We start from the raw sequence: 57,671 nt of genomic DNA, 5'->3' as shown, positions 1-57,671 counted from the left end.
CCCCAAACGCCTCGCCGCCCGGATTCGCCTTTCCGCTCCGGAGGATCCCGCCGTACGGGAATGACGGCGATCCCGACGTTGTGGGGATGACGGCGATCCCGCCGTACGGGGTGACGGCTTCCCCGTGGTGCCGCGCACAGGACGCGGCAATGGGCGCAGCCGGGGCACAGTGCGCCCGGTGGGCCTCGCCTCCTGCGGTCTTCTCGTCGCAAAGCCGAACATGTCGCCCGCAAAGTGCATCTCTCATATATGAGTGCCGGATTCCGCGCCGGCGGGCGTCGCCTCATCGGGCGGTGCGCGCCGCCGAAGCCGGCCGGATGGTCATGAGCGCAGGATGTCTCGTTGCCTCCGCCTCGGCGGCGGGACTGCGGCGAAGCGAGGATGACGTGTTATTACCGACCGGTAATCAGGTGGCGGGGCGCCAAGGGGCTGGCCGAATGGTTTACCAAACGTGATGACAAGTCATGTCTTAATCAATGACAGAGTGATAGGGAGAGGGAGCCGGTGTCCGTGCCTTTCGCCTCCCGTCCCCTCGGACCGCCCATGAACGATGCATTCGGTCGGGACGCTGACCTGGGCGGGCCGCCCGCCGGCCACGGCGCCCTGCCGGACGCCGTACCCGTGCTGACCGGCGGTGATGCGTGTTCCCCGGATTATTACCGGGACTTACATAATCCTGACAGATCGTCGGTTTTCAGAGCAGAGTGTGTGATTGAAGGTTCTACATGCCTCCTTTCGTCAATTTGGTGGATAATCTCAACCAGGTCATTGCAGGAGCCTGGCTTCGCGTCGACTGGGGGACGGAGTAAATCAGGCCATGAACGTACAGCGGGGGACGGCGTTCGGTGACGCGGGACGTTGCGAGTTCTGTGGTGTTGAGCTGCGCAAACGGCCCGGTACGGCGGGCCGTCCGGCGAGGTTCTGCTCCGGAACGTGCCGTCAGCGTGCCCGGCGCCGTCGATTGGCCGCGGAGAAGGTCGGCGTGGGCCGCGCGATCACGGATCACGGGCGGACGGCCGACGAGGACGTGCTTCGGCACGACCCGGCACGCCTGGACGCCGACCACCGTGAGGCCGACTACCGAGACGCCGTCCGCGGGAACTCATGCGGCGATGCCTCTCGCGCAAACGCGCCCGTCGTGAGCCTGGCGTGCGGCGGCACCCCGTGGGCCGACGCGGCATGGGCGGACGCGACGCCGAGGACGGCAGGCGCCCCCGCCGAGGACGGCCCGACCCGCCTGGCCCTGGCGCAGCCCGCCCCCCGCCGGTACGCCGACGAGGCCCCGGCTCGGCGCGTCACCGCGCCGTCCTCGAACGGCCACGCCGCCACGCGATCGCCCGCGCGCCAAGGAGGCCCCGGGGAGCGTCCGGCGGGCGAACACCCCGCCCAGGCGGCTCGTGCGCAAGCGCCGTCCGACGCGATGCCCGCCACCAGCTCACCGCCCACCGACCTTTCCTCCCCCCTGCCCGCCGCGATCGCCGATGGAGCTATGGCCTCGGCCCGTGGTGCGTCGCGGCTTCCCTCCGACGTGTCGCGGGATCCCGGCGCGTCCGGCTCTCTCGCCGGGAGGGCCTCGGCCTGCGGTGCGTCCGAGCCTCCCGGCGGCGTGGCACGGGACCCCGGAGCATATGAGTCCCTCGCCGGCAGGGTTCGGGGCCCGAACACGCCCCAGCCCTCCACCCAGCCCTCCACGCGAATCGGTCATGCGATACCCCAAGCCCCCTCACTGGCAGCTTCCGGCCGTACCCCGTCAGCGGCCCACGACGGCCCGTCACCGGCGGACGGCTTCGCGCAGGCGCCGCCGACGGCGATCGGACTGCCCGCCCCCTTGGACGCCTTCGTCGGGCGCGAGGACGAGGTCGCCGAGCTGAAGGCGCTGCTCGCGAGCGCCCGCCTGGTGACCTTGATCGGCCCGGGCGGAGTGGGCAAGACCCGGCTCGCCCTTGAGCTCGCCGCCCGGGTCGGCGTCAACCATCCCGACGGCGTCTGGCTTGTCGAACTCGCCGGGGTGAGCGACGGACGACTGCTCGCGCACCGGGTGGCCGAAAGCCTGGGGATCCACCTGGGCCGCCCGGCCGAGGCGCGCCGCGAAACCCACGGCCTCCAGCTCGGCGAGGGGCGAGGGGAGCCGGTGGAGCCGCTGCTGGTGGACCTGCTGCGCGGCGGCCGCGTGCTGCTCGTCCTGGACAACTGCGAACATCTGGTCGACGACAGCGCCCGCCTGGCGGTGACGCTGCTGCGCGCCTGCCCCGGTCTCACCGTGCTGACCACGAGCCGGCAGCCGCTGGACGCGCCCGGCGAGCACCTCTACCCCGTGCACGGCCTGTCCCTGGCACCCGCGCAGGTCCCGCGCACCCGCGGCGAACTGCTGCGCTCGGACGCCGTACGGCTGTTCGTCGAACGGGCCAGGGCCGTCAGCCCCGCCTTCGAGCTGACCAAGGAGAACGGCGACGAGATCGCCGAGCTGTGCGCCCGCCTGGACGGCAACCCGCTGGCCATCGAACTCGCGGCCCGGCAGGCCAGGCAGCGCCCGATCGGTCACATCCTCGACCGGCTCGACGACCGGCTGCGCCTGCTCAGCCAGGGCGTCCGCACCGCGGAGGAACGTCACCGGGACCTGCGCGCGGCGATCGGGTGGAGCTACGAACTGCTCGACCCGGACGAGCAGCGGCTCTTCCGCCGCCTGGGGGTGCTGACCGGCTGGTTCACCGTGAACGACGTGCTTGAGGCGTGCGGCGACGACGGGCACACCGCCGACGAGCTGCTGGATCAGCTGGGCCGCCTGGAGGCCGGCTCGCTGGTGGAGATGGAGTCGGACCGCTCGGGCGTCCGATTCCGGCTCACGGAGTCGATCCGCCTGTACGCCCAGGAACGGCTGGCCGGCGCGGGCGAGGACGACGACGCCTACGAGCGGCTGGTCGCCTGGCTGCTGGAGCTCGCCGCCCCGGTCGCCGGCGACGAGCGGCTGCCCCGCTCCGCCGACGACCTCGCCCCGCTCGCCGCCGAGTTCGACACCCTGCGCAACGCCGTGGACTGGGCGACCCGGCGGGGCGACGACCGGCGGGCGCTGCTCGCCACGGCGTTCGCCCACTGCCTGGTACGACGTAACCGGCCCGACGACGCGCGCAGGCTGCTCGACGCGGCGCTGGCCGGCGTCGATCCCGCCTACCCCGGCCGGGTCCCGGCCCTCGCGTACGCCGCCCTGCTGGCCGCCCGCGACGGCCACGGCGAGCGGGCGACGGAACTCGCCGAGGAAGGGCTCGCCCTCGCGCGGGCCACCGGCGGCCCGGTCGCGCTCGCCCGCGCGCTGCTCGCCCTGCAGGCCGTACGGTCGTGCACCGGCGACCCGGACGCGGCCGAGACCGCGATGCGCGAATGCCTGGCGCTGTTCGACGGGCCGGACGCGGGCGCCTCCGCGAACCTGGCGACGTGCCTCCACGAGCACGCCCGCCTGGCCCTGCGCACGGGAGACCTGGACCACGCGGGCACGTTGCTGGACCGATGCCGCTCGATCCACCGCGACCTCCACTCCGACGAGGCCGGGCCGGTGCCGGTCGAGTGGGTGCACACCGCCGCGACGTACGCCCTTCTCCGCGGGGACACCGCCGCCGCCGGCCTGCGCTGGAAGGAGGCGCTCGCCGCCCACCGCACCCACGGCGACGCCCCCCTTCCGCCGCTCGCGCTGGAGATGATCGCCGGCCTGGCCGTGGTGGCCGCCCGAGGCGGCGACCAGCTCCGCGCGGTACGGCTCGCCGCCGCGGCGGGCGTTCTCCACGACGGGCCCCTGGTGCGGTGCGGCACGATCCCCGCCGACGTCCTCACCGAGGCGGTGGGGTCCGCCCGCGCCGCCCTCTCGCCGGCCGCCGCCGCGACGGCCGGTCGAAACGGCGAACGCCTCGACGTCCCCGCATTGATCGCCTACGCGCTGGACGGCACCTGGACCGAGCCGGCGGGGCTCGCCGCCGAGCCGGTCCTCACCGACCGGGAACGCCAGGTGGCCCTCCTGATCGCCGAGGGCCTGCCCAACCGGCAGATCGCCCGGCGCCTCCACGTGTCCGAACGCACCGTCCACACCCACCTGGAGCGGATACGTTCCAAGCTGGGCCTTCCCTCCCGCACCCACATCGTCCGCTGGGTCATGGAAGAGGCCGAATCGACCATCGAATCCTGACGGGGCAGCGGGCCCTGACCGGGCAGGGGGCCACCCCCGACTCGTGGGGACGGGTGGGGCGGGAGGTACGTGACCCACGACTATGGGCGACAGCCCCGGCCGGTCGGCGAGCTGGATCTCGTGCGACGGGAGGTACGTGACCTGGGACTACGCGCGATAGCACCAGCCGATCGGCGAGCTGGATCTCGTGCGACGGGAGGCACGTGACTCGCGACTACGCGGACCTATCGCTCGAACAGGGGCGCTTCGCTCGTGTGGATCTGACGAAGACCTTGCGCGGCTGTGACACGCTGCGGGGGAGGCGAGGAGGAGGGCCGAGGGCCGCCACGACACGGGTGACGGCGATGCTGTGCGGGATGGCACCCACCCCGAAGGGCGCCTCCGAGGAAGGCGCCGCAGGGCCCTCTCAGGGCCCTGAGAGGGCGCTGAGAGGATGCTGAGAGGATGCTGAAAGGGTGCTGAGGGGTGGCAAAGGGTTTTCGGTGGGCGCGTGTTCGAGGGGACGCCGTGCGCCCTGCCCACGTGGGGCACGGCCGGGGTCGTGAAGCGCGCCCGGCGTCCCGGCGACCGCCGCGCAGGGTGAGGACGCCGCGCAGGGTGAGGACAGGGACGGGCGCCGAGGGCGCGATGTCCGTCCCCGCGGGTCAGCCGTGGCCTGACAGGGTCAGGCCCATTCGGTGGTCCCCCCGGGACACCGGTCGACCGGGGGGACCACCGGCTGCCATGCGCCGCTCGCCCGTCAGGATTCTTCCGACGACGACTTGGCGCCGGTGATGCGGCTCGGGTCGTCGGCGTCGTACGCCTCGGCGAGATGGGTGGAGATGCGGCCCCGCTCGCTCACCGGCAGGCCGTGCTGCTTCGCCCAGGCGCGGATGCGCGCCGACCGCTGACGGTCGCCGCCACCCGACCGGGCGCCGCGAGAGCCCCGGCCACGGCCGGAACCGGCGGCGGGCGCCTTGCGCGCGGCCTCCTTGAACGGCTTCAGCGCGTTGCGCAGCTTCTCGGCATTCGTCTTGCGGAGATCGATCTCGTAGGTGATGCCGTCCAGAGCGAACTTGACCGTCTCGTCGGCCGGCGAACCGTCGAGATCATCGGTGAGTGTGACCACCGTCTTGAGCGCCATAGTGTCTCAGTCCTCCGTGCTCGGCATTTGTTGTGCTGTGCCCCGGCCGGGGATTCCTCGTTTGATGCCGCCCGCGATCGTCCCTCGCCACGCAACCGGTCAAGGCAAATCATCAAATCCCATTATTGCCGATACCCATTAGTTCCATCAAACCAGCTCCATAGCCGCTTGGGTAAACCTTGCGGACGGGCACGGTCCGGCCCACATGGTGGACAGGCGCGAATAGCCGTCCGGACAGCCTGAAATGGCGGCGTGGGAGCGCATCCACGGCCGTGGGCGGTGCTTCGGCGCGGCCCCGGCCGCGGGGTCGGGGTGCGTCCGGCGGGCCGTACCCCTGCTGACCAGGAGTGGAGGGGTGAGGCGGCTGCGGGCGGGCCGACTGCCCGCAAACAGGGACAAGACGGACGATCGAATCGGCACCGGTCTCGGCAAACCAGTAGGGAGCCGCTCACAATGCGACATGTCATGTCGCCAACCGCCGTTCCGTGACATCGTCGCTGCGTCTCCGCCTCGCCCACGCTGAGTAAAAACTGACACCAACCGTCACGCCCGACGCGGGGGCCCTATGGGCAGGGCGCTTCGTCTTTTCCGGCTAACCCGCCGGGCTTTTCCGCCCTCGGCCCAGTGAGCGCACTTGCCCCACCTGCGGCGCGATAAGCCCATGCTTCTCGCGGATACGTGATTGTCCCCATGCGCCACGATCGCGTACCAAGACCGCGGCCATGTCCCGTGCCCCCGCACGGCTTTCCTCCGGCGGGCCCCGCAACGCTCCCCATGGCGTCATGCCCCCGGCCGCGCCGCCCGCGCACGGCTTTTCACCGTCCGTTTCCTTCGGTACGGGCGGGGTGACCGTACGATACCGCCGCCGCCGCGGGCCGCACCCGATCTCAGGCCGCTGAGCAGGCGCGACGCGGTGATCGCGGCGTCGTTCCCCCGCCACCGCCTATTTCGCCCGGCAAATCGCATGAGCCGGTTTCCGGGGCCGATTTCCGGATCGTCGGAGACGATCGCTACCCTCCCGCGCATGGCCATACGACCTACCGAACTCTGGCGTAAGGACGCCGATGTCCTGTGGAGGCGTCCAGAGCCGTTGCTTGACCTGATCGACGAGGCGTTAGGCGCCTTCGAGGGCGACGTCGCCGCGCTCGGCGACGACGCGGAGGACGAGAAGATCTTCGACGTTATCCGGCGGGTGGTTCTCGAACTCAACACCCTCGACCACGAGCACGGCGCCGCGTTCGACACCGTGGACCGGGAGGAGTTGTGCGAGTTCATCCACCGCACGCTCACCGAGCACGGCGTGGACGTACCGGAGCTCGCCAAACGGCGCGGCATCGAACCCTCCGCGATCACCGACGAGTGGCGCGAGTGGTGACGCCGGCCGTCGGCGTGCTCCGCCCCCTGCGCTGACCCGGGGGATGACAGGGGGATGGGGCAGGAAATGACCGGGGAGATGACGCGGGCGGGCTGAATGCCCGGCGGATCGCGGGGTAGGCCCAGGGATTCGAGCGATGGGAGGAGACCGATGGGAGGAGACATGGCAGGCAAGCCCAACCCGATCCAACTGCAGAAGCACCTGTCCGGCGTCGACTACCCGGCGAGCCGCGACGACCTGGTGAAGACGGCCCGCTCGCAGGGAGCCGACGAGCAGATGGTCAAGGCGCTCCAGTCCATTCCGGACAAGAAGTACGACGGCCCCAACGCGGTCAGCAAGGCGGTCTCCGACCAAGGCTGACCCGAGCCGTCCCGCCCCGCCGCCGGACGGCCGTGGGCGCGTTCCCGGCGCGTACGCTCCAGCACGCCTGTTAACGTCATCATCTGGGGTGGTACGCGTATGACGGTGAAGCAGGACGACGAGAGGCCGCGCTCCAAGCCGGCGGTTCTGGGGGACGTGGCGGCGCTGGCCGGGGTCTCGGCGATGACGGTCTCCCGGGTGCTGAACGCGCCCGACCGGGTGCGGGCCGAGACCCGCGCCCGGGTGCTGGCCGCCGTGCGCGAGCTGGACTACCGGCCCAACCTGGCGGCCCGTCAACTCGTCACCGGCCGTTCCGGCGTGCTCGGGGTCGTGAGCATCGACACCACCCTGTACGGCCCGGCCTCCACTCTGTACGGCATCGAGCAGGCGGCCAGGCTCAACGGGTACACGGTGAGCATCGCCAGCCTGAGCGCGCTCACCCGCAAGTCCATGGAGGAGGGCGTGCGCAGGCTGCGCTCGCAGGCCGTGGACGGCGTCATCATCGTCGCCCCGCACGAGTCGGCCGCCGACGGCCTGCGTCACCTGCCGCCCGGCCCGCCCGTCGTCGCGGTCGACGCCCCGGGCGAGCCGCCCGTCCCCGTGGTCATGGTGGACCAGCGGGCGGGAGCCGTACGGGCGACCCGGCACCTGCTCAACCTCGGCCACCGCACCGTACGGCACGTGGCGGGGCCGATCGACTGGACGGACGCCAGCGGCCGGATCGAGGGCTGGCGCGCGGCGCTGGAGGCCGAGTCGCGCCCGGTCCCCGAGGTGCTGCGGGGCGACTGGAGCCCCCGCTCCGGCTACCAGATCGGCCGGAGGCTGGCGGACGACCCCGAGGCCACCGCCGTCTTCGTGGCCAACGACCAGATGGCCCTCGGCGTGCTGCGCGCCCTGCGCGAGGCGGGCAGACGGATCCCCGAGGACGTCAGCGTCGTCGGCTTCGACGACGTGCCCGAGGCAGCCTACTTCTGGCCCCCGCTCACCACCGTCCGCCAGGACTTCGGCGAGGTCGGCCGCACCGCCTTCCACTTGCTGATCGAGCGCATGGCGGGCGCCGAGTCCGCGGACCGCCGCCTGGTGGAGCCGGAGCTCATCGTCCGGGACAGCACCGGCCCGGCCCCCACCGGCCGCTGAGGACGCACGCGGAGCCCAGGGCCGGGCACAGGGGTGAGCACAGGCCAGAGCACAGGTACGCGCGTTCGGACACGCACCACGCCGTGAACAGGCGGCGGGCGAGGAGGGGGACGGAAGGGGATGCTGTACTGCGGCAGGGCCCGGAGGATCCCGCCGTGACCGTCGTGCCCGGCCAAGCGGGCCGGGCACGACGCGCGCGGTCAGCTCGTGGCGGACGCGGTGCGGCGTTTGGTCCACACGTCGAAGGCCACGGCGGCGAGCAGGACCGCGCCCTTGACGAGCATGACCCGCTCGCTGGGCGATCCGATCAGGGACATGCCGTTGTTGATCACGCCCATGATGAGCCCGCCCGTGACCGCCCCGACGACCTTCCCGACTCCGCCCTGTACGGCCGCGCCCCCGATGAAGGCCGCCGCGATCGCGTCGAGCTCGAAGGCGTTGCCCGCCGTCGGCCCGGCCTGGTTGAGCCGTCCCGCGAAGATCACCCCGGCCAGGGCCGACAGAACGCCCATGTTCACAAATATCCAGAACACGACGGACTTGACCTTGACCCCGGACAGCACCGCCGCCTGCAGGTTGCCGCCGATGGCGTAGATCCGCCGCCCGAACACCGCCCGCTGAGTCAGCAGCGAGTACCCGAGCACCAGCGCCGCCAGCAGGATGAGCACCCACGGCAGGTTGCGGAACCGCGCGAGCTGCACCACCACGAACCCGATCACGGCCGCCGCCGCGACGATGCGCAGCAGGAACACCGGCAGCGGATCGACGACCTGCCCGTACCGCAGCCGCCCGGCCCGCGCCCGCCACTGCGAGACCGCCAGCCCGACGATCACCGCCACGCCCACGAGCAGGCTGACCAGGTCGGCCCCGCCCAGCGGCCCGAGCCCGACGTTGCCCAGGTAGCCGCCGGTGAAGCCGTTGGCGAGCGTGCGCACCTCGTCCGGGAACGGTCCGATGCCCTGGTTGCCGAGCACGGTGAGCGTGAGCGCCCGGAACAGCAGCATCCCGGCGAGCGTCACGATGAACGCCGGAATCCCGAAATAGGCGATCCAGTAGCCCTGCCAGGCCCCGATCGCCGCCCCGGCGACCAGCGTGATGAGCAGCGCCAGCGGCCACGGCATCGCGTACTCGACCATCAGCACCGCCGCGATCGCCCCCGTGACCGCGACCACCGAGCCCACCGACAGATCGATGTGCCCGGCGATGATGATCAGGATCATCCCGATTGCGAGGATCAGGATGTAGGAATTTTGCACCACGATATTGGAGATATTCTGCGGCTGCAGCAGCGCCCCGTCGGTGAGCACCGCGAACAGCGCGACGATCAGCGCGAACGCCACGTAGATGCCGCTCTGCCGCAGATTGAACGACAGCCGCCGCGACCGTCGCGCGGGCGGCTTGGGGGAGTCCGGGGGCCCCTCGGACGCGACGGCCGCGTCCGGGGAGGAGATGCTGCTCATCGGGTCTGCCCGAGTCCTTTCGTCATGTACTGCATGAGCAGTTCCTGGGTGGCCTCCCGCCGGGAGACCTCGCCGGTGATCCGCCCGGCCGACAACGCGTAGATCCGGTCGCACAGGCCCAGCAGTTCGGGCAGCTCCGAGGAGATGACGAGGATCGCCCTGCCCTCGGCGGCGAGCCGGTTGACGATCGAGTAGATCTCGTATTTGGCCCCGACGTCGATGCCGCGCGTCGGCTCGTCGAGGATGAGCACGTCGGCGTCCGTGAACATCCACTTGGACAGCACGACCTTCTGCTGGTTGCCGCCGCTGAGCTTGCCGGTGACGCTCAGCACGCTCGGCGCCTTGATGTTCAAGCCGCGCCGGAACTCCTCGGCGACCCGGTACTCCTCGTTGTCGTCCACCCAGCCGCGCCGGGCCAGCTTGGGCAGCGCGGCGGCCGAGACGTTCCGCTTGACGTCCTCGATCAGGTTGAGGCCGTAGCGCTTGCGGTCCTCGGTGGCGTAGGCGATGCCGTGCCGGATCGCGTCGCGCACGTTCCGCACCTCGATCGGTCGTCCGTCCTTGTAGAGGCGGCCGGAGATGCCGGTGCCGTACGCGCGTCCGAAGACGCTCATCGCCAGCTCGGTACGGCCCGCCCCCATCAGCCCGGCGAGGCCGACGATCTCGCCGCGCCGCAGGGTGAGGTTCACGCCCGAGACGACCGGCCGGCCCCGCGTCGGGTCGTGCACCGTCCAGTCCTCGATGCGCAGCGCCTCGGCCCCGATCGTCGGCTCCGGGCGCGGCGGGAACCGGTGCTCCAGGTCGCGGCCGACCATGCCGGCGATGATGCGGTCCTCGGTGACGTCGTCGGAGTCGGCGCGCAGCGTCTCGATCACCTCGCCGTCGCGCAGGATGGTGATCGCGTCGGCGATGTCGATCACCTCGTTGAGCTTGTGCGAGATGATCACGCAGGTGATGCCCTCGTCGCGCAGGCCGCGCAGCAGGTCGAGCAGGTGGGCCGAGTCCTCGTCGTTGAGCGCGGCGGTCGGCTCGTCCAGGATGAGCAGCCGTACCCGCTTGGCGAGCGCCTTGGCGATCTCCACGAGCTGCTGCTTGCCGACGCCGATGTCCTGGACGAGGGTGACCGGGTTCTCGGCGAGGCCGACCCGCTCCAGCAGCAGGCCGGCCTCGTGGTTGGTGCGGTTCCAGTCGATCAGGCCGCGGGTGGCCCGCTCGTTGCCGAGGAAGATGTTCTCCGCGATCGACAGTTGCGGGCACAGGGCCAGTTCCTGGTGGATGATGACGATCCCGCGGTGCTCGCTGTCGCGGATGCCGGAGAACCGGCACGGCTCACCGTCGAAGAGGATCTCGCCCGCGTAGGAGCCGTGCGGGTACACGCCGGACAGCACCTTCATCAGCGTGGACTTGCCGGCGCCGTTCTCGCCGCAGATGGCGTGGATCTCGCCGCGCCGTACGGAGAGGTTGACGTCGTGCAGCGCCCGCACGCCGGGGAACGCCTTGGTGATCCCGCGCATCCGCAGGATGTCGATGTCGCTCACGGAGGCCATCGCGGGCTCAGCCGAGCTGGGAGGCGGTGTAGTAGCCGGTGTCGATGAGCTCCTTGCGGTAGTTGTTCTTATCGACGATCACCGGCTGGAGCAGGTACGACGGCACCACCTTGACGCCGTTGTCGTAGTCGGTGGTGTTGTTCACCTCGGGCTTGCCGCCCTTGAGCACGGCGTCGGCCATCTTCACGGTGACGTCGGCGAGCTGCCGGGTGTCCTTGTAGATCGTCGAGTACTGCTCGCCCGCGATGATCGACTTCACCGACGCCAGCTCGGCGTCCTGGCCGGTCACGATCGGGTACGGCTGCTCGGAGGTGCCGTAGCCGTTGCTCTTCAGCGCCGACAGGATGCCGATCGACAGCCCGTCGTAGGGGGACAGCACGCCGTCCACCTGGGCGCCGCCGCTGTAGGTCTTGGTGAGCAGGTCCTCCATGCGCTTCTGCGCGGTCGCCGGGTCCCAGCGCAGGATGGCGACCGTCTTGAAGTCGGTCTGCCCGCTCTTCACCACGAGCGTGCCCTTGTCGAGGTACGGCTTGAGCACGGACATCGCCCCGTTGAAGAAGAACGTGGCGTTGTTGTCGTCGGGGGAGCCGGCGAACAGCTCGATGTTGAACGGCCCCTTGGCGTCGCCCGGCGAGCCGTCGGCGTTGAGCAGCTTCAGCCCGGTCAGCAGCGAGGTGGCCTGCTGCACGCCGACCTTGAAGTTGTCGAAGGTGGCGTAGTAGTCGACGTTCGGGCTGTTGCGGATCAGCCGGTCGTACGAGATCACCGGGATCTTGTTGTCCGCCGCGCGCTGCAGCTGGGTGGTGAGCGCGGTGCCGTCGATCGAGGCGATGACCAGCAGTTTCGCGCCCCGGGTGATCTGGTTCTCGATCTGGTTGACCTGGGTGGGGATGTCGTTCTCGGCGTACTGCAGGTCCACCTTGTAGCCGAGCTTCTCCAGCCCGGCCTTGACGTTCTCGCCGTCGCTGATCCAGCGCTCGGACGACTTGGTCGGCATCGTCACGCCCACCAGCGCCCCCGCGTTCCCGGCCGCCGCGGACTGGCGTGCCTCCGCGTCAACGGTCTTCTCGCTGGAGCCGCACGCGGTCGCGGTCGCGGCCAGCGCCAGCGCCGCGACGGCCGTCGCGAATCGTCGAAGTCTCATCTCGTCTCCTAGCGGTGGGGGATGGCCGGAAGCGGCGTTGCGAAGGGCGAAACGAACGGCCGGGCGGGCTGCGCGGGACGGCGAGGGTGCCGCCGCCTCCCTCCGATCTCCGGCTCTTGGGCCCCGATTGTTTGCGTTAACAATCGGCATGTCAATAGCCGCAGCTAACGTGGCTGTAACGTGACATCGGCGATTTGCGGACTTCCGCCGTGACCTGACCGTAACAAAGCCGGGGGTTGACGGTGGCGGATGTTAACGCTCACAGTCTTCACCAACAGACCGGGTGGACGGGAGGAGCGACCGTGGAGATCGACGCGAGACGCCGGCCGCCGGTGATGGCGGACGTGGCCAGGGCCGCGGGCGTCTCGCACCAGACGGTCTCCCGGGTGCTCAACGATCACCCCAACGTGCGCCCCGCCACCCGCGCCCGCGTGCTGGAGGCGATCGACCGGCTCGGCTACCGCCGTAACCTCGCCGCCCGCGCCCTCGCCACCCGCAGCTCGCGCACCCTCGGCGTGATCAGCTTCGACACCACCCTGTACGGCCCCGCCAGCACCGTCTACGGCATCGAACGCGCCGCGCGGGCGGCGGGCTACTTCGTCAGCATCGTCAGCCTGCGCACCATCGACCGCACCGGCGTCCGCGAGGCCATCGACTACCTGGCCGAGCAGGGCGTCGCCGGGATCGTGGTGGTCGCCCCGCAGCGCTCGGCGGCCAGCGCCCTGGAGGACCTGCCCCCGGACATGCCGGCCGTCGCCGTCGAGGGCGGCCACGCGGGCGAGGTCTCGGTGGTCTGCGTGGACCAGGCCGAGGGCGCCCGGCTCGCCACCGCGTACCTGCTCGACCTCGGCCACGAGACGGTCTGGCACGTCAGCGGCCCGCCGGACTGGCTGGAGGCCGAGGGCCGCGTCGAGGGCTGGCGCGCCGCGCTCGCCGCCGCCGGCCGGCCGGCGCCCGAACCGCTCGCCGGCGACTGGAGCCCCCGCTCCGGGTACGCGGCCGGGAGGCGGCTGGCCGCGATGGTCGGGCGGGTGAGCGCGGTGTTCGTCGCCAACGACCAGATGGCGCTCGGCCTGCTGCGCGCCCTCGCCGAGGCGGGCGTGCGGGTCCCGCAGCAGATCAGCGTGATCGGGTTCGACGACATCCCCGAGTCGGAGTTCTTCTCCCCGCCGCTCAGCACGGTGCGGCAGGACTTCGGCGCGGTCGGGCGGCACAGCATCGACGTGCTGCTGCGGCGGATCGCCGCGCAGGGCGAGAACGGGCACGAGCGGCTGGTGGTGCCGCCCGAGATCGTGCCCCGGGCGAGCAGCGCCGCGCCGGGCGGCGGCCCCGGCGCAAGCCCCGAGACGCGCTCCGATAAGTGCCCCGCGACGCACACCGAGACGCACTCCGAGACGCACTCCGAGACGCGCTCCGAAACGTGCCCCGAGACGTGAACGCCGGCGGTCCCGGCGTCAGCGAAAAGAAAGGACACCCCCCAGATGAAGAGGTTCTCAGGGCTCATCCTGATCGGCGCGCTCGCCGTGACGGTGGCCGCGTGCGGCGGCGGAGGCTCGGGCGGCCAGGGAGGCGCGGCGGCCGGGGGCGGCGATGGCAAGATCGTCATGGGCTTCTCGCAGGTCGGCGCCGAGAGCGGCTGGCGTACCGCGAACACCAAGTCGGTGCAGGAGGCGGCCGCCAAGGCCGGGATCGAGCTGAAGTTCTCCGACGCCCAGCAGAAGCAGGAGAACCAGATCAAGGCGATCCGCTCGTTCATCCAGCAGCGCGTGGACGTGATCGCGTTCTCGCCCGTGGTGGAGTCGGGCTGGGACCCCGTGCTGGTGGAGGCGAAGAACGCGAAGATCCCGGTGATCCTCACCGACCGGGCGGTGGACTCCAAGGACACCAGCCTCTACAAGACCTTCCTCGGCTCGGACTTCGTCGAGGAGGGGAAGAAGGCCGGTCAGTGGCTGGTGGAGGAGTACAAGGACTCCACCGAGACGGTCAACATCGTCGAACTGCAGGGCACCACGGGATCGGCCCCGGCCAACGACCGCAAGGCCGGCTTCGCCGAGGTCATCCAGGCGGACCCGAAGTTCAAGATCATCGCTTCGCAGACCGGCGACTTCACCCGGGCCAAGGGCAAGGAGGTCATGGAGGCGTTCCTGAAGTCCAACCCGGACATCGACGTGCTGTACGCGCACAACGACGACATGGGGCTCGGCGCGATCGAGGCGATCGAGGGCGCGGGCAAGGTGCCCGGCAAGGACATCAAGATCATCACGGTCGACGCGGTGAAGGACGGCATGCAGGCCCTCGCCGACGGCAAGATCAACTTCATCGTGGAGTGCAGCCCGCTGCTCGGCCCCCAGCTCATGGACCTCGCCAAGAAGGTGGTCGCGGGCGAGCAGGTGCCGGCCCGCGTCGTCACCGAGGAGACCACCTTCACCCAGGAGCAGGCCAAACAGGTCCTCTCCAGCCGCCAGTACTGACCTCGACGTCACCGACCTCGACGTCGTGACGCGGCGGAGCCGTCTCGGACGTCCCCGGCTCCGCCGGTCGAGTCCCCGCCGGCACTCCCGCGACATCGCCCACCGCGACGGTCTCCCGGCGCCGGACGGGTGAGGGGACGAGCGGTACGGTCCGGCGCCGAACGGGCGGTGCCGGACCGACCGGACGTTCGCGACGGCCACCACCAGACACAACCAGACCAGACACGACCAGACACGACCACGACCAAGACCACGACCAGAGAGGAAAGGCCGCATGGCCGCAGCCGAGCCGATCGTGCGGATGCGCGGGATCGGCAAGCACTTTCCCGGCGTCAAGGCGCTGGACGGCGTCGACTTCCGGCTGCTGCCGGGCGAGGTGCACGCCCTCATGGGGGAGAACGGCGCGGGGAAGTCGACGCTGATCAAGGTCCTCACCGGCGTGTACGGCGTCGACGAGGGCACCGTCGAGCTGGCCGGGCGGCCCGTCGCCTTCTCCAGCCCGCTCGCCGCGCAGCAGGCCGGGATCAGCACGGTCTACCAGGAGATCAACCTGTGCCCGAACCTGTCGGTGGCGGAGAACATCTTCGCCGGACGTCAGCGCACCCGGTTCGGCTTCATCCGGTGGCGGGCCATGCGCCGCCGGGCCGCCGAGCTGATGGGCCGCCTGGAACTGGACGTGGACGTCTCGACGCCGCTGTCGGCCTGCTCCCCGGCCGTACAGCAGATGGTGGCGATCGCCCGCGCGGTCGACATCGAGGCCCGGGTGCTGATCCTGGACGAGCCGACCTCCAGCCTCGACGCCGGCGAGGTCGAGCAGTTGTTCCGGGTGATGCGCCGGCTGCGGGACGAGGGCATCGCGATCCTGTTCGTCTCGCACTTCCTCGACCAGGTCTACGAGGTGTCGGACCGGATGACGATCCTGCGCAACGGCAGGCTCGTCGGCGAGTACCTCACCCGGGAGCTGCCCAAGGTCGAGCTGGTCGCCAAGATGATCGGCCGTGAGCTCGCCGACCTGGAGGAGCTGGAGGGCAAGCCGCACGTCCGTCCCGCCGGGGACGCCGCGCCGCCGCTGGTCGAGGCCGAGGGGCTGGGCCGTACCGGGTCGATCCGGCCGTTCACGCTGACGATCCGGGAGGGGGAGGTGGTCGGGCTCGCCGGTCTGCTCGGGTCCGGCCGCACCGAGCTCGCCCGGCTGCTGTTCGGCGCCGACCACGCCGACGAGGGCACGGTGCGGGTCGGCGGCGAGCGGGTGACGCTGCGCACGCCCCGGGCCGCGACCGGCCGGAAGATCGCGTTCTGCCCGGAGAACCGGCGGGCCGAGGGGCTCGTCGACGAGCTCAGCGCGCGGGAGAACATCGTCCTGGCGCTGCAGGCGGCGCGCGGCTGGAGCCGTCCGCTGCCGCGCCGCCGCCAGGACGAGCTGGTCGCCAAGTACATCGCCGCGCTGAACATCCGGCCCGGCGATCCCGACCAGCCGGTGGGCACCCTGTCGGGCGGCAACCAGCAGAAGGTGCTGCTCGCCCGCTGGCTGATCATGGAGCCGCGGCTGCTCATCCTCGACGAGCCCACCCGGGGCATCGACGTCGGGGCCAAGGCCGAGATCCAGCGGTTGGTCGCCGAGCTCTCCGACGGCGGCATGGCCGTGCTGTTCATCTCCGCCGAACTGGAGGAGGTGCTGCGGCTCAGCCACCAGGTGGGGGTGCTGCGCGACCGCGCGCTCGTCGCCCGGCTCGACAACGACGACGCCCTCACCACCGACGTCCTCATGCACAAGATCGCGAGCGGAGCGCCGTCATGACCCTCGCCTCCTCCTCACCGGTGCTCGCGGCGGCGGTACGGCACCGCCTGTTCTGGCCGTCGATCGCCCTGGCCGGGCTGCTCGCGCTCAACGTCGCCTTCACCGACGGCTTCCTCGGCGTCGAGATGAAGGAGGGGCACCTCTACGGCAGCCTGGTGGACATCGCCCGGTTCGGCGCCCCGCTCATCCTGGTCGCGCTCGGCATGACGCTCGTCATCGCCACCGGCGGCATCGACCTGTCGGTCGGCTCGGTGGTGGCGATCGCCGGGGCGCTGGCCTGCCTGCGGATCAGCGGCCTGCCCGACCAGAACGCGGTCGGCGGGGTGCTGTCGGCGGTCGGGCTCGCCCTGGGGCTCGCCGTGCTGCTCGGCGCGTGGAACGGGGTGCTCGTCGCCGTGGTCGGGATCCAGCCGATCATCGCGACGCTGATCCTGATGGTCGCCGGGCGCGGCCTCGCCCAGCTGATCACGGACGGGCAGATCATCACGATCAACAGCGTGCCGTACAAGCTGATCGGGGGCGGCTACTGGCTGACCCTGCCGTTCGGGGTGCTGGTGGTGGCCGCGCTGGTGGCGCTGACCGCGTTCCTCACCCGGAGGCTGGCGCTCGGCATGTTCATCGAGGCGGTGGGCGGCAACGCCGAGGCGAGCCGGCTGTCGGGCATCCGCTCGCGCGGCGTGCTGATCGTCGTGTACGCCTTCTGCGCGCTGTGCGCGGGCGTCGCCGGGCTGATGATCAGCTCGAACGTGTCGAGCGCGGACGGCAACAACGCCGGGCTGTGGATCGAGCTCGACGCCATCCTCGCCGTCGTCATCGGCGGCACATCGCTGTCGGGCGGCCGGTTCTCGCTGAGCGGCACCGTGCTGGGGGCGCTGATCATCCAGACGCTCACCACGACGATCTACTCGATCGGGGTGCCGCCGGAGACGACGCTGCTGTTCAAGGCGCTGGTGGTGACGATCGTCTGCCTGCTGCAGTCCCCGGCGTTCCGCCGCAGGGCCTTCGGGCGGCGTGCCCGGCCGGCGCCGCCTCCGCAACCGGATGACGAGGGCTACGTCGGAATCCACGCGGACGATCGGTCGGACGAGGGCCGGACCGTCGCCCGTCCGGAGGAACGCGAAGACGAGCGCGTCGGCGCGGACGATCACGCCGACGACCGGGCCGCAGAGACGCCGGGCGCCCGCTCGGACGGATCCGATGGCGCGGCGGACCCCGATGAGACGAGAGGAAGGGCGGTGAGCGGGCGATGACCGCCTCCGGCACCACCGCCGCGCGGCGCGGCACGCTGCCGCGGATCCCGCGCGCGTACGTCCCCGTGCTGGTGACCGCGGGCCTGTTCGTGGCGATGTTCGCCGTCGGGGGCCTGCGCTACGAGGGGTTCGCCACCGGCCAGATCATCATCAACGTCTTCATCGACAACGCCTTCCTGCTGGTGGTCGCGGTCGGCATGACGTTCGTGATCCTCGCCGGGGGCATCGACCTGTCGGTGGGGTCGGTGGTGGCGCTCTCCACGATGATCGCCGCGACCCTGCTGCGGGACGGCTGGTCCGCCCCGGCGGTGATCCTGCTCGTGCTGGTCGTCGGCTCGGCGCTCGGCCTCGGCATGGGGGCGATCATCCAGTACTTCGAGATCCAGCCGTTCATCGTCACCCTGGCCGGGATGTTCCTCGCCCGCGGCCTGTGCTACACGATCGGCACCGACTCCATCCCGATCGACAACCCCGTCTTCAGCGGCTTCGCGCAGACCAGGATCGACCTGGGGCCCGAGCTGTGGATGTCGCCCGGCGTCGTGATCGCCGCGCTGGTGGTGCTGGCTGCGGCGTACACGCTGCATTTCACCCGGTTCGGCCGCTCGGTCTACGCGGTCGGCGGCAGCGAGCAGTCCGCGCTGCTCATGGGCCTGCCCGTGGCCCGCACGAAGATCGCGGTCTACACGATCAGCGGGTTCTGCTCGGCGCTCGGCGGGGTGCTGCTGTCGTTTTACATGCTGTCCGGGTACGGCCTGCACGCCGTCGGCATGGAGCTGGACGCCATCGCCGCCGTCGTCATCGGCGGCACGCTGCTCACCGGCGGCTCGGGCTACCTGCTCGGCACCGTGCTCGGCGTGCTCGTGCTCGGCCTCACCCAGACCTTCATCAGCTTCGAGGGCACCCTCAGCTCCTGGTGGACCAAGATCTTCATCGGCCTGCTGCTGTTCGCCTTCATCCTGCTGCAACGCCTCATCGTCGCCCGCCGCCGGTGACTCACTCGGGAGTGTGATGTGAACGCGAACCAACCGGATCGGTACGTGGTCGGCGTCGACTTCGGGACGCTGTCCGGCCGCGCCGTGGTGGTGCGGGTGCGCGACGGCGCCGAGCTGGGCGCGGCCGTGCACGAGTACGCCCACGGCGTCATCGACGTCGAGCTTCCCGGCGGCGTACGGCTCGGCCCCGACTGGGCGCTGCAGGCCCCCGGCGACTGGATCGACGTGCTGCGCGTCGCCGTCCCCAAGGCGCTCGCCGTCGCCGGGGTGCCCGCGTCCGACGTGATCGGCATCGGCACCGACTTCACCGCCTGCACGGTGCTGCCCGCGACCGCCGACGGCACGCCGCTGTGCGAGGCGTACCCGGACCGGCCGCACGCCTGGCCCAAGCTGTGGAAACACCACGCCGCCCAGCCGCACGCCGACCGGATCAACGCCCTGGCCGCCCGGCGCGGCGAGAGCTGGCTGCCCCGCTACGGCGGGAAGATCTCCGCCGAGTGGGAGTTCGCCAAGGGCCTGCAGCTCCTTGAGGAGGACCCGGAGCTCTACCACCTGGCCGAACGCTGGATCGAGGCCGCCGACTGGATCATCTGGCGGCTCATCGGCGTGGAGACCCGCAACATCTGCACCGCCGGATACAAGGGCGTCTACCAGGACGGACGCTACCCCGGCGACGGCTTCCTCGCCGAGCTCAACCCCGCCTTCGCCGGATTCACCGCCAAACTCGGCCACGACCCGGCCCCGCTCGGCGGGCTCGCCGGCCGCCTCACCGCCGAGGCCGCCGAGTGGACCCGCCTCCCCGAGGGCATCGCGGTCGCCGTCGGCAACGTGGACGCCCACGTCACCGCCGCCGCGGCGGACGCCGTACGGCCCGGCCAGATGGTCGCCATCATGGGCACCTCGACCTGCCACGTGATGCCGTCGGACAGGCTGGCCGAGGTGCCCGGCATGTGCGGCGTGGTACGCGACGGCATCGTGCCCGGCCTGTGGGGGTACGAGGCGGGCCAGTCGGGCGTGGGCGACATCTTCGCCTGGTTCGCCGACACCTGCGTCCCCGCCGCCTACACCGAACGCGCCGACGCCCTCGGCGTGTCCGTGCACGAACACCTCACCTCGCTCGCCGAGCGGCAGGCCGTCGGCGCGCACGGCCTGGTGGCGCTCGACTGGCACAACGGCAACCGCTCGGTGCTCGTCGACCACGACCTGTCCGGCGTCATCGTCGGCCAGACCCTTGCCACCCGCCCCGAGGACGTCTACCGCGCGCTGATCGAGGCGACCGCGTTCGGCGCCCGCGTGATCGTGGAGACGTTCGAGGCGTCCGGCGTGCCGGTGGAGGAGTTCATCGTCGCGGGCGGCCTGCTGAAGAACCGCTTCCTCATGCAGGTCTACGCCGACGTGCTGCGCCGCCCGCTCTCGGCGATCGGCTCCGACCAGGGCCCGGCGCTCGGCTCGGCGATCCACGCGGCCGTCGCCGCCGGGGCGTACCCGTCCATCGTCGAGGCCGCCGCCGCGATGGGCAAACGCACCCCCGGCGCGTACCTGCCCGACCCGGCGCGGGCCGACGCCTACGACCGCCTGTACGCCGAGTACCGCAGGCTGCACGACCACTTCGCCGACGGCGCGATGCTGCACCGGCTGCGCGCGATCAGAAACGAGGCGACCGCGTGACGGGACGACGCGGGCCGATGAGGCGGCGATCCGGCGACCGGTGCGACCAGGAGATGACCACGTGATCGAGGAGAGCGAGTTGGCGGAGGCCGGAACCACCCGGAAGGCGGACGCGACGCCGGAACACCCGGCCGGCGAGGGCCGCGCGGTGGACGAGAAGCTTAAAGGGGACACGACCGCCGAGGTCGAACGCCTGCGAAAGGTCGTCTGCGGCCTGCACGCCGAACTGGTGCGCAACAACCTCGTCGCCTGGACGGCGGGCAACGTCTCCGGCCGGGTGCCGGGCACGGACCTGTTCGTGATCAAACCGAGCGGCGTCCCCTACGACGAGCTGACCCCCGAGTCCATGGTCGTGTGCGACCTCGACGGCACCCCCGTGGACGGCGATTACGCCCCGTCGAGCGACACCGCCGCGCACGCCTACGTCTACCGCCACATGCCCGACGTCGGCGGCGTGGTGCACACCCACTCGCCGTACGCGTCGGCGTGGGCGGCGCGCGGCGAGCCCATCCCGTGCGTGCTGACGGCGATGGCCGACGAGTTCGGCGGCGAGATCCCGGTCGGCCCGTTCGCCCTGATCGGCGGCGACGACATCGGCAAGGCGGTCGTGGAACTGCTCACCGGCCACCGTTCCCCGGCGGTGCTCATGCGCAACCACGGCGTGTTCACCGTCGGCGCCTCGCCGCGGGCGGCGGTGAAGGCCGCCGTCATGTGCGAGGACGTGGCCCGCACCGTCCACCTGGCCAGGCAGCTCGGCGAGCCCCTGCCGATCGCGCAGGACGACATCGACCACCTGTACGACCGCTATCAGAACGTCTACGGACAGAAGGGTTCACGTTGAAGATCTGGTTCCTCACCGGCAGCCAGGGCCTGTACGGCGAGGCGACGCTGCGCCAGGTCGCCGAGCAGTCCCGGCGCATCGCGTCCGCCCTCGCCGACGGCCTGAACCCCGATGGCGCGGGCGGCCCCCAGGCCGGGCCGCGCGGCGCGGGGCCGTCGGTCGAGGTCGAGTGGCGGCCGGTGCTCACCGACGCGGCCGCGATCCGCCGGGCGTGCCTGGAGGCGAACGCCGACGACGACTGCCTGGGCCTGATCGCCTGGATGCACACGTTCTCCCCGGCGAAGATGTGGATCGCCGGCCTCGACGCGCTGCGCAAACCCCTGCTGCACCTGCACACGCAGGCGAACGTCGAGCTGCCGTGGGACAGCATCGACATGGACTTCATGAACCTCAACCAGGCCGCGCACGGCGACCGCGAGTTCGGCCACATCCAGTCCCGGCTCGGCGTGCCGCGCAAGACCGTCGCCGGGCACGTGAGCGACCCGGCCGTGGTCGCCCGCGTCGCCGCCTGGGCGCGCGCCGCGGCCGGGCGGGCCGAGCTGGCCACGCTGAAGGTGGCCCGGTTCGGCGACAACATGCGCGACGTCGCCGTCACCGAGGGCGACAAGGTGGAGGCGCAGCTGCGCTTCGGCGTGTCGGTGAACACCTACGGCGTCACCGAGCTCGCCGACGCCGTGCACGCCACCTCCGACGCGGAGGTGACCGCGCTGGTCAAGGAGTACGCGGAGGGCTATCGCGTGGCCCCCGAGCTGCTGCCAGGGGGCGAGCGGCACGAGTCGCTGCGCTACGCCGCCCGCATCGAGCTCGGCCTGCGCGGCTTCCTCGACGCGGGCGGCTTCCGCGCGTTCACCACGAACTTCGAGGACCTGGGCGCGCTGCGCCAGCTGCCGGGCATCGCCGTACAGCGGCTGATGGCCGACGGCTACGGCTTCGGCGGCGAGGGCGACTGGAAGACGTCGGTGCTGCTGCGCACGCTCAAGCGGATGTCGGAAGGGCTGCCCGGCGGCACCTCGTTCATGGAGGACTACACCTACCACCTGGTGCCGGGCGAGGAGCTCATCCTCGGCGCGCACATGCTGGAGGTCTGCCCGTCGATCGCCGCCGCCACCCCCTCGTGCGAGATCCACCCGCTGAGCATCGGCAACCGCGAGGACCCGGTGCGGCTCGTCTTCGACGCCGAGCCCGGCCCCGCCGTCGTCGTCGGCCTCGCCGACCTCGGCGACCGCTTCCGCCTCGTCGCCAACGAGATCGACGTGGTCCCGCCGCCGCACCCGCTGCCCCGGCTCCCCGTCGCCCGCGCCGTCTGGCGCCCGCGCCCCGACCTGCGTACCTCGGCCGAGTCCTGGCTGATCGCCGGCGCCCCGCACCACACCGTGCTCAGCGCGTCCGTCGGCGTCGAGGAGCTCACCGACCTGGCCGACATGCTCGGCGTCGAGCTGCTGGTCATCGACGCCGCGACCACGACCCGCCGGTTCGCCGCCGAACTGCGCTGGAACCAGGCGTACCACCGCCTGGCCCAGGGCCTGTGACGCCCCGCCGGGCGGGCGTCCCGCCCGGCGCGCGCCGTCGTCATGGCGGACACGCGGAGGCGTACTCATCGGCCGGTGCTTTTATCCCCGAGCGGGCCCGCCGACCTGCCCTGTCAGCGTTCTACAAGAGGACTGCTAGCGGAGCGGCGCACCATGACGGTCAGAACAGATCGTTCGCGAAGTGCCGAGAAGTGCCCAAGAGGTGCATCATGTGCCAGCACGAGCCCGCCTGTCCCAGCGCCTACGCCTCCGACCGTGAGGCCGCGCACGTCGTCGTCGCCCACCCCGACCAGGGATGGAGCCTGCTGTGCAACGGCGTCGTGCTGTTCGAGGACACCGGTCTGCTGCTCCCCGACGGGACCGTGGTCGCGCCGCACCGGACGCCCGTCGCCGCCTGACGGCACCGGGGCCCCCGGTCTTGGGGGCGCATGAATCCGTTGAATGTCCGTCGCCTCCGATAGCGTCGGGCCATGCGGCTTCATGTGGGATGCGCGATGTGGGCGCACACGCCGTGGCAGGGGCGGTACCTGCCCCATCCGCTCGGCCCGGACGAGCGGCTGCGGGCGTACGCGAGCTGGTGCAACGCGGTGGAGGGAAACACGACGTTCTACGCGACGCCCGGCAGGCAGACCGTGGAGTCGTGGGCGCGGCAGACCGATGAGGACTTCGGCTTCCTCGTCAAACTGCCCAGGACGGTCACGCACGAGCGGCGGCTCGCCGGAGGCGAGGAGGAGCTTCGGGCGTTCCTGGCGGCGATCGAGCCGCTCGGCGGGCGGGTGTCGGCGCTGTGGGTGCAGTTGCCGGGCTCGTTCGGGCCTGACGATCTCGGAGCGCTCGCGGCGTTCCTGCGCACGCTGCCGCGCTCGTACCGGTACGCGGTCGAGGTCCGGCATCGGGCGTTCTTCGAGGAGGGGCGGGCGGCGCGGCTGCTGGAGGGGGTGCTGCGCGGGGTGCGCGCCGAATGGGTGCCGTTCGACACCGCCGTGCTCTTCGCGGACCGCCCGGTCACCGACGCCGAGCGGGAGGCGTGGACGCGCAAACCCCGCCTGCCCCGGAGGGTGACCGCCCTCACCGACCGCCCGATCGTCCGCTACATCGGCCGCGACGACGCCGAGCGCACGGCCGAGGGCTGGCGGCCGTGGATCGAGGTGTTCCGCGCGTGGCTGCGCGAGGGACGCACCCCGACCATGTTCGTCCACACCCCCGACAACGCCGACGCCCTGGCGCTCGCCCGCCGCTTCCACGACGAGATCCGCGCGGGCCTGCCCGAGGTCGAGCCCCTGCCCGAGCCGATGCCCGCCCAGCCGCTGACCCTCTTCTGACGTCCCCGGAGGCGGGCCCCAGCCTGCGCGGGCGGCGGTTGGTGAACTCCGGCCGGAGCATGCGGCGCAGGCGGGTGTGCTCCGGGGGGTGTATTCGAGCAGGTTGCCGACGCGCCCGGTGGGCGCTTCGCCCGTCATGTGACGGGTCGTGCGGCAACTGTCGCGAGTAGGAGAGCCCGCCGCCGCGGGTCGCCGGATTAGCCGCCGAGGGCCGGGTACTCAAAGGGCGGACGTGACCCAGCGGACGGGCGGGGCGAGAGCAGGGTGCGGGAGCAGGTACGCGGCAGATGGCGGCGGCTGGTTGACATGGCGCCGACGATCGTGCAGTGCTCGCTGGCCTGCGCGATCGCCTGGATACTCGCCAAGGAGGTGGTCGGGCATCCCCGGCCGTTCTTCGCGCCGATCGCGGTCCTGATCTGCATTGGGGTGGCGTCGGGTCGCAGGCTGCGGCGGCTCGTCGAGCTGGTCGTGGGCGTGAGCCTCGGCGTCGGCGTCGGCGACCTGCTGATCCTCCGGATCGGGTCGGGGGCCTGGCAGATCGCGCTGGTCGTGGCCCTGGCGATGGCCGCGGCCGTGCTGCTCGACTCGGGTACGGTGATCACCCTGCAGGCGGCGTCCTCGGCGGTGCTGGTCGCCACCCTGCTCCCGCCGACCGGCGTCGGCGGCCTCGACCGCATGGTCGACACGCTGGTCGGCGGGCTGCTCGGGATCGCCGCGGTGGCCCTGCTCCCGCCCGACCTGCGGTCCATCGCCCGGCGGGAGGCCGCGGAGATCTTCGACGCGCTGGAACGGACGATGCTGGAGACGGCCGCGGCCATCGACGGACGCGACGCGTCCCACATGGTCGGCGTGCTGGAGGCGGCCCGGGGCGGTCAGAGCGCCGCCGGGCGGTTCCCCGGCACGCTGACCACCGCGCGGGAGATCGCGGCCATCTCGCCGATCCGCTGGCGCAGCCGCCGGACCCTGCGCCGGTACGAGGCCGCGAGCACGCCCCTGGAGCACGCGCTCGGCAACGCCCGGGTGCTGGCACGCCGCACCTACGCCGGCCTCTACGCCGGTGAGCCGTTCCCGCCGTGCCTGCCGGACGGCCTGCGGCGACTGGCCCGTGCCGTACGGCTGCTGCAGGCCGAACTGGAGGAGGCGCGGGAGCCGGGCGAGGCCCGCCGCGCCGCCGTGGCCGCCGCCGAGACGGCGAGCGCGGTCCCGTCCGACGGGACCGGCTTCTCCGCCCACGTCGTCGCCGCCCAGCTCCGCTCGATCGCCGTCGACGTGCTCATCGCCACCGGCCTGGACGACACGGACGCGATCGCCGCGCTCCCGCCCGTCACGCACGATCGGGGCTGACACCCCGCGCGGAGGCCGGGTTTCCTCGTCGAACGGGCCGCCGCCGCGCACCGCGTCGCGCCGACACCCCCGCCCGGAGGTCAGGGTTCCTCAGTACAGCTCGTGGCGCTTGAGCTTGCGATAGACGGTGGCGCGGGAGACGCCGAGGTGCCGGGCGACGGCGTTGCGGTCGCCGCCGGTCCGGCGCAGGGCCTCCTCAAGGACGTGGCGCTCGGCCGCCCGGACCTCGTCGAGGGGGCGGCTCGCGCGGTCGCGGCCGTGCCGGGCGGGCAGGTCGCGCAGGTCGATCGCCGGGCCGGTGGCGCGCACCCGGGCGGTGGCGAGCACCTGCAGGAGCTGGCGGATGTTGCCCGGCCAGTCGCTGGCCATCAGGGCGGCCACGGCGCGCGGGGTCAGCGTCGCCGGATGCTCGCCGGGCTCGCCGAGGCCGGCGAGCAGGTCCGCGCACAGGTCCGCGAACTCGTGGCGGCGCCTGCGCAGCGGGGGGACGGTGAGCAGCACCGGGAAGCTCTCGCGGACCAGCACGGCCGCGCTGTCCTCGGCGCTGTCGTCGGTCGTGGTGCCGACGACCCGGGCACGGGCCCCGGTGACCAGGTCGGCGACGGTGCTCATGAGGGCGGCGGGGAGGTCGGTGACGTGGCCGAGCAGCACGGCGGCGCCCTCGTCCCCGGCGGCCGCGACCAGGCGGCGCAGCCACCCGTCGGGGTCGAGGTGCGCGAGCCCGCCGTCGAGCTCGACGACGCCTCCGGGGAGGCCGAGGGCGCGCAGGGCGGCCCTGGCCTCGTGGCGTTTGCCGCATCCCCGCTCTCCGGTGAGCAGGATCGGGCGGCGGGTACGCAACGCCCGGGACAGCATGCCGCGGAAGTCGGCCGAAGCGTCGCCGGCGGAGCCGATGGAGCCGTTGGAGCCCGTATGGCCCCTGGAACTCGTCTGGCCGGTGGAGCCCGTGTGGCCGGTGGATCGGTCCCGGCCATGACCGTCGTCCCCGCGCCCGGCACGGCCGCCGGAACGGCTCGCGCGATGGCGGCCGTCCACGGACGCGTCGTCCCCGGCGCCGGGCGCGGCCCCGCCGACCGGCCGCAGGACGAGGACGGCGGCGAACTCGCCCTTGGGCTGCGGCACCGGCAGGACCTGGATCGCCGCCGTCACCCCCGAGCTCAGGTCCCGCCGGACGGTCCGGCCGCGCGACCCGCACTCCTCCGCCAGGCGGCGCAGCAGCTCCTCGTCCGCCTCGCGCACCAGCGCCCGCGCCCGCGTGCTCACCACGAACAGCCGCCTGCTCACCGCGATCACCGGGGCGCGGTGGCGGCGCTCGGCGGCGGAGAAGGCGTCGAAGAAGGCCCGTTCGCCGTCGGTACGGCTCGCCAGCAGCTGGGTCTCGATCGACCGCCCGATCTCGACGACCAGCGGGAGCAGCGCCGCCGAGCCGTACTCGCGCAGGCAGTGCACGCCCAGCGTCCCGGCGTACCGCTTGGTGAACGGATCACGGATGATCACGCCGGTGGTGGTGAGGATCTCGGTGTCGGTCCGGTAGTGCTCGGTGCCGGAGATGATGAACGCCTGCTGGGTCTCGTGCGCGCAGCCGAGCCCGTTGGTGCCCATCAGGTCCTCGGCGAAGCACATGCCCGGGCGCAGGTTCTGCCGGTGCACCCGCCATGCCAGCGGGAAGTCGCCGACGACGACGGTGAGCAGCCGGCAGGCGCGGTCGGCGAGGAAACCCCAGCAGCTCAGGTCGGAGATCTCGTCCTTCAACCGGTTCATGATCGGCTGGGCGGCGGCGCCGAGGCGGGCACGCGACTCGAAGCCGTCGTCGACGACGTACTCCGTGGCCTCCGGATCCACGCCGGCGAGCATCGAGCGCCGCCACGAGGCGACCACCTCCGGCCGTACGGCGGGAAAGTCGGCGGGGTCCACCGTGCGCGGGTCCCGGCGGAGCACCTCCAGCTTCGCCTCCCGGACCAGCTCCCATTCGGCGTTGGTCCGGGGCACCCGAGGGGACGATGCCGTCATTGCCGACCTCCCAGGCGTTCCGCCAGGGCGCACCGGTGCCCGCGGATCGGTGGCGGATCGGACCGCGAGCGCCTCCATCCTGCGGCATCGGCCGCCCGCGGCACCAGCCCGGCCGCCTCCCGGCCCGCCAACGAGCCGCCCGCGAGGATCAGCCCGGCTCCCCGAGCGGAACGTGCGTGCCGAAGCCCCGGTCGTGGTAGGTGAGCGGCGGCCCGCCGGTGGTCTCGGCGACGATCACGTTGCCGAGCACGATCAGATGGTCGCCGCCGTGCGCCAGGCCGCCGACCACGCAGCCGAGGAAGCCCGGCGAGCCGGGGATGCGGGGCACCTCGGCGTGCGGCTCCCACGGGACCCCGGCGAACTTCCCCGAGCCGCCCTTGCGCGCGAACCGCACCGCCAGGTCCGCCTGGTCGCTGCCGAGGACGTTGACGCCGAACCGCCGGGTCCTGCGGATCAGGGCGAGCAGTTCGGAGGCGCGGTCGAGGGCCACCAGCACCATGGGCGGGTTCATCGACAACGAGGCGAACGCGCTCACGGTGGTGCCGTGGGGCAGGCCGTTCTCCAGGCCGGTCACCACCGCGACCGGGGTGGCCACGCCGGCCATCACCTCCCGGAAGGCGGGGGCGATGCCGTAGCCGTCGGCATCAGTGCTCACAGAGCTCCTCACGGGTCGGGCGTCGCGGGCGTCAGCCCAGAACGCTTACCGGCTCGCCGCGCATGCCGCGTGCCTTCGGCATCACCTCCCGGGCGAACAGTTCGAGACTCGCCCGGGCCTGGTCGTACGGCATGCCCCCGAACGACGGCGCCAGGGAGAGCTCAAAGTCGCCCAGAACGTCGCGGATAGCCTCAATTTGCCCCAGAATACGCTTCGGATTACCCCACAACGCGGTGGCCGCGTAGTCGTTGGCCGCCTTCTCCAGCCCGATCCGGCGGAAGTAGGCGGCGTTGTCCGCGTACCGCTCGTGGCCCTTGAGCCCGGCGAAGTGCTCGCCGGCCATCTCGTAGTGCTCGACGTTGGCCATGAAGAAGCGGTTGACGTACTCGAAGTGCCGCTCCCGGGCGAGCTCGTCGTCCTCGTGGCAGTACATGTTCACGCTGAGCGAGATCGACGGCGCGATCTCGCCGTGCTCGGTCTCGTACAGCTCCCGGTAGCGGGTGAAGTTCGGCATCAGGTCCGGCACCGGCCGTACGATGAACGACATCAGCTTCGCCCGCAGCTTCGCCGCCATCACCAGCGAGTCCGGCGATCCGGCCACGCAGTACCGCCGCCCGAGGAAGGAGCCGCGCGGCCGGGGCCGCAGCTCGGCGCGCGGCTGCGGATAGTAGGGCCCCTTGCCCTCGATCACGCCGGTCTCCAGCGCCTCGAAGATCATCGGCGCGGCCTCGTCGAACCGCTCGCGGGTCTCCGACAGCGGGATGCGGAACGGCTCGAACTCCTTGCGCGACAGCCCCCGCCCGATGCCGAGCAGCAGCCGCCCCCGCGAGATCGTGTCCACCATCAGCGCCTTCTCGGCCACGCGCAGCGGATCGTTCCACGGCAGGATCACCGCCGCGGTGCCCAGCAGGATCCGCGAGGTACGGCCCGCCAGGTGGGCCATGACCAGCAGGTTGTCCGGGCACAGCGAGTAGTCCTCGAAGTGGTGCTCGACCGCCCAGACGGCGTCGTAGCCGAGCGCCTCGGCCTGTACGGCGAGGTCGAGTTCGCCGTGGTACATCTCCTCGTCGGTGATCCCGGGCCGGAGCGTGGAGAATCCCAGGTTGATCCCGATGTGCAGCAACGCGGTTCTGCCTTTCTCGGAGCGGAACGGGGGTCTCTGCGGTGTCTTCGCGAACGTCGTTACGGGCGGCTGCGCGGGGGCCGGGGCCGTCCGCTTGGGTGAGAATCCGCGCGGGGATCAGGCCGGAATCACCGGGAGCCGGATGGCGCTGGGCCGCCCGCCCCCGACGAGCACCCGCTGCCGGGCCGTGACGAAGTCGTCCTCGGTGACCTCTCCGGCCGGTCCGCCGCTGCCCGGGTTGCGGTCGTACCAGGGAAAGTTCGAGCTCGCGATGTCCACCCGCAGGCGATGGCCCGCCCTGACCACCAGGCTGGTCGCGCCGAGGTCGATGGTGTACGCGTACACCTCGCCCGGGACGACGGGCCGCGGCGCGTCCATGCCGTGGCGGTAGCGGGCGCGGACGATGCCGTCCACGACGCCCATCGCCCGCCCGTCGGGATGGACGTCGACGAGCTTGGCGGTGAAGTCGGCGTCGGCGGCCGAGGTGGCGGCGTACAGCGTCACCTCGATCGGGCCGGTGACCTCGACGTCGTGCTCCAGCACCGGGCCGGTGAACCGCAGGACGTCGGTGCGGTCGTCGAGCACCCGCTGGTCCCGCGACCCCGGCTGGTACGCGAGCCCGCCGTCCGGGCTGCCGACCATGAGGATCGCGCCGCCCACCGTGGGCACCGGGTCGCGCGGGTCGTGCATGTACTCCAGCGCGCCCTCGGCGGGAAGCTCCCGGCCGAGCGAGCCGTCCGGGCCCAGGTACCAGGTCTGCCAGTCGGTGCGGGCGAGCGGCCACTCGTTCTCGGTGCGCCAGCCGGAGCCCATCACGTAGATCTGCACCGGCGGCAGCGACGACGGCTCGCCCGCGACGCTCTCCCGCAGGAAGCGAAGCTGCTGCTCCTCCAGCCGGATCGCCGCCGCGGCCCCGCCCGGGTAGACCGTCTCCCCGACGACGCCGGACTGGTCGGCGTGCGACCACGGCCCGACGATCAGGTGCTGCCGCGCCGGCGACGCCGCCGCGAGCGTCGTGTAGTTGCCGAGCGTGCCGCGCAGAAACAGATCGAACCAGCCGCCCACGTGCAACCCCGGCACCGTCGTCCCGGTACGGCGGGCCGCGTAGCCGATGCCCCGCCAGTAGTCCGGCTCGCCCTTCTTCTCCAGCCAGGTACGCCAGCTCGGCAGCACCGCGGACACGCCCGGCCGGTCCGACAGCGGCAGCCTCCGATACGCCGCCTCGGTGTCGCGCATCAGCGCCGCCAGCGCGGCCCCGGCGTCCCGGACGTCCTCGCCGCGCCGGGCCAGGTCCCCGATCGCCTGGCCCGCCTTCAGCAGATGCCACGCGAGGGCCTGCCCGAGCTGGAAGGCCCCCTGCCGGTAGGCGAGCCCGTCCCGGTAGTCGTCCGGGGTGAACGTGGGCGCGATCGCCGCCAGCCCATCGGGGCGCTCCCCGCTGACCGCGAGCTGGACCATGCCGAGATAGGACATCCCAAACATGACCACCCTGCCGTCGCACCAGGGCTGCTTGGTCACCCATTCGAGCGTGTCCAGGCCGTCCGCGGTCTCGTTCTCGAACGTGCGGAACTCGCCGTCCGAGCGCCCCGTGCCCCGGCAGCTCTGCACCAGGACCGCGAAGCCCGCCTCCAGGGCGGGGAGCACGGGAAGCGACCGCGACAGCGGCTCGCTGTAGGGGGTCCGCACCAGCATGACCGGCCGCGGCCCGCCGTCGTCCGGGCGGTACAGGACGCCGCTGAGCCGGAGCCCGTCTCTCATGGGCGTCTCGACGTGCTCCAGCACGGCCGAGCCCGGGCCCTCCAGCGTTCCTGCCATCGGCGTCCCTCCCTCATCGGCTCCCGTTGACGCGGACTCCGCCGCGAATCAGCTCTTGTTCGCCACAGTACGGACACATCCCGAATCCGCCGTCTCATTTGTGAGACGGCCTGCTCAGGGGCCATGACATCTGTCATGTCCCGAACCGACGATTCGGCACTGGGAACAATCGGATCGCGGCCCGACGATGAGACCATGACGATGAGGACAGTGGCGGAAAGCGGGTCCGAAGGCGGGCCCGGGAGCGGGTCCGCGACCGAGCCCGCGCTCGAATTGCGCGGGCTGCGCAAGAGCTTCGGCGAGGTGCGCGCCGTGGACGGCATCGACCTGCGGATCGGCGTCGGCGAGGTGGTGGCTCTGCTCGGCCCGAACGGCGCGGGCAAGACGACCACCCTCGACATGCTGCTCGGGCTGGGGACGCCCGACGCGGGCGAGATCCGGGTCCTCGGCGGCACGATCCACGACGCGATCCGGCGCGGCCGGATCGGCGCCATGCTGCAGGAGGGCGAGTTGCTGCCCGGGGCGACCGTGCGCGAGCTGATCACCACCATGTCGGCGCTGCAGCCCAAGCCGATGCCGCTCGCGGAGGTGATCGAGTACGCCGAGCTGGGAGGCCTGCTTTCGCGCAGGACCGACAAGCTGTCCGGCGGCGAGACGCAGCGCGTCAGGTTCGCCCTCGCCCTGCTCGGCGACCCGGAGCTGCTCGTGCTCGACGAGCCGACCGCGGCGATGGACGTCACCGCCAGGCGCTCGTTCTGGGCGACGATCCGCAGGCTGGCGAAGGCCGGCCGTACGATCTTGTTCAGCACCCACTACCTGGAGGAGGCCGACACGATCGCCGACCGGATCGTCCTGCTCGCGGCCGGTCGGATCGCCGCCGACGGACCCACGACGGAGATCCGCGCCGCCGCCGCCGCACGGGTCGTCCGCTTCACGCTGCCCGGGGCCGACCGCGACGAGCTGGCGCTGTTGCCGGGCGCCGACGGCGTCGAGGTGCACGGGACGGCGGTGACCATGCGCTCGGCCGACTCCGACACCCTGCTGCGGGCGCTGCTCGACCGGTACGCCGACGCCCGCGACGTGGAGGTGGCCACGGCGCCGCTCGCCGACGCCGTGCTCACCCTCACCGAGCCCGGCGGGTCCACCCCGGACAAGCGCGGCGAGGTGGCCGCATGATCGCCTACCTGCGCCTGGAGGTGCTGCGCGCCCTGCGCAGCGGTGCCTACCTCATCTACACCATCGTCTTCCCCGTCGCCTTCTATCTGCTGTTCACCTTGATCATGCGGGCCGGGCCGATGAGCGACGGCACCCGGTACGAGGCGTACTTCATGGTGTCGATGGCGCTGTACGGCGCGATCGGCGCCGGGCTCACCTCGGTCGGCGGGCGGATCGCCCTGGAGCGGACCAAGGGATGGACCCGCCAGCTCGCGCTCAGCCCGATGCGGTCTCGCGACTACGTCGCGGTCAAGGTGCTCACCGCCGCCGCGCTCTCCGTGCCGGTGATCTTGCTGATCATGCTGGCGGGGTGGCTCGTCAACGACGTGTCGCTGCCCTGGCACACCTGGCTCGCCCTGGTGCCCGCGCTGGTGGCGGGCGGCCTGCCGTTCGCCGCGCTGGGCATCGCCATCGGCTACACCTTCCGCGACGAGGTGGCGCAGATGGCCTCGCTGGGGTCGTACTTCATTCTCTCCATGGCGGGCGGGCTGTGGATGCCGGCCATGGTCTTCCCCGACTGGCTCGAGTCGATCTCCCACGCCCTGCCGACCTACCGGGCCGGCGAGCTCTCCTGGCGACTGCTCGCCGGTGACCAGCCCTTCAGCGCGGGCGCGGCGGTGCTTGCCGCGTGGACGGTCGCGTTCGTGCTGCTGGCTGCGTGGCGCTACCGGCGGGCGGCCTGATCGCATGGACACCACGCGCCAGGTGCGGATTCTCAGTTGCGGGTTCGTCGGGTTTCTCGGCTTCCCGGCTGCCGAGCTGGCGGGACTGGGGCTCACCTGGCCGGTGACGGTGGCGGCGGCGGCCGGGCTGGTCGTCTTCGGCGCATTGTTCATCAGGGTCATATGGCACAACCTGGACCGCCCACACACCGCCGCCACCCCCTACGCGCTGGCCGCCCTGGCGGCCACCGCCGTGGCGCTGCAGTTCGCGCTGCGCGAGACCTGGCTGATCACCGCGTCGTTCTACCTGGTCACGCTGGTCGCGCTGGTGCTGCCGCGGCGCGGCTGGGCCCCGGCCCTGGCCGGCTTCTGGATCGGACACGTCGCGCTCGCGGTGCTGGTGCTCCAGCAGCCCTTCGGCGCGGCGGCCCTGCGCGGCGGCGGCATCATGCTGTACGGCGCGGCCGTCGGCGCCACGTACTGGCTGATCCAGGTGGCCCACGAGCTGCGCGCCGCACGGGCCGAACTCGCCCGCGCGGCGATCTCGGCCGAGCGGCTGCGCATCGCCCGCGACCTGCATGACGTGCTCGGTCAGCGGCTCACCGAGGTCGTGCTGAAGTCGGAGGTGTCGGCCCGGCTCGTCGCGGCCTCGCCGGAGCGGGCCGCGGCGGAGATGCGCCAGGTGAGCAGGAGCGCGCGGGCGATCCTCGCCGAGGTGCGGGCGACCGTCTCCGGCTACCGCGAGGTGACCCTGGACAGCGAGCTCGCCACCGCTCGCGAGATCGCCACCGCCGCGGGCGTCGAGCTGACCGTGCGCCTCCCGCCGGACCCGCCCCCGCCCGCCGTCGCCACGGCCGCCGCCTGGGTGGTACGGGAAGGGGTGACGAACGTGTTGCGGCACAGCCTGGCCCGCGTCTGCCGGGTCACTGTGGCAGAAGGAGGAGCCGAAGAAGGAGTGGGGGAGAGGGACGAGGAGACGCATGCCGCAGCCGACGGACATGTCCCTACGGCGGCGGGGCGCGTCCATACCGCGGCGGGGCGCGTCTATACGGTGACGGTCGCCGACGACGGCCCCGCGCGTGGCACCCGCCCCTCTACGGGCTCCATCCCCGCCTCCGACCCCGGTTCGCTCACCGGACCGATCACCGGGACCGGGTCCGGCCCGGACCCCGAGGCCCGCGAGGCGCCCGGAACCGGACTGACCGGGCTGTCGGAGCGACTGTCCGCGCTCGGTGGCGACCTGTCGGTCGAGGTGGACAAGGAGTGGTTCATGCTGCGCGCGCGCATTCCGGAAGGTGTCGCGTGATCCGGGTGCTGCTCGCCGATGACCAGCATCTGGTACGCGGCGCGCTGTCGGCCCTGTTGTCGCTGGAGGAGGACATCACCGTGGTCGCGGGGGTGGCCGACGGGGCGGCGGCGGTGGAGGCCGCGGCCGAACACCGGCCCGACGTGGTGCTGCTCGACATCGAGATGCCGGTGATGGACGGCATCACGGCGACCGCGCGCATACTCCAGGCGGTCCCCACGGCGAAGGTGCTGATCCTGACCACGTTCGGGCGGCCGGGCTACCTGCGCCGCGCGATGGACGCGGGCGCCTCCGGTTTCGTGGTGAAGGACACCGAGCCCGAGCGGCTCGCCGAGGCGGTGCGCAAGGTGCGGGCCGGTCAGGTCGTCGTCGACCCCGACCTGGCGGTCGCCTCACTCGAACGCGGTCAGGACCCGCTCACCGAACGCGAGCGGGAGATCCTGCGCGCGGCCGAACACGGCGACACCGTGGCCGGCATCGCCCGGCGCCTATCCCTCTCCGAGGGCACGGTTCGCAACCACCTGTCCAGCGCGATCGGCAAGACCGGCGCGCGCAACCGCGCCGAGGCGGCCCGCGTGGCCCGGGAGAACGGCTGGCTGTGACCCGGAGCCTGCCCCCGGGGTTCTGGCGGGGCAGGCCCGGCCGGGGGCCGGAGGCCGGGCCGTCAGGAAGCGCCGGGGTTCAGCCGTACTCGCAGTGAGCGGTGCCCGCCCGACGGGCCCATCGGGGATCCGGTCGGCGGGTCGGCCGACGCGAGCCGGGGATGACGGATGAACAGCGTGACCATGGCGATGGACACCATCAGGCGGACGAGGGGCGCGCCCGGGCACTTGTGCGGGCCGTCGCCGAAGGCGAGATGGCGGACGTCGGGTCGGGTCAGGTCGAACACGGCCGGCTCCGGCCCGCACACCGGCGCGTCGCGCCCGGCCGAGGCGATCGAGATCGAGATCATGTCCCCCCGCCGCACGGTCGCGCCGCCGAGGACCAGATCCTCCGCCGCGAAGCGCAGCGGCCCAGGCCCCGGCGGTGAGGCGTATCGCAGGACCTCCTCCACCGCCCGCGGCAGGAGTTCGGGGCGGTCGCGCATTCCGCGTATCTGCTCCGGGTGGCGGAGAAGCACCCTCACCGTGTCGATGAGCAACTCGCACGTGTGCACGTAGATGGCGGCGCAGACCGTGAGGGCGATGTCGAGCGACTCCTCCTCGTCCGGGCGACCGCCTCCGTGGTCGCGCCCGGCGAGCAGGTCCGAGAGCAGGTCGTCCGCCGGGCGGCGGCGCTTCTCCGCGATCATCTCCGCGAGCAGGCCCCGCAGCTTCGCCAGCGCGCCGCCCGTGCCGGAGGCGGCGTTGAAGGACTGGAACGCCCAGCGGCGAAAGTCGGCCTGCCGCTCCCGCTCCACTCCCAGGAACTCGCACAGCACCAGGGCGGTCAGCGGCTCGACGTAGCAGAGGGCGATGTCGACGTTGCGCAGGCCGCGTACGGCGTCGAGCAGCTCCACGGCGATCGCGCGCATCCTGGGCGCGAGCCGCTGGGCACGCTGGGGGGTGACGACGCCCGAGATGAGCCCGCGTAGGCGGGTGTGCTCGGGAGGATCGCAGGCGAACGGATACCCGCGGGGGCCGTCCTCCGGGGAGTCCGGCGGGCGCATCGTCAGAGCGGGATGGTTCAGCGCCTCGCGGGCGAGGCGGTAGCTCACCACGAGCCATCCGGGCACGCGGGGAACGATGAAGGCGCGGTGGATCGTGCCGGCGGCGCGCAGGGCCGCGTACCGCTTGTGTGGATCACCCGGCCATGGCGTCAGGCGGTCGGAAGAAAGCCAGCTGGGATCGGGATAGTGCACCTGCGATCTCCTCCTGCTGCACGGGCATGACCGGTCGGGAGGGTGGCGGAGTTGCTACGCACGCAACTTGACAAACTGTGGCGATCACCAGTGGGCATCGCGACGAGCCGGGATTGAACGTCCGATTAAGGTTTCACGACATGATCTTGTCTTCATCCTCACAACCGACGCCGCCGCCGTTGTGAGAACTTGGTAACCCGGGGTCGGGGGAATGTTGGCGGGGCGGCCGTATCCATGTTGTGATCTTGACCTTCCGCCCAATTTCAATCAGGCCTGCCGGAAGCGGCAGGATCTTCGCGAGAAGGCGAAGCCAGGCAAGCCCGACATCAACGGGCACCCTTCCCATACCGCGCTTCCGGTGATCACGGCGCCGGCCGCTCATGGCCGCGCCACGCGTACCACCTTCTTCGTTTGGCCGGGAATTCGGCCATGCCTGTGAAAGGGGGTGAACCATGCCTCGGAACCTGGCCCTGGAACTGGCCGACGTCGACGTCGAGCGGCTGGTGCCGCACGACGCGGCGAGCGCGGCCTCCCTGGAGTCCCTGACGATCGGTCACGGGATGACGGAGACCGCCGCCTCGATCCTGCCGGTCGGCTGCTGCAGCTGCTGCCTGTGCTGCTGCTGCTGCTGCAGCTGACGGCACACGCCGGTACGCCGGCGCCGTCGCTCCTGTCAACGGACATTCACCGCCAAGAGAAGGAATGGAGGTGAACCATGCCCCCCGCCCGCGCACTCGCGCTCGACCTGGACGGCATCGACGTCCACCCGCTGACGACCGAGGTCCCCGGGGAGGCGTCGCTGGAGTCGCTCCTCGGCGGGCACGCCATGACCGAGGCCGCCGGATCCTCGGCGCCCTGCAGCTGCTGCATCGCCTGCTGCTGCTGTTGCTGCCCGATCAACTGATCATCCGAGAAAGGTGAGCACAATGTCGAAGTTCGGTCTCGACCTCAACGACTTCGAGGTGGAAGCCCTGGTTCCCAGCGACACCTCCAACGGCTTCACCCTGGAGTCGCTCCCGCGCGGCCACGGCATGAACGAGGTCACCGCCTCGGCCGTCGGCGTCTGCATCTTCCTGTGCAGCTGTTGCTGCTGCTGCGGTTAGGAGGACCGCCGCGATGCACGACACGCGTCTGCTCGACCTGCGCGGAATCGACGCCGAGCAGGTCATCCCCGTCGCACAGGAGGCCGACCCTTCCCTGGAGTCGCTGATGGGCGGTCTCGCCATGACCGAGCTCGCCGCCTCCTGCACCGCCTGCAGTTGCTGCGTCGTCTGCTGTTGCTGCTGCTGCCGATGACACACCCCGATCCACGGGAAAGGAGGGATCCTGGATGTCGCGTCTCGCCCTCGAACTAGAGGAACTGGACACCGAGCATCTGCAGCCCGTCGGCGTCGGTAACCCGCTGCTGGCAACGATCAGTAACGGTCACGGCGCGACGGAGGTCGCGGCCTCGGCCTGCGCGTGCAGTTGCAGCGCGAGCTGCTGCCTGGGGTGTTGCTGCTGCTGCTGCGGCTAGTGGCACTCCGAAACCGACCGTAGAGCGCGGCCGCGTCTACCGCCGCGCGTATCCGGCCAGGTCGAGACGGACCGGCCGGTCCGGCCGCCGCCGACCGCGCCTCACCCCCCGGCCCTCGACCGTGTCGACCCCCACCCTCGCCCTCGACCGTGTCGCCCCCACCCTCGCCTTCCGCCCCTCAACGCGAAGGACATCCATGGCAGCCGCGCCCGAACCGACCGCGCTCGCAACGACGCTGGAATCGATCCGGCCCAAGCTCAAACCCGACGTGTTCTGGGTACCGCACCCCGAAGGAGCGGTGTTCGTCCACCCCACCAACCATCTCACCATCCGGGGCGCCAACGCGCTCGCGCTCATGGACCGCCTCGCGCCCCACCTCGACGGCAGCGCCACGCTCCGGGAGCTCGTATCCGGTCTGTCCCAAGGCAAACGGGAGATGGTCACGACGCTGGTGGGCTCGCTGCTGTCCGCGGGCCTGCTGAAGGACGTCTCAGGAGACGACCCGCACGGCTTGTCCGACGCCGAGCTGGAACTGTACGCGGCCGAGATCGCCTACATCGACTACTACCTCGACTCCGCCGCCCGCCGTTTCGAGGGCTACCGCACCGCCCCGATGCTCTGCCTCGGCTCCGGCCTCACGCTCACCGCCCTCGCACACGCGTGCCTCGCCTCCGGCGTCCGCGACGTGCGCGTCCTGATCACGCCCGAGTGCCCCACCGACACCGAGCGGCTCGACAACTACGCCGAGCTCGCCGCCGAACGCGACCCCGCCCAGCGCCTCACCCACCGCCCCCTGCCCGGCGACGACCCGGACACGCTCGCCGCCGCGATCGACGACGCGCTCGCGTCCGGCCCGGGGACCGGTGAGGCGACCGGCATGGTCCTGCACGTCTCCGACCGGCCGATGGCCGCCCGCGCCGCCCTGCTCGACCGCATCTGCCAGGACAAGGGCTTGACGCTGGTCCAGGGCGTGCTCGACGGCGACGAGGCGTGGACCGGTCCGGTCAGCGGCGCCAACGGCCTCCGCTGGACCTCCGCCTGGCTGCGCCGCACGGCCGGCCACCGCCCAGGCCCGAACGCCGATCCCCACGCCGGTTCCGAGGCGGGTTCTGAGGCCGGTTCTGGAGCCAGTGTTGAGGCTGGTATTGGGGCTGGTGTTGAGGCCGGTTCCGAGGCTGGTGTTGGGGCCCGTGTTGGGGCTGGTTCCGAGGCTGGTGTTGGGGCTGGTGTTGAGGCCGGTTCTGAGGCCGGGCCGTCGCCGTTCCTCGCCGGGCCGACCGCCGCGATCGTCGCCAACCGCGTCGGCTTCGCCGCCTTCCGCCACCGCACCGGCGTGGCCGAGGCCGACCCGAACTCCGCCGACCCCGCCAAGGCGGGCCGCGACGCGATCACCGTGGTGAACCTGGAGACGCTGAACACCGTCGAGCACCGTTTCCACACCCACCCCGCCGCGTGGCCAGCCGCGCCGGAGTCGGCCGACGACTTCGCCGAGCGTTACCGCGCCTTCCGCGCCGCCGTCCGCCCCGCCGACGAGGAGTTCTCCGCGCTCGCCGCGGGCTGCTTCGACGCCCGGCTCGGCCTGTTCACGGAGATGGACGAGGGCGAGCTGGAACAGCTTCCGCTGTACGCCGTCCACGCCCGCGCCTCCGACCCGTTCGGGCACCTCGCCGTCGTGGGGCTGGAACCGCCGCAGGTCACCGGCGCCGGCCTCACCCAGTCGCTGGCCCGGCACGCCGCCGGCGTCGCCGTGCTCGGCGCGTACGCCGCGCTCGCGGTCGACCGCCGCCGCCTCACCGACGGCGGGCTGGCGTACGCGCACAACCTCGTACTGGAGAAGGACGAGCTCATCCCCGCCGAGCGCCTCTACCCGGCCCTCTCCGCGACCCGCTCGGCGGGACCGTTCCGGGTGCCCGTCGGCCTCGCGAGCGGCCCCGACGCCGACGCCGCGCTCGCCGAGGGCCTGCTCGCGCACGTCACCGCGCTGACCGCCGTCGCCGCCGCGCAGTCGGCCGCCGAGCCGTACCCCCTGGTGGACCTGGACGGCGCGACGCCGCCGGAGCCCGCCGCCCGCTACCTGGAGCTGCTGCGCATCGCGCGGGTGCCGCTCGCCGTCTACGACGTGACCGGGCCGCTGGGGGTGCCGGTGTACGCGCTGTGCGCGGGGGAACGCACCCTCGCCTACGCCGCCGCGCCGCACCTGGCCGACGGGCTGGCCCGGGTGCTGCTCGACCACCAGGGCGTGACCACGCATCCGGACGGGGACGCGCCCGAGCTGCCCGCCGCCCTGCGCGGCACGCGCAGCGTGCCGTGGCGGGACGAACCCGCGCCCGACCGGCGAGCGCTCACCGACCTGCTGCACCGGCACGGCCACCAGGTGCACGCCGCCCCCGCCGGGCACGACCCCGTGGTCACCCGCGTGCTCCCCACCCTGGTCCAGGTGGTCGTCGATGCCTGAGCAGGCCCCGCCCCCCACGTCTCGGCTCCCCACGTCTAAGCCCGCCACGTCTAAGCCCGCCACGTCTAAGCCCGCCATGTCTAAGCCCGCCATGTCTAAGCCCCCCGCGACTAAGCCCCCCGCGTCTCGGCCCGCCACGTCTCGGTCCGCGACCCCCCGGGTGCGGGTGCTCGGCGACGGCGCGCTCGGCGCCGTTCTCGCCGACCGGCTGCGCCCGTACGCGCAGCCGGAAGGGGAGCCGGACCTGCTCGTCACCGTCGGCGCCTCGGCGGACGCGCCCGGCGTCGCCGTGCCGGGCGTGTCCGAGCACGGTCGCCCGGCGACGCCGTGGCTCCCGGTACGGGTCGATTTCGGCACCGTCGTCATCGGCCCGGCCGACCTGCCCGGCGAGCCCGGCTGCCCGGCCTGCGCCGCCACCCGCGCCGCCAAGGCCCGCGCCGACGAGCGCGAACGGCGCAGCGCCCGGGACAGGTTCCCGGATCGCTTCGGCTCCACCGAGGTACGGCTGACCCGATTCGGCCTCGCCGTCGCCGCCGACCTTGTCGCCGACGAGCTCACCCGCCTGCACCGGCTCACCCGCCTGCACCAGGCCGCCGCGGCCCGCACCCGGCGCGGCCTGATCCGGCTGCGGCTGGACACCCTCGCCACCAGCGTGCACACCTTCCTGCCGGAGCCGCGCTGCCCGCGCTGCGGCGACCTGCCCCCCGACACCGCCGAGGCGGCGCTGATCAGACTGCGGCCCCGTCCCAAGCCCGCCGCCGACGTCCACCGCGTCAGCGACCTGCGCTCCCGCGCCGACGAGCTGGTCCGCACCTACGTCGACGGCGAGGTCGGCCTGGTCCGCGGACTGTACCGCAGCGCCTTCGACACCTTCCCCACCACCTCGGCCCCCATGGGCCTGACCCCGGGCGGCACGGACACCGAGATGGGCTTCGGCCGCGACCTGGACTTTCACACCGCCCAGCTCACCGCGATCGCCGAGGCCGTCGAGCGGCACGGCGGCCTGCGGCCGCGCGGCAAGCGCACGGTCGTCCGCGGCAGCTACCGGCAGCTCGCCCCGCACGCCCTCGACCCCACGACGCTCGGCCTGTACCCGGACCACTGGCACGACCGGCCCGGCTTCTACTTCCAGCGCTACCACCAGGACCTGGTGATGAACTGGGTCTGGGGCCACTCGTTCGCCCGCGGCGGGCCGATCCTCGTCCCGGAGACGTACGCCTACTACCGCATGCACGCCGCCGGAGAGGGGCACGGGCACGGCCACGCGGGCGACCACGAGACGGCCGACGGGCCGCCCCCCGACCGTCCCTTCGTCTATGAGATCTCCAACGGCTGCGCGCTCGGCGGATGCCTGGAGGAGGCGATCCTGCACGGCATCCTGGAACTCGCCGAGCGCGACGCCTTCCTGCTCACCTGGTACGCCCGCCTGCCGGCGCGCCGCCTCGACCTCGGCACCGCCGCCGACCCGCGCATCCCGCTCATGGCCGAGCGGCTGCGCCGCGAGCACGGCTATGAGGTGCACGTCTTCGACACCACCACCGAGCACGGCATCCCCAGCGTCTGGGCGATGGTCGTGCACCCCGGCGGCGAGGACGCCCGGGGAGACGGCATGCACGGCGGGATGCACGGCGGGATGCACGACGACATCAGGCCGAAAACGCTCTGCGCGGCCGGGGCGTCGTTCTCCCCCGAGAAGGCCATCGCCAACGCACTGCTGGAACTGGCCCCCCTGATCCCGTGGCAGCGCGACACGCTGCGGCGGGAGCGCGAGCGCGTCCGCGCCATGCTCGCCGACCCCGACCAGGTGACGAACATGCACGACCACTCCCTGGTCAACGCCCACCCGGACGCGTTCTCCCGGCTGGAGTTCCTGTTCACCGGCGACAAGCCGGAGCCGATCGCCGACTCCTTCGCCGACTGCTTCCGGCCGCGCAACCACGACCTGTCCGCCGATCTGCGGGCCACCGTGGACCGATACCTGCTGCGGGGGCAGGACGTGGTGGTGGTGAACCAGACCGGCCCCGAGCACGTCGCCGGAGGCTTCGCCTGCGTCAAGGTCATCATCCCCGGCCTGCTGCCGATGACGTTCGGCCACCCCCTGCGCCGGATCCACGGCCTGCCCCGCCTGTTCGAGGTCCCCCGCCTGCTCGGCCACACCGGCGTGCCGACGCGGCCGGAGGACCTCAACCCGCACCCGCATCCCTTCCCGTGACACCCGACCAGTCAGAACGGGAGACATCGCGCATGGGCGCTCGCGACGTCGGCGTGGCCGACGACTACTGGCGCGACACCTTCTACAACGTCGTCGCCCTGATGGCGGAGACCGGCTCCGAGGGCGGACCGGACGACCCGCCGAGGTTCAAACGGTATCTCGACCGGCCCCGGCACCCGCTGCCCCAGCAGGTCCCGCTGCGACTCGGCCCGCTCGACCGGGTGCTCGCCGGGGACCCCTCGCCGTCCCCGCCCCCGCTGCGCGCCGGCCGGGCGGACCACCCGGACACCCTCGGCGCCCTGCTGTACTACGGCTACGGCTTCTCCCGGCAGGACGTCGGCGCCTACTTCGGCTGGCCGTACCACCGGATCGTGCCGTCGGCGCGCTGCTTCTACCCGACCGAGCTGTACGTGGTCACGCCCGGCGGGGGACAGACGCCCGCCGGCGTCTACCACTACGACCAGCTTCACCACGCGCTGGTGGAACTGCGCGGCGGCGACCACCTCGGCGTGCTCGCCGCGGCGGCGGGGGCGCGGCTGGACGGGGCCGCGGCCGTCGCGGTGCTCACCTCCCACTTCTGGAAGACCGCCTTCCGCTACCGCCACTACGCCTACCGGCTGTGCAGCCAGGAGGCCGGCATGGTCACCGGCAACCTGCTGCTCGTGGCGCAGGCGCTGGGACTCACCGGGCACGTGCACCACCAGTACCTCGACGAGGCCGTGGACCGCCTGCTCGGCCTCGCCCCGGGCGAGGAGCGCACGATGGCGATCGTGCCGCTGTACCCGGCGGACGCCGCGCCGCCCGCCGTCCGGCCGGGGTCGGGCGCCACCGCCGCCGAACTGTGCGCCGCCATCGCCCCGCTGCGCGCGCCGTACGCGGACGTGCCCAAGGACCTGTCACTGGCACGCCGCCTGTACGACCTCGACCGCGAGTCGGTGCTGCGCGACACCGCCGAGTTCGCCCCGCCCCGGCCGCCGGCCGGCCCGCCGCCCGCACGGCGGACCGGGTCCCACGCCCCTGACAGCGCCCCCGACCCCTCACCCGGCCCCGCACCCGGCCCCGCCCCTGACCTCGCCGTGACGCTGCGCGGGCGTCACTCCGGCGGCACCCTGTTCCGCCCGATCCCCGAACCGATCGACGCCGCGGCGCTGACGCGCGTCGCCCGCCACGCCGACGGCCTCACGCCCACCGACATCGGAGCCCCGCCGGCCCGGCTCCACCTGGTGGTGCAGCACGTCAGCGACCTCCCGGCGGGGATCTACCGCACGGACGGCGGCGTGCTCCACCAGGCGCGCGAGCTGCCCCCCGGCCGCCTCGACCGGCACCTCACCTACGGCCCGCCCGTGCTCGACACGTCCACCGTCAACGTCCTGTGCTACCTGATCGTCGACCGGGACCAGGCCACCAGCCGGTTCGGCGGCCGCGGCTACCGGATCGCCGGTGTGGCCGCCGGCATCACCGCACAGCGCGTCTGCGTGCTCGCCGCCGCCGGGGGGCTCGCGGCCCGGCCCCTGAACTCCTATGACGTGCGCGAGGTGCGCCGGCTCCTCGCCATCGAGGAGGAGTCGGCCATCCCCGTGTTCCAGATCGCGCTCGGCCGCCGAACCCCCACCCCGCAGTACGAGATGCCGATCGTGTTCTAGTGCCCCGCACCGATCCCGACATTCTCCCCGCCTCGCACTCCGCTTCACCGAAAGGGACCCCATGCGTGTCGGTATCAGAGTGGCCGGCCTGCCGGTGACCGCCTTACGTCAGCTGCGCTGCGACAAGAGCTGGGCCGCGATCGGCGACGCCGTCGCCGCCGGGCGCTGGCTGCGTGAGGAGGGCGCACGCCTCTCGGACGAACTGTACGAGCTGATCGGCCGCCCCGAGGCATCCCCGGTGAAGCCCCGCGCGGTCGCCCTGCGGCGCGCCCTCTTCACCGGCCGCCGCCTCCCCGCCCGGCTGTGGAACCCGGAGATCCGCGCGGTGCTCCCGCCGGAGCTCGCCGCCCGCGTCGACGCCTGGGACCGCAGATACCGCGAGCGCGACGCGATCATCGCCGATCTGCCGCGGCTGACCGCCGAGGAACTCGACGGGGTCACCCGGCTGCTGCGCGAAACGCTGCGCGCCACCGTGTTCCAGTACGGCCTGGTCACCGGCAGCCCGGACCTGTTCGAGGAGCTGACCAAGTGGATCGACGGCCCGCAGGGGGCCACACCCTCCCGGCAGACCCTGCTGCGCCTGGTCAAGTACCTGCTGCGCGTCGTGGCCAAGACCAGCCCGTACAGCACCTTCACCATCAGCGGCATGACCGTCTCCGCGCCCACCGGCCAGGCGGTCCGTCCCACCGGTGACTTCGACTGGGCGAGCGTCGTCGAGCTGAACATGTGGCTTGTCCGGCGCCTGGCCGACCTCGCCGCGCGCCACCCCGCGCTGCGCTCCACCCAGGTGCTCCGGGTGAACCCGAGCCTCGCCGAGGACGGAGAGTTTTGGACGTTCCTCGCCGGGACCCCGCAGGCGGCGCTCGTCCGGCTGCGCCGCACCCCCACCCTGGAGGAGAGCGTGCGGCTCGTCACCGAGCATTTAGGAACCACCTTCGCCGATCTGTGCCGGCGGCTGCGCGAGATCGACCCCAGCCTCCCAGAACAGGAGGTGACCCGGTACGTCGCCAAGCTCGCCGCCACCGGAGTGCTCAACGCCCTGCCGCCGTACGCCGAACAGGACGGCGACCACCTGGACACCCTCGCCTGCCGGCTCGGCGACGCCCCCGAGACGGCCTTCCTCGCCGAGCAGGTCCGAGCCCTGCACACCGACCTCACCGGCTACGCCGCCCTGACCGACCCCGCCGAGCGGAGCGAACGCTGCCGCCGCATCACCGACCGGCTCGGCCGGCTGCTCGCGGCGGCCGGCCGCCTCCGCGACGCGGACGACGAGCCCGCGCCGGATGCCGCACAGCCGCTGCCGCGCAAGAACCTGTTCCACGAGAACGCGTTTTTCGTCAGCCCCGTCGCCGAGGTCGGCGTCGACGCCTGGCGGCCCGTCCTCGACGACCTGCAGGCCCTGCGGCCCGTGCTCGGCATGTTCGACCCCGCCCGGCCCGCCCGCAGGGCCGTCACCCGGATCTTCACCGGCGCCTACGGCGCGGGCGGCGAGGCGCCGTGGCACGAGTTCTACCAGCACCTGCAGCGGCTCATCGCCGGCGGGCGGCACGCCCGCAGCGGCGACATCGACGGTGAGGCCCTGCGCGCCCTGTGCCAGGGGCCCGCCGCCGTGCCGCCGGAGACGTGGCGGGCGCTGCCCTACGCCGGCGAGCAGTCCGAGCTCACCGACAGCGTCGGCAAGGCGATCCGTTACCGTCCCGCCGACCCCGACGGCGTCGTCCGCATCGCCCCCGCCGAGATCGAGGCGCTCACCCGCCCCTACGGCCAGTCGATCGCCGAACCGCTCACCTGTTACGTGCAGCTCCTCGACCCCGACCGGCCGCCCGAGGTCGTGCTCAACACCGTCAGCGTCGGGTTCGGCCGGGTGCACACCCGCCTGGCCCGGATGCTGCGCCTGGCGGGCGCCACCGGGTACGCCGAGCCGCCGCTCGCCGAGGAGACCCTCGACCGGGCGCTGCCCGTGGAGAGCCTCGCGAGCTTCGACAGCAACCTCAACCTGCGCATCCCCGCCACCCGCTACGAGCTCGACCACCCCCTCGCCGCGCCCGAACGGGCCGGGCCGTACCGGATCCCGCTCAACGACCTGGTGGTCCGTCACGACCCGGCCACCGACACGCTGACCCTGCACTCGCGGCGGCTCGGCCGCAGGTTGCGGCCGACGCACGGCGGGCTCATGGCCGAGATGTGGCTGCCCCGGCCGATCCGGCACCTTATCGAGATCTTCGGCGCGCCGCCGACGCTCATGCACGCCAGCCTGCCGCTGTTTCTGCCGCGCGAGCACGACCCGCGCCGGGCGGGCGGGGTGCGCGTGCTGCCGCGCCTGCAGGTGGGCCGGATCGTGCTCGCCCGCCGCTGCTGGGCGTTCCCGGCGAGGGAGATGCCGATCCGGGCCAAGGGCGAGAGCGACGCCGCGTACTGGCTGCGGCTCGCCGAGTGGCTCACCGAGCACGCCCTCCCCGAGCGGTTCTACGTCCGCGTCGTCTCCGCCTCCGACGCCGTCTGGCGTCCGGACCTGAAGTCCCGCAAACCCATGTACGTCGACGCCGCCGCGTGGTGCTCCGTGGCGCTCCTGGAGCGGGCGATCGGCGACCCCGACGACCTGGTCGTCGTGACCGAGGCGTTGCCCGACCCGGAGGACGCGCCCCGCTACGGCGGCGATGGGCACGTCACCGAGTTCACCGTCGAGGTGGACGCCCTGGCCGACGGCCGGGCCGATGAGGGGGCCGACGCCCACGGCGGTGCGGGTGCCGACGGGTGGGCCGATGCGCGCGTGGACGCGGGGCCCGATGCGCGGGGGGACGCGGGGCCCGATTCGCGGCTGGACGTCGGGGCCGGTGCCGGAGGAGCACCGTGACGCCCTCGGCGGGGGACCCCGGAACCGCCTGGGTGAGCGTGCACGCCTTCCACCAGGGAGACCTCGACGCCCTACTCCGCGACGGCGTGCTGCCGCTGGCCGAGCGTCTCGCCGCGGGCGGCCTCACGTCGCGTTGGTTCTACCTGCGCTACTGGGACGGCGGCCCGCACCTGCGAGTGCGCGCGTTCGCCGCCCCCGGGCACCGGGAGCACGTGCGGCAGGAACTTCTCGCCGGGCTCGACGCCTACCTGCGCGCCAACCCCTCGGCTCCGGTGCTCGACGCCGGTGCCTACCGCCGCATGGCCGCCGAACTGGCCCGGATGGAAGGGCTCGACAGCCACGAGACCGAGCCACGGCCCAACGACACCGCGGCGGAAGTGCCGTACGTGCCCGAGCGTCACGTGTACGGCGAGCGGGACGCGCTCGCCGCCGTGGAACTGCACTTCGCCGAGTCCAGCGGCATCGCCGCGCGCCTCGTCGCCGCGGGAACACCGCCGAGCCGGCGGCGCGGGCTGGCGCTGACGGCGACCCTGCTCGCGCTCGCCGTCGCCGAGCCCGACCTGGACGAAGCCGCCTCCCGGGCCGCCGCGAGCGCCGTCCGCGTCCGCGCTGGCATGCCCGACCTGTCGTCCTCCTACCAGCCCCTGAGCGAACGGCTGATCGCGCAGGCCCACGAGGTGTGGAAGCTCGCGGGCACAGGCCCCGAGCCCGATACGGACAGGGCGCCCCGGTCCGGTGCGGGCGGAGTGTCCGGGTCTAGTGCGGACAGGGTGCCCCGGTCTGGTGCGGGCGGAGCGGTCGGGTCCGGTGCGGGTGCCGGGTCCGGGGACCGAGACGTGCAGCTCGCCTGGCTGTGCTCGCTACGCGCGCTGCTGCGGCGGCTGGAGGCGGCCTCGGCGGCCGGGGACCTCAACGTCGAGCCGCCCTCGTCGCCGTTCGGCTGGGCGCCATCGACCGACTCCGGCCCGTCCGCCGCCGTGCGCGCCATCCTGATGCGCGTCGCCCACCTGTTCTGCAACCGCCTCGGCGTCTTGATCCCCGACGAGATGCTCATCAACTACCTGATCGGCCGGACCCTCACCGACATCGCGGCCGACCGCGAATCACGAACAGCGAGGACATCGTGACCGACACCGTGCCCAACGCCGCGCCCGACACCGTACCCAACATCGCGCCCGACACCGTGACCGACACCGGAGGCGACGCTGCGGCAGACACCGAAGGCGACGCTGTGGCAGACGCAGGGGCCGGCGCGGTCATCGACGACGCGACCCGCGTGGAGACCGGCACCGCGACCAGCCCGGCCGACGGGATGAAGCCCCGGTGGCACAGCGCCCACGTCTTCTACTACGACGGGGACGCGACCGACGCGCTGCTTCTGAACGGCGTCCGCCCGCTGATCACGGCCCTGCGCGAGCGCGGCGTATCCGACGCCTACTTCGTCCGCCACTGGCTGCGCGGTCCGCACGTGCGCGTGCACGTCCGCACCGACCCCGCGACCTGGGAGCGGACCGTCCGACCGCTCGTGGACGAGATCATCGGCGGCTACCTGCGCGCCCATCCCTCCGCCCGTACCCTCGACCTGGAGCAGGAACAGCGTGCCCACGCCTGGCTCGCCGAGCTGGAACAGGAGGATGGCCCGCTCACCCCGTGGTTCCCGGACAACTCCATCCAGTACCTGCCCTACGACCGGCGCCTGCACGTCCTCGGCACCGAGGAGGCCGCCGACCATCTGGCCGGCTTCCACGTCGAGACGACGCCGCTCGCCTTCCGCATCCTCCAGGACCACCAGACCAAGTCCGCCACGTTCGGCACGCTGATCTCGCTCATGCTGGCGAGCGCGCAGATCGGCTGCCCGCCCATCACCAACGGATACCTCTCCTATCGCTCGCACGCCGAAGGGTTCTTCGCCAACTGCGGCGACCCGTCGCGGATGCGCACCCGGTACGAGGAGCTGTACCAGGCCAACCGGGAGCCGCTGGCCGCCCGTCTGCACGCGGTGCTGGCGTACTGCGACGGTGCCCCCCTCACCGAGGAGGACGAGGCGGCCATCCACTATCTGCCGGAATGGGAGCCCGTCGCGCGTCGCGTCCTCGCCACCGCCGAGGACCTGGAGTCCCGCAAGCTGCTGCGGATGCCGTCCTTCCTCCTCGGCCAGGACGCCCGGCCCGGGAAGGGCTTTGAGAACATCAGCGACTTCCACAAAGCGCTCATCGGCAACGAGCAGGTACGCGACGAACTCGCCTCCGCCACCTGGTTCACCGTCTACCGCGTCCTGCTCAACTTCCAGTACCTGCTGTTCAGCCGCCTCGGGATCACCCCGGCCGAACGGTTCCTGCTGTGCCACCTCGCCGCGCGTACCGTGGAGGACGCCAACGACCTGGGCATCGACAAGGTGATCGCGCTGCTGCACGCCGGGCGGCCCGGCGGAGGGGGGCCGCGATGACCCGGTCCCCGGCCGAGGCGCCGACGTCGCCCGGCGAGGCGGCGTGGCGCTACCTGCGCGAGGGCGAGCGGGTCAGACCCGGCAACCTCGTGGGGGTGGCCTGGAGCCGCAAGCCGTCGCTGGTCAAGCGGTATCCGCCGGCCTCGGCCATACAGGCCGCCGGGCCCCTCGCCGACCTGCTGCGCGACATGTGCGGATGGACCCGCTACCAGTGGGATTCCTACGTGCCGGTGACCTACCTGCCCGAACTGGCCGACGTCGCGCTCGGCCGCCCGCTGCGACCGGTGCCGTCCAGCGGCGGCCTGTTCTCGGCCGAGCTGTACCCGATCTGCGACCTCCCCGGCCTGCCCGTCGGCGCCTACCACTACGACGCCGCCGCAGCCGCCCTGAACCCGGTGCGGCCCGGCGTCACCCCCGCCGCGTTGGGCGTGGCCGACGCCAAGCTCGCCCTGCTGATCACCACCGTGTTCGGCCGGGTGGCGTTCAAGTACGGCGAGCTCGCCTATCGGCTGCAGTGCCTGGACGCGGGGGTGCTGGCCGGGCAGATTTTCACCGTCCTGGAGGCGGCCGGGCTCCGGGGCATGCTGCACACCCGCTTCGACGAGCCCGCCACCGCCGAACTGCTCGGACTCACCCCCGAGGCCGAGCGTCCCCTCGCCATCGTCACCGTCGACGGTGCGTTCCCTACCCTGGTCCCGGCACCGAACCCAGCACCGGACCTGACCCAGGCCCAGAGACCGAGCCCGGCCCAGGTCCGGCGACCGAGCCCGATCGCGCCGTCGTCTGGGGGATCGGGTTCGGGTGGGCCTGGGATGGCGGTGTCGCCGTTCTCGGAATCAGGCTCCGCCGCGGCCGTGCCGTCGCCCAACGGACCCGGTTCGGCCGCCTCTTCGGTGGCCGTCGCGCCGTCCGCCGGGGGCGCGGCGGCCGTGCCGACCGCGTCGACCCGGCCGCTGCCCGCACTGGACACGGTGCCGCTCACCCGCGGGCTCTGCGCGGCGAGCCGTACCGCCGCCGGACCGGACCTGCCGCCGCCGCTCACCCTCGGCGTCGCACGGCCCGGGGAGGCGCCGCCGGACGATGTGGTCGCGCTGCCACCCGTCGAGGACCGGCCGGGGGCCGTCGTCGCGGCGGGCCGGTGGGGTCGGCGCACCCTTGACGGGCGCTTCGGAATCGGCCCCATCACCCTCGGCCAGGCCGCCGCCGTGGCCGCCGCCGCCCGCCACACCTGGCAGGGCGACGCCGGCCCCGGCCACGTCCTGTCGTACTGCGTGATCAACGACGTCACCGGGGTCCCGCGTGGCGTGTACGTGTACGACCCGGACGGCCACCGGCTCGTCCGCACCCGCGACGGCGACCTGCGGGAGAAGCTGTGGCCGCTGCCGCCGCAGCGCTGGCTGCACGGCGACAAGCGCTGCGGCATCGCCGTCTACCTGGTGGGGGACTACGGCACCGGGCTCGCCGCCTGCGGCGACCGCTGGTACCAGATGCAGAACATCGCCGCCGGCGTCGTGGCGCAGCGAATCCTGCTCGCCGCGACGGCCGCGGGGCTGAGCAGCCGCCTGCTGTGCGCCACCGACCCCGCCCACCACGCCGCCCTGATCGCCCTGCCGCCCGCCCACCGCGCCCTGTGCGAGATCCTCATCGGCCCGCGGGGACCGCAGGTGGCGTACGCCCAGCCGATCGGCGGCGACCTGCCGCCCGCCCCGCACTCCGCACCCACGTCAAGGTGATCTCATGGAACTCCGCACCCGCGTGCCCAAGCACGAAGGGGCCGGCCCTCATCGTGAGGTGCCCGTCACCACCACCCTGGAGCGCCTGCGGCCGTACCTGCGCACGCTCGGCATCACCCGGATCGCCGACATCACCGGCCTGGACCGCGTCGGCATCCCCGTGTACAACGCGATCATGCCGCGCTCGCAGGAGCGGCTGTCCGTCTACAACGGCAAGGGGTCCACTCCCGCCGACGCGACGGCCTCGGCCGTGATGGAGGCCGTGGAACGGTTCTGCGCCTGGCAGCCGACGCGGGCCGACGCGATCGGCTCGTACGCCGACCTCGCCGCGTCCGGGCGGGCCGTGATGGATCCGGCCGCGTACAACCTGGCCCTTGAGCCCCGCTACCACCCCGATCTGCCGATCTGCTGGGTGGAGGGCTTCGACCTGATGGAGCAGGAGCCGGTGCTGGTGCCGCAGTGCCTGGCCGGCTACTACCACCGCTTTCACGAGATCCCCTGCTACACGATCACCACATCGAATGGGATCGCCTCCGGCAACACCCTGGAGGAGGCGGTCTGCCACGCGCTCGCCGAGGTGCTCGAACGCGACGACTGGACCATGGCCGAGCTGGTCGGCGACCGGCTGCGACGGACCATCAGGATGAAACTCGGCGCCGCCGCCCCGCCGGACGCCGACGAGTGGCTCGCCAAGCGCAACCCCGGAATCGACCTGAACACGCTGCCCCCTTCCGCACAGCGTTACGTCGAGGCGTTCCAGCGGGCGGGCGTGCGGGTCGTGCTGAAGTACGTCGCCGGTGACGGCACCGTCCCCACGATCGCCGCGCTCACCACCGAGGACGGCGGCGGCGCCCTGTCCGCCGCGCACGGCGGGTACGGCACGCACCCCGACGCCGAGGTCGCGGTGGCGCGCGCGCTCACCGAGGTCGCGCAGAGCAGGGCCGTGGACATCCAGGGCATGCGCGAGGACCTCAGCCAGGCCGGCGACCGGATCGCCGACTGGGACCGGCACGCCGCCCGCAGCGCCTCGGTCGACCTGTCCGCCTGGCCGTACGACGAGTCCGCGGCCCCGGTGAAGTTCGGCGATCTGCCGAGCAGCCCCGGCGACGACATCGCCGCCGACATCGCCGTGCAACTCGCCGAGCTGCGCCGCCGCGGCCTGCGCAGGGCGATCGTGGTGGACCGCAGCCTCCCCGGCCTCCCCGTCGCCGTGGCCCGAGTGATCGTCCCCGGCGCGGAGTCGTACGGCGTCGACCGCAGCAGGCTCGGCCCGAGGGCGAACGCCCGCTGGGACGCCGAGCTCAGGGAACTGATCCGCCGGCGCGACCAGGGTGCCGCCGGCGAAGGACGAGAGCGTGGAGAGGAACGCTGATGCGCGCCGTGGTCTTCGTCGGCCCGAGTGTCCCGCCCGATGCCGTCCGGGCGATCGTCGCCGACCGCGTCGAGACGCGCCCGCCGGTGCGCCGCGGCGACATCCAGGCCCTGTACGCCGACGGCGGCGCCCCGCCCACGCACATCGGCATCATCGACGGCCAGTTCTTCCAGGGATTGTCCATCTCGCCCAAGGAGATCCTCGCCGTGATGGACGAGCACCGGGCCAGAGTGTACGGTGCGGCCAGCATGGGGGCGCTGCGCGCCGCGGAGTTGCACCCCTGGGGCATGATCGGCGTAGGGGACATCTTCGAGATGTACCGGAGCGGGCGGGTCGACGCCGACGACGAGGTCGCCATCACCTACGACGAGGACACGATGCGCGCGCTGTGCGAACCGATGGTGAACATGCGCGTCGCCTTCGACGCGGCCGTGGCGCGTGGCGTGGTCCCCGCGCACGTCGGCGCGCTCGCCGTACGGACGGCCAAGCGCCTGTACTTCCCCGACCGGACCTACCGCCGGGTCCTCGACGAACTGGCCGGGGCGATCCCCGGCGACGACCACGCCCGGCTGTCCGGCTTCCTCCAGGGCGAGGACGTCCCCGACGCGAAACGCGCCGACGGCGTCGCCCTCCTCGACCTGATGCTGGCCGACCTGCGGGCGCAGGCGTGAGGGAGCCGGAAGCCATCGCAGGGGATGGGCGCGGCGTGCGGCGACGGCGTCCGTGGGCCGTACGCGAGCGCGTTCCTCCACCAGTGGCCGGGACGGCCGTCGCACCAGGGAGGCGCTGAGCCGCTCGGCCTCGCCGGGCTTGACGAGGGGACGGTTGATATCGCTGACATTTTGGGCGATATCAACGGCGCGGCCTCCGAGGCGCGCCGGCGGTCAGGTGGTCGCCGGGCGGGTGTAGCGGTGCTTGACGCCGGGCGGGAAGTACTCCGGATCGCCGATGGGGCGGGTCCGCACCAGCGGGCGCCGCTTGTGCTCGGGCACGTAGTTGGCGAACTCGCTGTTGAGCCGGAGCAGTTGCGCCTGGATGGAGTCGGTGAGGCGGTCGGCGACGTCCGGGGTCGCCTCGGCACCCGCGGCGAGTTCGACGGTGACGGCCAGCACCCGGTCGTGGGCGGCGTCCTCCAAGACCTCCAGGACGAATTTCCCGGTCACCAGGTCGCTGACGCCGGGCTGTTCCAGGCCGACGGTGATGTTCTCGGGGTAGACGTTGGCTCCGTAGAACGAGACGGTGAAATGGCTGCGGCCGAAAACGTACACGAAGGGGAGGCGCGGCCCGTCGGTTTGCGGGCGCAGCTCGTGCCGCCGCAGGAAGTCCATCATCCGCTCGTAGGCGATCAGCCCGCCTTCGTCGGCGATGTGGTAGCGGATGAGGGGGATGCCGCCGTCGCCGCTGAACGCCAGCGTTCCGTCGATCTGCTCGAAGAAACGCGCGCGCGGGTCGTACTGGACCAGGGTGGGCAGCCGTGACTCGCCGAACAGCTCCCGCGCGGCCTCGGGGCGCGCGGCCAGCAGCCGCCGGATCTCGATCGACAAGGGGGTCTCGTTGCCGAGCACGCCGGCGTCGGCCGTGCCGTACAGGGAGGCGGTGTCGCGGCAGGGATCGCTCATGCCGGCGCGCTCGGCCATGAGCGTGCGCCACTCCTCGCTGAACACCTCGCCCGCCGTGACGAGTTTGACGTTGTAGTCGGCCCAGGGCAGCCCCTCCGCCCGCCCGGCGTCCACGACGTCCTTCAGGAACGGCGGGTATCCCAGCAGCACGACCTGCTCGAAGTACGGCGCGAGCTGGGGCAGGACGCGCAGGATCTCGCGTTTGTCGTTGCCCGGCGCCACCGCCGTGATCCGGTATCCGCGCTCGGCGAGCCGGCGGCAGCAGCCGAGCGTGTAGAGGCCGCCGACCCAGGTGCCCAGCGCGAAGCAGATCACCGCCAGGGTGCGGCGCTCGTGCGCCCGGAAGGCGTCCCGGAAGACCTGCTCGAAGCGCGCGGTGACGGCCTCCTCGTCGGCGGCCGAGCGCGGCCAGAAGGACGGCTCCCCGGTGGACCCCGACGACACCGCGATCATCTCGCCGATCGCGCCGTCGCGGCACAGCTCGGGCAGCGCGTAGCGGCGCGTATATCCGGCCTTGTCGGTCAGCGGGAGGCGGGTGAACCGCTCGACGGTGGTGACCTCCGCGGGGTCGATCTCGTGCTCGCGCAGGAAGGCCGCGTAGGCGGGAACCGTGGTGGCGACCCGCCGGAAGAGGTCGAGGACGGCGGGGTCGGGTGCGGCGTGCTGGGGGACGTCGGCCATGCCCCAACTTTAGAGGTCATCCCGCCTTTCGCGTGTCGCGGCGTACCGGCCATGCGCGCTCGGCGGCGTCAGCGGTGGCGTTCGAGATGGCGGGAGCGGCGCGCGGCCGTGGGCGCGAGCAGATGATCGAGGCTGAATCGACCGGCTCCCGTCGCGGCGAGCAGCAGGCTCGCCGTCCCCAGCGCGATGACCAGTTCGGCGCCGCCCGCGTCGATGAAGATCCCCTTGCCGGAGTGCACGAACACGTACGCCCCGATCATGATCACGGTGAGCAGCGCCCCGGCGATCGGCACCACCAGACCGACGATCAGCGCTATGCCGCCGAGCAACTCCGCGAGCGCGACGAACCAGGCCGACAGCGTCGGCAGCGGCACCTCGGACTGCCCGAATCCCGCCGCCGTCTCGGCGAGGCCGTCGGTGACCAGCTTCCGCCAGCCGTGGGCGACGAAGACCACGCCGACGCCGATGCGAGCGATCAGGGCCACGATGTCGCGTACCAGGGCGGGGGCCATGGCCCCTCCTCTCGTGCAGGGATCGACTCTCCCGTCACCGGCCGCCTCGCCCCCAAACGGGGCATTTGTCTGTTTTATCCCCAAAGCTGTGTTTCTGTCCGGCTGTGGCGGGGCAGAGGGGTGGCGCCGCAGGTGGACGGGCACCGGGAGTGGGGGGCAGCTCATGGACGACGCGGGCAAGGTCGCCGAACAAGGACGGCAGGCGACAGAGGGAACGCCGGCGGAAGGCATCCTGAAGGAGTTGCCGGTCGACCGGCTCACCGGCGCCCTTCAGGACCTCGCCGTGGCCACGGCGGAGCGGGCGCTGACCACGGTCACCGGCAAGGTCGAGGGCCTGACCGGGCGCCTCGGCGACTACGCGGGCGGCGGCGGTTCGAGCCTCGTCAAGGCGGTCACCGGCTCGGGCGACTCGGTCGTCAAGGCGACCGTCGCGGGGGCGGCGAAAGGGGGCATCAAAGGCGGCCTGAAGGGCGGCCTCAAGGGGGCGATCAAGGGCCTCTTCGGCAAGTTCGGCAAGGGCGGCGACGGTTCGAGCGGCAAGAAACTCAAGGTCACCAACATCGTCGAGACCGTGGACGTCGGCGCGCCGCGCCGCGTGGTCTACAACCAATGGACGCAGTTCCAGCAGTTCCCGACGTTCATGAAGAAGGTCGAGAACGTCAATCAGGAGTCGGACGAGAAGCTGGCCTGGAAGGCCCAGGTCTTCTGGTCCCACCGTACGTGGCGGTCGACGATCCTCAGACAGGTGCCCGACGAGCGGATCATCTGGCGCTCCGAGGGGGACAAGGGCCACGTCGACGGCTCGGTGAGCTTCCACGCCCTCACCCCCGAACTCACCCGCGTCATGCTCGTCCTGGAGTACCACCCGCAGGGGTTCTTCGAGCGGACCGGCAACCTCTGGCGCGCCCAGGGCCGCCGGGCACGGCTGGAGTTCAAGCACTTCGCGCGGCACGTCATGACCCAGGTGATGGTGAATCCCGACGAGGTGGCCAAGGACGGCTGGCGCGGCGAGATCCGCGACGGCAAGGTCGTCGCCGATCACGAGAAGGGCCTCGCCGAAGAGCGGGCCGGAGAGGGGCCCGAAGAGCGGGAGGAGCCCGCCGAGGGCGGCGAGGAGGAGCCCGCGCGGGCACGGAAGCAGGCGCCGGAGGAGGCCGGCGAGAGCGAGCAGGAGGAACAGGAGGAAGAGAAGGCACCCGCCGGGGAGAAGGCGCGGGACCAGGCCGACCGGCCGACGAGCGAGGACGAAGGCGAGCGGCGGACCGCCGAGGAGGCGGAGGAGGAGCCGTACCGGCCCGTCCGCCGTACGGCGACGAAGGGCGGCAAGTGAGCGCCCGGCGGTGTGAGCGAGGAACGAGCAGAGGAATGACCACATGAGCGTGCAGCCGGTGGGGACCGGCGGCGCTGCCGAGCGCCGGTCCGCGACGGGACTGGCGGATGTAATCGACAGCATTCTGGACAAGGGCCTGGTAATCGACGCCTACGCGAGCGTTTCCCTCGTCGGCATCGAACTGCTGACCGTCAACGCACGCGTCGTGGTGGCCAGCGTGGACACGTACCTGCGCTTCGCCGAGGCCGTGAACCGCCTGGACCTGACGGAGAGCAGCGGCACGAGCCTGCCCGATCTGGTGGGCGAAGTGAGCAAGGGCGATGTGGGCAAGGGCGATATGGGCAAGGGCGCGGTGGCAGGCAAGGGCGCCGTCCAAGGGGCGCTGCAGGCCGCCGCGGACAAGCTGGGCGACGTAACCGGCGGCTCAGGGGAATCCCAGGAGGCCCCGGCCGGGCGGAAAGGGGAAGGCTGACATGTCCACCCCAAAGACCATCGAGGAGCGGCGGACGCCGGCCGGGGAGTCGCCCCAGAGCCCCCAGACCCCTCACGACAACATCTACCTGTACGGCATCGTGCCGTCGGACGTGGAGGTGGCCGAGAACACACACGGCGTGGGCGAGCCCGGCGTCGTGACGCTGATCCGGCACGGTGACGTCGCCGCACTCGTCAGCGACCTGCACCTCGTACGACCACTCGGCAGGCCCGAGGACCTGCTGGCACACGAGCGACTGCTCGACGCGACCGCCGCCGAGGTGCCGGTGCTCCCGATCCGCTTCGGCGCGGTGCTCACCGGCCCGGAGGCGGTGAGCGACCTGCTGGCCGCCCACCACGACGAGTTCGCCCGCGCGCTCGGCGAACTGGAGGGCAGGGTCCAGTACGTGGTCAAGGGCCGCTACGTCGAGCAGGCGGTGCTCCGGGAGGTGCTGGACGAGCACCCCGAGATCGCCGAACTCCGGGAACAGATTGAGGGCCGACCCGAAGCGGTCACCCGGCAAACGCGCATCCAGATCGGCGAGATCGTGGGCCGTGCGATCGAGGCCAGGCGCGAGGCCGACACGCAGGCGCTCGCGGCCGCCCTCGCCCCGGTGTGCGTGCTCATCTCGCCTCGCGAGCCGACCCACGACCAGGACGCCGCCCACC

At 72.4% G+C, this 57,671-nt stretch carries 46 protein-coding genes and 1 pseudogene (2 of these 47 running past the window's edge); 36 read left to right on the top strand and 11 right to left on the bottom strand.

What is annotated here, in order from left to right; genetic code table 11:
• Together AB0K60_RS14115 and AB0K60_RS14110 are read left to right on the top strand one after the other, a co-directional pair.
• Window positions 1-64, top strand: partial view of an MmcQ/YjbR family DNA-binding protein gene (locus tag AB0K60_RS14115; protein ID WP_364053210.1) — the final stretch only. It extends 320 nt beyond the left edge of the window; only the last 64 of its 384 coding nucleotides appear in the window; its start codon lies off the left edge, out of view; the stop codon is at window positions 62-64.
• Window positions 65-1,828: 1,764 nt separating this feature from the next.
• Complete coding sequence (locus tag AB0K60_RS14110) at window positions 1,829-4,171, top strand: LuxR C-terminal-related transcriptional regulator (protein WP_364053207.1); 2,343 nt, start codon at window positions 1,829-1,831, stop codon at window positions 4,169-4,171.
• Window positions 4,172-4,910: 739 nt separating this feature from the next.
• Here AB0K60_RS14110 and AB0K60_RS14105 read toward each other — a convergent pair.
• Window positions 4,911-5,294 carry an Lsr2 family protein gene (locus tag AB0K60_RS14105; RefSeq protein ID WP_364053204.1) on the bottom strand — a complete coding sequence of 128 codons (384 nt, stop codon included), beginning with the start codon at window positions 5,292-5,294 and terminating at the stop codon, window positions 4,911-4,913.
• Window positions 5,295-6,318: 1,024 nt separating this feature from the next.
• Here AB0K60_RS14105 and AB0K60_RS14100 point away from each other — a divergent pair.
• From AB0K60_RS14100 to AB0K60_RS14090, 3 genes are all read left to right on the top strand, one after another.
• Window positions 6,319-6,669 (top strand): hypothetical protein, encoded by a 351-nt coding sequence (locus AB0K60_RS14100; RefSeq protein WP_364053201.1) that lies wholly within the window; start codon window positions 6,319-6,321, stop codon window positions 6,667-6,669.
• Between the two features lie 162 nt (window positions 6,670-6,831).
• The gene (locus tag AB0K60_RS14095; protein WP_364053198.1) at window positions 6,832-7,029 is read left to right on the top strand and encodes a DUF2795 domain-containing protein; all 198 of its coding nucleotides are present in this window, start codon (window positions 6,832-6,834) and stop codon (window positions 7,027-7,029) included.
• Window positions 7,030-7,128: 99 nt separating this feature from the next.
• A complete protein-coding gene (locus AB0K60_RS14090) occupies window positions 7,129-8,166 on the top strand; it encodes a LacI family DNA-binding transcriptional regulator (RefSeq protein ID WP_364053195.1) in 1,038 nt (345 codons plus the stop codon).
• Between the two features lie 200 nt (window positions 8,167-8,366).
• Here AB0K60_RS14090 and mmsB read toward each other — a convergent pair whose 3' ends face one another.
• Genes mmsB through chvE form a run of 3 tightly spaced genes read right to left on the bottom strand, consistent with a single transcriptional unit; the run spans window position 8,367 to window position 12,317 of the window.
• Window positions 8,367-9,626, bottom strand: a complete 1,260-nt coding sequence (mmsB, locus tag AB0K60_RS14085) for a multiple monosaccharide ABC transporter permease (protein WP_364053192.1) — start codon at window positions 9,624-9,626, stop codon at window positions 8,367-8,369.
• On the bottom strand, window positions 9,623-11,140 hold the full coding sequence (gene mmsA / locus AB0K60_RS14080; RefSeq protein WP_364053496.1) for a multiple monosaccharide ABC transporter ATP-binding protein: 1,518 nt from the start codon (window positions 11,138-11,140) through the stop codon (window positions 9,623-9,625). The genes mmsB and mmsA overlap by 4 nt, the downstream gene beginning before the upstream one ends.
• 40 nt (window positions 11,141-11,180) lie before the next feature.
• Window positions 11,181-12,317 (bottom strand): multiple monosaccharide ABC transporter substrate-binding protein, encoded by a 1,137-nt coding sequence (gene chvE, locus AB0K60_RS14075; protein ID WP_364053189.1) that lies wholly within the window; start codon window positions 12,315-12,317, stop codon window positions 11,181-11,183.
• Between the two features lie 335 nt (window positions 12,318-12,652).
• On the opposite strand from chvE, the gene AB0K60_RS14070 reads away from it, so the two are divergent.
• The 11 genes from AB0K60_RS14070 to AB0K60_RS14020 all read left to right on the top strand — a co-directional run bounded on the left by AB0K60_RS14070 (window position 12,653) and on the right by AB0K60_RS14020 (window position 25,532).
• The gene (locus AB0K60_RS14070) at window positions 12,653-13,753 is read left to right on the top strand and encodes a LacI family DNA-binding transcriptional regulator (RefSeq protein WP_364053493.1); all 1,101 of its coding nucleotides are present in this window, start codon (window positions 12,653-12,655) and stop codon (window positions 13,751-13,753) included.
• A gap of 45 nt (window positions 13,754-13,798) precedes the next feature.
• Window positions 13,799-14,788 (top strand): ABC transporter substrate-binding protein, encoded by a 990-nt coding sequence (locus AB0K60_RS14065; RefSeq protein WP_364053186.1) that lies wholly within the window; start codon window positions 13,799-13,801, stop codon window positions 14,786-14,788.
• Between the two features lie 274 nt (window positions 14,789-15,062).
• Window positions 15,063-16,586, top strand: a complete 1,524-nt coding sequence (locus AB0K60_RS14060; protein WP_364053183.1) for a sugar ABC transporter ATP-binding protein — start codon at window positions 15,063-15,065, stop codon at window positions 16,584-16,586.
• Window positions 16,583-17,836, top strand: coding sequence for an ABC transporter permease (locus AB0K60_RS14055; protein ID WP_364053180.1), 1,254 nt, complete (start codon window positions 16,583-16,585; stop codon window positions 17,834-17,836). Before AB0K60_RS14060 ends, AB0K60_RS14055 begins: the two co-directional genes overlap by 4 nt.
• A complete protein-coding gene (gene yjfF, locus AB0K60_RS14050) occupies window positions 17,833-18,828 on the top strand; it encodes a galactofuranose ABC transporter, permease protein YjfF (RefSeq protein ID WP_364053177.1) in 996 nt (331 codons plus the stop codon). Before AB0K60_RS14055 ends, yjfF begins: the two co-directional genes overlap by 4 nt.
• Window positions 18,829-18,846: 18 nt before the next feature.
• The gene (gene araB / locus AB0K60_RS14045; RefSeq protein ID WP_364053174.1) at window positions 18,847-20,496 is read left to right on the top strand and encodes a ribulokinase; all 1,650 of its coding nucleotides are present in this window, start codon (window positions 18,847-18,849) and stop codon (window positions 20,494-20,496) included.
• 148 nt (window positions 20,497-20,644) lie between these two features.
• Complete coding sequence (locus AB0K60_RS14040) at window positions 20,645-21,337, top strand: L-ribulose-5-phosphate 4-epimerase (protein WP_364053490.1); 693 nt, start codon at window positions 20,645-20,647, stop codon at window positions 21,335-21,337.
• The gene (gene araA / locus AB0K60_RS14035; protein WP_364053171.1) at window positions 21,334-22,866 is read left to right on the top strand and encodes an L-arabinose isomerase; all 1,533 of its coding nucleotides are present in this window, start codon (window positions 21,334-21,336) and stop codon (window positions 22,864-22,866) included. Before AB0K60_RS14040 ends, araA begins: the two co-directional genes overlap by 4 nt.
• 209 nt (window positions 22,867-23,075) lie before the next feature.
• Window positions 23,076-23,264, top strand: a complete 189-nt coding sequence (locus AB0K60_RS14030; protein WP_364053168.1) for a DUF5999 family protein — start codon at window positions 23,076-23,078, stop codon at window positions 23,262-23,264.
• 72 nt (window positions 23,265-23,336) lie between these two features.
• Window positions 23,337-24,188 (top strand): DUF72 domain-containing protein, encoded by an 852-nt coding sequence (locus tag AB0K60_RS14025; RefSeq protein WP_364053165.1) that lies wholly within the window; start codon window positions 23,337-23,339, stop codon window positions 24,186-24,188.
• 264 nt (window positions 24,189-24,452) lie between these two features.
• A complete protein-coding gene (locus tag AB0K60_RS14020; protein WP_364053162.1) occupies window positions 24,453-25,532 on the top strand; it encodes an FUSC family protein in 1,080 nt (359 codons plus the stop codon).
• 90 nt (window positions 25,533-25,622) lie between these two features.
• On the opposite strand, the gene AB0K60_RS14015 is transcribed toward AB0K60_RS14020, so the two are convergent.
• The 4 genes from AB0K60_RS14015 to AB0K60_RS14000 form a co-directional block, all read right to left on the bottom strand.
• Entirely contained in the window at window positions 25,623-27,542 is a 1,920-nt protein-coding gene (locus AB0K60_RS14015; protein WP_364053159.1) for a helix-turn-helix domain-containing protein, read from the bottom strand.
• 148 nt (window positions 27,543-27,690) lie between these two features.
• Window positions 27,691-28,197: a flavin reductase family protein gene (locus tag AB0K60_RS14010; protein WP_364053156.1), complete on the bottom strand. Its 507-nt coding sequence runs from the start codon at window positions 28,195-28,197 to the stop codon at window positions 27,691-27,693.
• 31 nt (window positions 28,198-28,228) lie between these two features.
• On the bottom strand, window positions 28,229-29,320 hold the full coding sequence (locus tag AB0K60_RS14005; RefSeq protein ID WP_364053153.1) for an LLM class flavin-dependent oxidoreductase: 1,092 nt from the start codon (window positions 29,318-29,320) through the stop codon (window positions 28,229-28,231).
• 117 nt (window positions 29,321-29,437) lie between these two features.
• Complete coding sequence (locus AB0K60_RS14000; protein WP_364053150.1) at window positions 29,438-31,135, bottom strand: CocE/NonD family hydrolase; 1,698 nt, start codon at window positions 31,133-31,135, stop codon at window positions 29,438-29,440.
• Between the two features lie 195 nt (window positions 31,136-31,330).
• Here AB0K60_RS14000 and AB0K60_RS13995 point away from each other — a divergent pair, with 195 nt between their 5' ends.
• The 4 genes from AB0K60_RS13995 to AB0K60_RS13980 are packed head-to-tail and all read left to right on the top strand — an operon-like array spanning window position 31,331 to window position 34,920.
• Window positions 31,331-32,311, top strand: coding sequence for an ABC transporter ATP-binding protein (locus AB0K60_RS13995; RefSeq protein WP_364053147.1), 981 nt, complete (start codon window positions 31,331-31,333; stop codon window positions 32,309-32,311).
• Window positions 32,308-33,033 carry an ABC transporter permease gene (locus AB0K60_RS13990; protein ID WP_364053144.1) on the top strand — a complete coding sequence of 242 codons (726 nt, stop codon included), beginning with the start codon at window positions 32,308-32,310 and terminating at the stop codon, window positions 33,031-33,033. Before AB0K60_RS13995 ends, AB0K60_RS13990 begins: the two co-directional genes overlap by 4 nt.
• A 4-nt stretch (window positions 33,034-33,037) precedes the next feature.
• On the top strand, window positions 33,038-34,318 hold the full coding sequence (locus AB0K60_RS13985) for a histidine kinase (RefSeq protein WP_364053141.1): 1,281 nt from the start codon (window positions 33,038-33,040) through the stop codon (window positions 34,316-34,318).
• Window positions 34,315-34,920 (top strand): response regulator transcription factor, encoded by a 606-nt coding sequence (locus tag AB0K60_RS13980; RefSeq protein WP_364053138.1) that lies wholly within the window; start codon window positions 34,315-34,317, stop codon window positions 34,918-34,920. Before AB0K60_RS13985 ends, AB0K60_RS13980 begins: the two co-directional genes overlap by 4 nt.
• Before the next feature lie 62 nt (window positions 34,921-34,982).
• On the opposite strand, the gene AB0K60_RS13975 is transcribed toward AB0K60_RS13980, so the two are convergent.
• Window positions 34,983-36,158, bottom strand: a complete 1,176-nt coding sequence (locus AB0K60_RS13975) for a cytochrome P450 (RefSeq protein WP_364053135.1) — start codon at window positions 36,156-36,158, stop codon at window positions 34,983-34,985.
• Between the two features lie 452 nt (window positions 36,159-36,610).
• Here AB0K60_RS13975 and AB0K60_RS13970 point away from each other — a divergent pair, with 452 nt between their 5' ends.
• The 13 genes from AB0K60_RS13970 to AB0K60_RS13910 all read left to right on the top strand — a co-directional run bounded on the left by AB0K60_RS13970 (window position 36,611) and on the right by AB0K60_RS13910 (window position 53,060).
• The gene (locus AB0K60_RS13970; protein WP_364053132.1) at window positions 36,611-36,796 is read left to right on the top strand and encodes a hypothetical protein; all 186 of its coding nucleotides are present in this window, start codon (window positions 36,611-36,613) and stop codon (window positions 36,794-36,796) included.
• Between the two features lie 77 nt (window positions 36,797-36,873).
• Entirely contained in the window at window positions 36,874-37,062 is a 189-nt protein-coding gene (locus AB0K60_RS13965) for a hypothetical protein (protein ID WP_364053129.1), read from the top strand.
• A gap of 22 nt (window positions 37,063-37,084) precedes the next feature.
• Window positions 37,085-37,261, top strand: coding sequence for a thiomuracin/GE37468 family thiazolyl RiPP peptide (locus tag AB0K60_RS13960; RefSeq protein ID WP_364053125.1), 177 nt, complete (start codon window positions 37,085-37,087; stop codon window positions 37,259-37,261).
• A 13-nt stretch (window positions 37,262-37,274) separates the two neighbouring features.
• Window positions 37,275-37,454, top strand: a complete 180-nt coding sequence (locus tag AB0K60_RS13955) for a hypothetical protein (protein ID WP_364053122.1) — start codon at window positions 37,275-37,277, stop codon at window positions 37,452-37,454.
• A gap of 416 nt (window positions 37,455-37,870) precedes the next feature.
• Complete coding sequence (locus AB0K60_RS13950; RefSeq protein ID WP_364053119.1) at window positions 37,871-40,129, top strand: hypothetical protein; 2,259 nt, start codon at window positions 37,871-37,873, stop codon at window positions 40,127-40,129.
• Between the two features lie 160 nt (window positions 40,130-40,289).
• Window positions 40,290-42,341 carry a TOMM precursor leader peptide-binding protein gene (locus tag AB0K60_RS13945; protein WP_364053116.1) on the top strand — a complete coding sequence of 684 codons (2,052 nt, stop codon included), beginning with the start codon at window positions 40,290-40,292 and terminating at the stop codon, window positions 42,339-42,341.
• A gap of 32 nt (window positions 42,342-42,373) precedes the next feature.
• A complete protein-coding gene (locus tag AB0K60_RS13940; protein WP_364053113.1) occupies window positions 42,374-43,984 on the top strand; it encodes a SagB family peptide dehydrogenase in 1,611 nt (536 codons plus the stop codon).
• Window positions 43,985-44,045: 61 nt separating this feature from the next.
• On the top strand, window positions 44,046-46,838 hold the full coding sequence (locus AB0K60_RS13935) for a lantibiotic dehydratase (protein WP_364053110.1): 2,793 nt from the start codon (window positions 44,046-44,048) through the stop codon (window positions 46,836-46,838).
• Window positions 46,835-47,965: a lantibiotic dehydratase C-terminal domain-containing protein gene (locus tag AB0K60_RS13930; RefSeq protein ID WP_364053107.1), complete on the top strand. Its 1,131-nt coding sequence runs from the start codon at window positions 46,835-46,837 to the stop codon at window positions 47,963-47,965. Before AB0K60_RS13935 ends, AB0K60_RS13930 begins: the two co-directional genes overlap by 4 nt.
• The gene (locus AB0K60_RS13925) at window positions 47,962-49,284 is read left to right on the top strand and encodes a thiopeptide maturation pyridine synthase (protein ID WP_364053104.1); all 1,323 of its coding nucleotides are present in this window, start codon (window positions 47,962-47,964) and stop codon (window positions 49,282-49,284) included. The genes AB0K60_RS13930 and AB0K60_RS13925 overlap by 4 nt, the downstream gene beginning before the upstream one ends.
• Window positions 49,281-51,017 carry a nitroreductase family protein gene (locus tag AB0K60_RS13920; protein ID WP_364053101.1) on the top strand — a complete coding sequence of 579 codons (1,737 nt, stop codon included), beginning with the start codon at window positions 49,281-49,283 and terminating at the stop codon, window positions 51,015-51,017. Before AB0K60_RS13925 ends, AB0K60_RS13920 begins: the two co-directional genes overlap by 4 nt.
• Window positions 51,018-51,021: 4 nt before the next feature.
• Window positions 51,022-52,389 (top strand): YcaO-like family protein, encoded by a 1,368-nt coding sequence (locus AB0K60_RS13915; protein WP_364053098.1) that lies wholly within the window; start codon window positions 51,022-51,024, stop codon window positions 52,387-52,389.
• Complete coding sequence (locus AB0K60_RS13910) at window positions 52,389-53,060, top strand: TfuA-like protein (RefSeq protein ID WP_364053095.1); 672 nt, start codon at window positions 52,389-52,391, stop codon at window positions 53,058-53,060. Before AB0K60_RS13915 ends, AB0K60_RS13910 begins: the two co-directional genes overlap by 1 nt.
• 213 nt (window positions 53,061-53,273) lie before the next feature.
• Here AB0K60_RS13910 and AB0K60_RS13905 read toward each other — a convergent pair whose 3' ends face one another.
• On the bottom strand, window positions 53,274-54,689 hold the full coding sequence (locus tag AB0K60_RS13905; RefSeq protein WP_364053092.1) for a phenylacetate--CoA ligase family protein: 1,416 nt from the start codon (window positions 54,687-54,689) through the stop codon (window positions 53,274-53,276).
• Window positions 54,690-54,757: 68 nt separating this feature from the next.
• Window positions 54,758-55,201: a DoxX family protein gene (locus AB0K60_RS13900; RefSeq protein ID WP_364053089.1), complete on the bottom strand. Its 444-nt coding sequence runs from the start codon at window positions 55,199-55,201 to the stop codon at window positions 54,758-54,760.
• A gap of 163 nt (window positions 55,202-55,364) precedes the next feature.
• On the opposite strand from AB0K60_RS13900, the gene AB0K60_RS13895 reads away from it, so the two are divergent.
• The 3 genes and pseudogenes from AB0K60_RS13895 to AB0K60_RS13885 all read left to right on the top strand — a co-directional run.
• Window positions 55,365-56,531, top strand: coding sequence for an SRPBCC family protein (locus tag AB0K60_RS13895; RefSeq protein ID WP_364053086.1), 1,167 nt, complete (start codon window positions 55,365-55,367; stop codon window positions 56,529-56,531).
• A gap of 43 nt (window positions 56,532-56,574) precedes the next feature.
• A pseudogene (gene gvpJ / locus AB0K60_RS13890) lies at window positions 56,575-56,781 on the top strand (gas vesicle protein GvpJ); the annotation flags it as partial.
• 223 nt (window positions 56,782-57,004) lie between these two features.
• Window positions 57,005-57,671: the 5' portion of a GvpL/GvpF family gas vesicle protein gene (locus tag AB0K60_RS13885; protein ID WP_364053083.1), read on the top strand. Its footprint extends 152 nt past the window's final position; 667 of the gene's 819 nt are visible here — the first part of the coding sequence; its start codon is at window positions 57,005-57,007; its stop codon lies beyond the right edge, outside the window.

The organism is Thermopolyspora sp. NPDC052614 (assembly GCF_040678635.1).
Lineage (GTDB): Bacteria > Actinomycetota > Actinomycetes > Streptosporangiales > Streptosporangiaceae > Thermopolyspora.
This window is presented reverse-complemented; position numbering and strand designations above follow the sequence as displayed.

Bases quoted from the DNA above. Each gene is read 5' to 3' on its own strand.
- AB0K60_RS14105 (WP_364053204.1), bottom strand. From the start codon at position 5,294: ATGGCGCTCAAGACGGTGGTCACACTCACCGATGATCTCGACGGTTCG.
- AB0K60_RS14100 (WP_364053201.1), top strand. From the start codon at position 6,319: ATGGCCATACGACCTACCGAACTCTGGCGTAAGGACGCCGATGTCCTG.
- AB0K60_RS14095 (WP_364053198.1), top strand. From the start codon at position 6,832: ATGGCAGGCAAGCCCAACCCGATCCAACTGCAGAAGCACCTGTCCGGC.
- AB0K60_RS14090 (WP_364053195.1), top strand. From the start codon at position 7,129: ATGACGGTGAAGCAGGACGACGAGAGGCCGCGCTCCAAGCCGGCGGTT.
- mmsB (WP_364053192.1), bottom strand. From the start codon at position 9,626: ATGAGCAGCATCTCCTCCCCGGACGCGGCCGTCGCGTCCGAGGGGCCC.
- mmsA (WP_364053496.1), bottom strand. From the start codon at position 11,140: ATGCGCGGGATCACCAAGGCGTTCCCCGGCGTGCGGGCGCTGCACGAC.
- chvE (WP_364053189.1), bottom strand. From the start codon at position 12,317: ATGAGACTTCGACGATTCGCGACGGCCGTCGCGGCGCTGGCGCTGGCC.
- AB0K60_RS14070 (WP_364053493.1), top strand. From the start codon at position 12,653: ATGGCGGACGTGGCCAGGGCCGCGGGCGTCTCGCACCAGACGGTCTCC.
- AB0K60_RS14065 (WP_364053186.1), top strand. From the start codon at position 13,799: ATGAAGAGGTTCTCAGGGCTCATCCTGATCGGCGCGCTCGCCGTGACG.
- AB0K60_RS14060 (WP_364053183.1), top strand. From the start codon at position 15,063: ATGGCCGCAGCCGAGCCGATCGTGCGGATGCGCGGGATCGGCAAGCAC.
- AB0K60_RS14055 (WP_364053180.1), top strand. From the start codon at position 16,583: ATGACCCTCGCCTCCTCCTCACCGGTGCTCGCGGCGGCGGTACGGCAC.
- yjfF (WP_364053177.1), top strand. From the start codon at position 17,833: ATGACCGCCTCCGGCACCACCGCCGCGCGGCGCGGCACGCTGCCGCGG.
- AB0K60_RS14030 (WP_364053168.1), top strand. From the start codon at position 23,076: ATGTGCCAGCACGAGCCCGCCTGTCCCAGCGCCTACGCCTCCGACCGT.
- AB0K60_RS14025 (WP_364053165.1), top strand. From the start codon at position 23,337: ATGCGGCTTCATGTGGGATGCGCGATGTGGGCGCACACGCCGTGGCAG.
- AB0K60_RS14015 (WP_364053159.1), bottom strand. From the start codon at position 27,542: ATGACGGCATCGTCCCCTCGGGTGCCCCGGACCAACGCCGAATGGGAG.
- AB0K60_RS14000 (WP_364053150.1), bottom strand. From the start codon at position 31,135: ATGGCAGGAACGCTGGAGGGCCCGGGCTCGGCCGTGCTGGAGCACGTC.
- AB0K60_RS13995 (WP_364053147.1), top strand. From the start codon at position 31,331: ATGACGATGAGGACAGTGGCGGAAAGCGGGTCCGAAGGCGGGCCCGGG.
- AB0K60_RS13990 (WP_364053144.1), top strand. From the start codon at position 32,308: ATGATCGCCTACCTGCGCCTGGAGGTGCTGCGCGCCCTGCGCAGCGGT.
- AB0K60_RS13985 (WP_364053141.1), top strand. From the start codon at position 33,038: ATGGACACCACGCGCCAGGTGCGGATTCTCAGTTGCGGGTTCGTCGGG.
- AB0K60_RS13970 (WP_364053132.1), top strand. From the start codon at position 36,611: ATGCCTCGGAACCTGGCCCTGGAACTGGCCGACGTCGACGTCGAGCGG.
- AB0K60_RS13965 (WP_364053129.1), top strand. From the start codon at position 36,874: ATGCCCCCCGCCCGCGCACTCGCGCTCGACCTGGACGGCATCGACGTC.
- AB0K60_RS13960 (WP_364053125.1), top strand. From the start codon at position 37,085: ATGTCGAAGTTCGGTCTCGACCTCAACGACTTCGAGGTGGAAGCCCTG.
- AB0K60_RS13955 (WP_364053122.1), top strand. From the start codon at position 37,275: ATGCACGACACGCGTCTGCTCGACCTGCGCGGAATCGACGCCGAGCAG.
- AB0K60_RS13950 (WP_364053119.1), top strand. From the start codon at position 37,871: ATGGCAGCCGCGCCCGAACCGACCGCGCTCGCAACGACGCTGGAATCG.
- AB0K60_RS13940 (WP_364053113.1), top strand. From the start codon at position 42,374: ATGGGCGCTCGCGACGTCGGCGTGGCCGACGACTACTGGCGCGACACC.
- AB0K60_RS13935 (WP_364053110.1), top strand. From the start codon at position 44,046: ATGCGTGTCGGTATCAGAGTGGCCGGCCTGCCGGTGACCGCCTTACGT.
- AB0K60_RS13920 (WP_364053101.1), top strand. From the start codon at position 49,281: ATGACCCGGTCCCCGGCCGAGGCGCCGACGTCGCCCGGCGAGGCGGCG.
- AB0K60_RS13915 (WP_364053098.1), top strand. From the start codon at position 51,022: ATGGAACTCCGCACCCGCGTGCCCAAGCACGAAGGGGCCGGCCCTCAT.
- AB0K60_RS13910 (WP_364053095.1), top strand. From the start codon at position 52,389: ATGCGCGCCGTGGTCTTCGTCGGCCCGAGTGTCCCGCCCGATGCCGTC.
- AB0K60_RS13905 (WP_364053092.1), bottom strand. From the start codon at position 54,689: ATGGCCGACGTCCCCCAGCACGCCGCACCCGACCCCGCCGTCCTCGAC.
- AB0K60_RS13900 (WP_364053089.1), bottom strand. From the start codon at position 55,201: ATGGCCCCCGCCCTGGTACGCGACATCGTGGCCCTGATCGCTCGCATC.
- AB0K60_RS13895 (WP_364053086.1), top strand. From the start codon at position 55,365: ATGGACGACGCGGGCAAGGTCGCCGAACAAGGACGGCAGGCGACAGAG.